Annotated in this window: 58 protein-coding genes (1 of these 58 only partly in view); 26 read left to right on the forward strand and 32 right to left on the reverse strand. The window is 68.0% G+C overall.

What is annotated here, in order from left to right:
- Window positions 1-154 precede the first annotated feature (154 nt).
- The 6 genes from QP045_RS13785 to metW are packed head-to-tail and all read left to right on the forward strand — an operon-like array spanning window position 155 to window position 5,617.
- Window positions 155-1,213 (forward strand): ATP-dependent DNA ligase, encoded by a 1,059-nt coding sequence (locus QP045_RS13785; protein ID WP_422515570.1) that lies wholly within the window; start codon window positions 155-157, stop codon window positions 1,211-1,213.
- Window positions 1,214-1,263: 50 nt separating this feature from the next.
- A complete protein-coding gene (recQ, locus tag QP045_RS13790; RefSeq protein ID WP_422515571.1) occupies window positions 1,264-3,033 on the forward strand; it encodes a DNA helicase RecQ in 1,770 nt (589 codons plus the stop codon).
- A complete protein-coding gene (locus tag QP045_RS13795) occupies window positions 3,030-3,455 on the forward strand; it encodes a TIGR01244 family sulfur transferase (RefSeq protein WP_422515572.1) in 426 nt (141 codons plus the stop codon). Before recQ ends, QP045_RS13795 begins: the two co-directional genes overlap by 4 nt.
- Before the next feature lie 22 nt (window positions 3,456-3,477).
- Window positions 3,478-4,611 (forward strand): homoserine O-acetyltransferase MetX, encoded by a 1,134-nt coding sequence (gene metX, locus QP045_RS13800; protein WP_422515573.1) that lies wholly within the window; start codon window positions 3,478-3,480, stop codon window positions 4,609-4,611.
- Entirely contained in the window at window positions 4,608-5,030 is a 423-nt protein-coding gene (locus tag QP045_RS13805) for a GNAT family N-acetyltransferase (protein WP_422515574.1), read from the forward strand. The genes metX and QP045_RS13805 overlap by 4 nt, the downstream gene beginning before the upstream one ends.
- Window positions 5,027-5,617 (forward strand): methionine biosynthesis protein MetW, encoded by a 591-nt coding sequence (gene metW, locus QP045_RS13810; protein WP_422515575.1) that lies wholly within the window; start codon window positions 5,027-5,029, stop codon window positions 5,615-5,617. The genes QP045_RS13805 and metW overlap by 4 nt, the downstream gene beginning before the upstream one ends.
- Before the next feature lie 52 nt (window positions 5,618-5,669).
- Here metW and ssb read toward each other — a convergent pair whose 3' ends face one another.
- A complete protein-coding gene (gene ssb / locus QP045_RS13815) occupies window positions 5,670-6,236 on the reverse strand; it encodes a single-stranded DNA-binding protein (protein WP_422515576.1) in 567 nt (188 codons plus the stop codon).
- Between the two features lie 92 nt (window positions 6,237-6,328).
- On the opposite strand from ssb, the gene QP045_RS13820 reads away from it, so the two are divergent.
- The gene (locus tag QP045_RS13820) at window positions 6,329-6,514 is read left to right on the forward strand and encodes a DUF4169 family protein (RefSeq protein ID WP_422515577.1); all 186 of its coding nucleotides are present in this window, start codon (window positions 6,329-6,331) and stop codon (window positions 6,512-6,514) included.
- Here QP045_RS13820 and feoB read toward each other — a convergent pair.
- From feoB to QP045_RS13895, 15 genes are all read right to left on the reverse strand, one after another.
- Window positions 6,511-8,367 carry a ferrous iron transporter B gene (gene feoB, locus QP045_RS13825; RefSeq protein ID WP_422515578.1) on the reverse strand — a complete coding sequence of 619 codons (1,857 nt, stop codon included), beginning with the start codon at window positions 8,365-8,367 and terminating at the stop codon, window positions 6,511-6,513. The two genes, QP045_RS13820 and feoB, sit on opposite strands and share 4 nt — an antisense overlap.
- A gap of 18 nt (window positions 8,368-8,385) precedes the next feature.
- Window positions 8,386-8,640: a FeoA family protein gene (locus tag QP045_RS13830; RefSeq protein ID WP_422515579.1), complete on the reverse strand. Its 255-nt coding sequence runs from the start codon at window positions 8,638-8,640 to the stop codon at window positions 8,386-8,388.
- A gap of 47 nt (window positions 8,641-8,687) precedes the next feature.
- Complete coding sequence (locus tag QP045_RS13835; RefSeq protein WP_422515580.1) at window positions 8,688-9,356, reverse strand: COQ9 family protein; 669 nt, start codon at window positions 9,354-9,356, stop codon at window positions 8,688-8,690.
- Between the two features lie 18 nt (window positions 9,357-9,374).
- A complete protein-coding gene (locus tag QP045_RS13840) occupies window positions 9,375-10,286 on the reverse strand; it encodes a DMT family transporter (protein WP_422515581.1) in 912 nt (303 codons plus the stop codon).
- A gap of 21 nt (window positions 10,287-10,307) precedes the next feature.
- Entirely contained in the window at window positions 10,308-10,727 is a 420-nt protein-coding gene (ribH, locus tag QP045_RS13845; RefSeq protein WP_422515582.1) for a 6,7-dimethyl-8-ribityllumazine synthase, read from the reverse strand.
- A gap of 1 nt (window position 10,728) precedes the next feature.
- Window positions 10,729-11,865, reverse strand: coding sequence for a 3,4-dihydroxy-2-butanone-4-phosphate synthase (ribB, locus tag QP045_RS13850; protein WP_422515583.1), 1,137 nt, complete (start codon window positions 11,863-11,865; stop codon window positions 10,729-10,731).
- On the reverse strand, window positions 11,852-12,475 hold the full coding sequence (locus QP045_RS13855; RefSeq protein ID WP_422515584.1) for a riboflavin synthase: 624 nt from the start codon (window positions 12,473-12,475) through the stop codon (window positions 11,852-11,854). Before QP045_RS13855 ends, ribB begins: the two co-directional genes overlap by 14 nt.
- A 1-nt stretch (window position 12,476) precedes the next feature.
- Window positions 12,477-13,430 carry a bifunctional diaminohydroxyphosphoribosylaminopyrimidine deaminase/5-amino-6-(5-phosphoribosylamino)uracil reductase RibD gene (gene ribD, locus QP045_RS13860; protein ID WP_422515669.1) on the reverse strand — a complete coding sequence of 318 codons (954 nt, stop codon included), beginning with the start codon at window positions 13,428-13,430 and terminating at the stop codon, window positions 12,477-12,479.
- A 35-nt stretch (window positions 13,431-13,465) separates the two neighbouring features.
- Window positions 13,466-13,813, reverse strand: a complete 348-nt coding sequence (locus tag QP045_RS13865) for a hypothetical protein (protein WP_422515585.1) — start codon at window positions 13,811-13,813, stop codon at window positions 13,466-13,468.
- 54 nt (window positions 13,814-13,867) lie between these two features.
- Window positions 13,868-14,551, reverse strand: coding sequence for a TonB family protein (locus QP045_RS13870; protein ID WP_422515586.1), 684 nt, complete (start codon window positions 14,549-14,551; stop codon window positions 13,868-13,870).
- Between the two features lie 102 nt (window positions 14,552-14,653).
- Window positions 14,654-15,991, reverse strand: a complete 1,338-nt coding sequence (locus QP045_RS13875; RefSeq protein WP_422515587.1) for a glutamate--tRNA ligase — start codon at window positions 15,989-15,991, stop codon at window positions 14,654-14,656.
- 49 nt (window positions 15,992-16,040) lie between these two features.
- On the reverse strand, window positions 16,041-16,820 hold the full coding sequence (locus QP045_RS13880) for a ThuA domain-containing protein (RefSeq protein ID WP_422515588.1): 780 nt from the start codon (window positions 16,818-16,820) through the stop codon (window positions 16,041-16,043).
- Window positions 16,821-16,929: 109 nt separating this feature from the next.
- Entirely contained in the window at window positions 16,930-17,712 is a 783-nt protein-coding gene (locus QP045_RS13885; protein WP_422515589.1) for a hypothetical protein, read from the reverse strand.
- 69 nt (window positions 17,713-17,781) lie between these two features.
- Window positions 17,782-18,069 (reverse strand): hypothetical protein, encoded by a 288-nt coding sequence (locus QP045_RS13890; RefSeq protein WP_422515590.1) that lies wholly within the window; start codon window positions 18,067-18,069, stop codon window positions 17,782-17,784.
- A gap of 190 nt (window positions 18,070-18,259) precedes the next feature.
- Window positions 18,260-18,889: a hypothetical protein gene (locus tag QP045_RS13895; protein WP_422515591.1), complete on the reverse strand. Its 630-nt coding sequence runs from the start codon at window positions 18,887-18,889 to the stop codon at window positions 18,260-18,262.
- Between the two features lie 246 nt (window positions 18,890-19,135).
- Between QP045_RS13895 and QP045_RS13900 the strand changes: the two genes are divergently transcribed.
- From QP045_RS13900 to QP045_RS13910, 3 genes are read left to right on the forward strand one after another with little or no spacing between them, the layout of a single operon-like run.
- Window positions 19,136-20,608, forward strand: coding sequence for a cytochrome ubiquinol oxidase subunit I (locus QP045_RS13900; protein ID WP_422515592.1), 1,473 nt, complete (start codon window positions 19,136-19,138; stop codon window positions 20,606-20,608).
- Window positions 20,609-20,611: 3 nt separating this feature from the next.
- Entirely contained in the window at window positions 20,612-21,622 is a 1,011-nt protein-coding gene (gene cydB, locus QP045_RS13905; protein ID WP_422515593.1) for a cytochrome d ubiquinol oxidase subunit II, read from the forward strand.
- Window positions 21,622-21,735: a DUF2474 domain-containing protein gene (locus tag QP045_RS13910; RefSeq protein ID WP_422515594.1), complete on the forward strand. Its 114-nt coding sequence runs from the start codon at window positions 21,622-21,624 to the stop codon at window positions 21,733-21,735. The genes cydB and QP045_RS13910 overlap by 1 nt, the downstream gene beginning before the upstream one ends.
- A gap of 107 nt (window positions 21,736-21,842) precedes the next feature.
- Here the strand turns inward: QP045_RS13910 and QP045_RS13915 are convergent, their stop codons facing one another.
- Window positions 21,843-24,203 carry a hypothetical protein gene (locus tag QP045_RS13915; protein WP_422515595.1) on the reverse strand — a complete coding sequence of 787 codons (2,361 nt, stop codon included), beginning with the start codon at window positions 24,201-24,203 and terminating at the stop codon, window positions 21,843-21,845.
- A 168-nt stretch (window positions 24,204-24,371) separates the two neighbouring features.
- Here QP045_RS13915 and QP045_RS13920 point away from each other — a divergent pair, with 168 nt between their 5' ends.
- The gene (locus QP045_RS13920) at window positions 24,372-25,307 is read left to right on the forward strand and encodes a ribose-phosphate pyrophosphokinase (RefSeq protein WP_422515596.1); all 936 of its coding nucleotides are present in this window, start codon (window positions 24,372-24,374) and stop codon (window positions 25,305-25,307) included.
- Window positions 25,308-25,349: 42 nt separating this feature from the next.
- On the opposite strand, the gene QP045_RS13925 is transcribed toward QP045_RS13920, so the two are convergent.
- A complete protein-coding gene (locus QP045_RS13925; protein WP_422515597.1) occupies window positions 25,350-25,748 on the reverse strand; it encodes a hypothetical protein in 399 nt (132 codons plus the stop codon).
- A complete protein-coding gene (locus QP045_RS13930; RefSeq protein ID WP_422515598.1) occupies window positions 25,745-26,281 on the reverse strand; it encodes a sterol desaturase family protein in 537 nt (178 codons plus the stop codon). Before QP045_RS13930 ends, QP045_RS13925 begins: the two co-directional genes overlap by 4 nt.
- A 273-nt stretch (window positions 26,282-26,554) precedes the next feature.
- On the opposite strand from QP045_RS13930, the gene sucC reads away from it, so the two are divergent.
- The 4 genes from sucC (at window position 26,555) to QP045_RS13950 (ending at window position 29,967) form a co-directional block, all read left to right on the forward strand.
- On the forward strand, window positions 26,555-27,754 hold the full coding sequence (gene sucC / locus QP045_RS13935) for an ADP-forming succinate--CoA ligase subunit beta (protein WP_422515599.1): 1,200 nt from the start codon (window positions 26,555-26,557) through the stop codon (window positions 27,752-27,754).
- Between the two features lie 141 nt (window positions 27,755-27,895).
- Entirely contained in the window at window positions 27,896-28,645 is a 750-nt protein-coding gene (locus QP045_RS13940) for an electron transfer flavoprotein subunit beta/FixA family protein (RefSeq protein ID WP_422515600.1), read from the forward strand.
- Window positions 28,642-29,577, forward strand: coding sequence for an electron transfer flavoprotein subunit alpha/FixB family protein (locus tag QP045_RS13945; protein ID WP_422515601.1), 936 nt, complete (start codon window positions 28,642-28,644; stop codon window positions 29,575-29,577). The genes QP045_RS13940 and QP045_RS13945 overlap by 4 nt, the downstream gene beginning before the upstream one ends.
- Window positions 29,578-29,691: 114 nt before the next feature.
- Window positions 29,692-29,967 carry an acylphosphatase gene (locus QP045_RS13950; RefSeq protein WP_422515602.1) on the forward strand — a complete coding sequence of 92 codons (276 nt, stop codon included), beginning with the start codon at window positions 29,692-29,694 and terminating at the stop codon, window positions 29,965-29,967.
- Between the two features lie 118 nt (window positions 29,968-30,085).
- On the opposite strand, the gene nhaA is transcribed toward QP045_RS13950, so the two are convergent.
- Both nhaA and QP045_RS13960 read right to left on the reverse strand, forming a co-directional pair.
- Window positions 30,086-31,321, reverse strand: coding sequence for a Na+/H+ antiporter NhaA (gene nhaA, locus QP045_RS13955; protein WP_422515603.1), 1,236 nt, complete (start codon window positions 31,319-31,321; stop codon window positions 30,086-30,088).
- Between the two features lie 66 nt (window positions 31,322-31,387).
- Window positions 31,388-32,959 (reverse strand): lysine--tRNA ligase, encoded by a 1,572-nt coding sequence (locus QP045_RS13960; RefSeq protein ID WP_422515604.1) that lies wholly within the window; start codon window positions 32,957-32,959, stop codon window positions 31,388-31,390.
- 123 nt (window positions 32,960-33,082) lie between these two features.
- Between QP045_RS13960 and QP045_RS13965 the strand changes: the two genes are divergently transcribed.
- Together QP045_RS13965 and QP045_RS13970 are read left to right on the forward strand one after the other, a co-directional pair.
- Window positions 33,083-35,779 carry an ATP-dependent DNA helicase gene (locus QP045_RS13965; RefSeq protein ID WP_422515605.1) on the forward strand — a complete coding sequence of 899 codons (2,697 nt, stop codon included), beginning with the start codon at window positions 33,083-33,085 and terminating at the stop codon, window positions 35,777-35,779.
- Between the two features lie 22 nt (window positions 35,780-35,801).
- Window positions 35,802-36,332, forward strand: a complete 531-nt coding sequence (locus QP045_RS13970; protein ID WP_422515606.1) for a SixA phosphatase family protein — start codon at window positions 35,802-35,804, stop codon at window positions 36,330-36,332.
- Window positions 36,333-36,335: 3 nt separating this feature from the next.
- Here QP045_RS13970 and QP045_RS13975 read toward each other — a convergent pair whose 3' ends face one another.
- From QP045_RS13975 to QP045_RS14000, 6 genes are all read right to left on the reverse strand, one after another.
- Complete coding sequence (locus QP045_RS13975; RefSeq protein WP_422515607.1) at window positions 36,336-36,665, reverse strand: MerR family transcriptional regulator; 330 nt, start codon at window positions 36,663-36,665, stop codon at window positions 36,336-36,338.
- Between the two features lie 11 nt (window positions 36,666-36,676).
- Window positions 36,677-36,976 carry an integration host factor subunit alpha gene (locus tag QP045_RS13980; RefSeq protein ID WP_422515670.1) on the reverse strand — a complete coding sequence of 100 codons (300 nt, stop codon included), beginning with the start codon at window positions 36,974-36,976 and terminating at the stop codon, window positions 36,677-36,679.
- A 98-nt stretch (window positions 36,977-37,074) separates the two neighbouring features.
- Complete coding sequence (locus tag QP045_RS13985; RefSeq protein ID WP_422515608.1) at window positions 37,075-38,046, reverse strand: beta-ketoacyl-ACP synthase III; 972 nt, start codon at window positions 38,044-38,046, stop codon at window positions 37,075-37,077.
- Window positions 38,043-39,074, reverse strand: coding sequence for a phosphate acyltransferase PlsX (gene plsX / locus QP045_RS13990; protein WP_422515609.1), 1,032 nt, complete (start codon window positions 39,072-39,074; stop codon window positions 38,043-38,045). The genes QP045_RS13985 and plsX overlap by 4 nt, the downstream gene beginning before the upstream one ends.
- A gap of 29 nt (window positions 39,075-39,103) precedes the next feature.
- Window positions 39,104-39,283, reverse strand: coding sequence for a 50S ribosomal protein L32 (rpmF, locus tag QP045_RS13995; RefSeq protein ID WP_422515610.1), 180 nt, complete (start codon window positions 39,281-39,283; stop codon window positions 39,104-39,106).
- Between the two features lie 182 nt (window positions 39,284-39,465).
- On the reverse strand, window positions 39,466-40,128 hold the full coding sequence (locus QP045_RS14000; protein WP_422515611.1) for an MBL fold metallo-hydrolase: 663 nt from the start codon (window positions 40,126-40,128) through the stop codon (window positions 39,466-39,468).
- 64 nt (window positions 40,129-40,192) lie between these two features.
- Between QP045_RS14000 and pabB the strand changes: the two genes are divergently transcribed.
- The 4 genes from pabB to msrA all read left to right on the forward strand — a co-directional run bounded on the left by pabB (window position 40,193) and on the right by msrA (window position 44,284).
- A complete protein-coding gene (gene pabB / locus QP045_RS14005) occupies window positions 40,193-41,965 on the forward strand; it encodes an aminodeoxychorismate synthase component I (protein ID WP_422515612.1) in 1,773 nt (590 codons plus the stop codon).
- A gap of 33 nt (window positions 41,966-41,998) precedes the next feature.
- A complete protein-coding gene (locus QP045_RS14010; RefSeq protein WP_422515613.1) occupies window positions 41,999-43,198 on the forward strand; it encodes a pyridoxal phosphate-dependent aminotransferase in 1,200 nt (399 codons plus the stop codon).
- Window positions 43,199-43,433: 235 nt separating this feature from the next.
- On the forward strand, window positions 43,434-43,577 hold the full coding sequence (locus tag QP045_RS14015; protein ID WP_422515614.1) for a hypothetical protein: 144 nt from the start codon (window positions 43,434-43,436) through the stop codon (window positions 43,575-43,577).
- A 59-nt stretch (window positions 43,578-43,636) separates the two neighbouring features.
- The gene (msrA, locus tag QP045_RS14020) at window positions 43,637-44,284 is read left to right on the forward strand and encodes a peptide-methionine (S)-S-oxide reductase MsrA (protein ID WP_422515615.1); all 648 of its coding nucleotides are present in this window, start codon (window positions 43,637-43,639) and stop codon (window positions 44,282-44,284) included.
- A gap of 3 nt (window positions 44,285-44,287) precedes the next feature.
- Here msrA and QP045_RS14025 read toward each other — a convergent pair whose 3' ends face one another.
- Both QP045_RS14025 and mgtE read right to left on the reverse strand, forming a co-directional pair.
- Window positions 44,288-44,686 carry a DUF1489 family protein gene (locus QP045_RS14025; RefSeq protein WP_422515616.1) on the reverse strand — a complete coding sequence of 133 codons (399 nt, stop codon included), beginning with the start codon at window positions 44,684-44,686 and terminating at the stop codon, window positions 44,288-44,290.
- Between the two features lie 31 nt (window positions 44,687-44,717).
- Complete coding sequence (mgtE, locus tag QP045_RS14030; protein ID WP_422515617.1) at window positions 44,718-46,115, reverse strand: magnesium transporter; 1,398 nt, start codon at window positions 46,113-46,115, stop codon at window positions 44,718-44,720.
- Between the two features lie 118 nt (window positions 46,116-46,233).
- On the opposite strand from mgtE, the gene QP045_RS14035 reads away from it, so the two are divergent.
- Window positions 46,234-46,692 carry a peptidylprolyl isomerase gene (locus QP045_RS14035; RefSeq protein ID WP_422515618.1) on the forward strand — a complete coding sequence of 153 codons (459 nt, stop codon included), beginning with the start codon at window positions 46,234-46,236 and terminating at the stop codon, window positions 46,690-46,692.
- Between the two features lie 75 nt (window positions 46,693-46,767).
- On the opposite strand, the gene QP045_RS14040 is transcribed toward QP045_RS14035, so the two are convergent.
- The gene (locus QP045_RS14040; RefSeq protein WP_422515619.1) at window positions 46,768-47,655 is read right to left on the reverse strand and encodes a LysR substrate-binding domain-containing protein; all 888 of its coding nucleotides are present in this window, start codon (window positions 47,653-47,655) and stop codon (window positions 46,768-46,770) included.
- Between the two features lie 286 nt (window positions 47,656-47,941).
- Between QP045_RS14040 and QP045_RS14045 the strand changes: the two genes are divergently transcribed.
- From QP045_RS14045 to QP045_RS14060, 4 genes are all read left to right on the forward strand, one after another.
- Window positions 47,942-50,215, forward strand: a complete 2,274-nt coding sequence (locus QP045_RS14045) for a CDC48 family AAA ATPase (RefSeq protein WP_422515620.1) — start codon at window positions 47,942-47,944, stop codon at window positions 50,213-50,215.
- A 194-nt stretch (window positions 50,216-50,409) separates the two neighbouring features.
- A complete protein-coding gene (locus QP045_RS14050) occupies window positions 50,410-51,018 on the forward strand; it encodes a class I SAM-dependent methyltransferase (protein ID WP_422515621.1) in 609 nt (202 codons plus the stop codon).
- Window positions 51,019-51,144: 126 nt separating this feature from the next.
- Window positions 51,145-51,552: a peptide-methionine (R)-S-oxide reductase MsrB gene (gene msrB, locus QP045_RS14055; RefSeq protein ID WP_422515622.1), complete on the forward strand. Its 408-nt coding sequence runs from the start codon at window positions 51,145-51,147 to the stop codon at window positions 51,550-51,552.
- Between the two features lie 63 nt (window positions 51,553-51,615).
- The gene (locus tag QP045_RS14060) at window positions 51,616-53,781 is read left to right on the forward strand and encodes a transglycosylase domain-containing protein (RefSeq protein WP_422515623.1); all 2,166 of its coding nucleotides are present in this window, start codon (window positions 51,616-51,618) and stop codon (window positions 53,779-53,781) included.
- On the opposite strand, the gene QP045_RS14065 is transcribed toward QP045_RS14060, so the two are convergent.
- Complete coding sequence (locus QP045_RS14065) at window positions 53,751-54,443, reverse strand: M48 family metallopeptidase (protein WP_422515624.1); 693 nt, start codon at window positions 54,441-54,443, stop codon at window positions 53,751-53,753. The two genes, QP045_RS14060 and QP045_RS14065, sit on opposite strands and share 31 nt — an antisense overlap.
- A protein-coding gene (locus QP045_RS14070) for a YcgN family cysteine cluster protein (RefSeq protein ID WP_422515625.1) crosses the window boundary here: on the reverse strand, window positions 54,440-54,636 show its 3' end. It continues 238 nt past the right edge of the window; 197 of the gene's 435 nt are visible here — the last part of the coding sequence; its start codon lies off the right edge, out of view — the gene reads right to left on this strand; it ends in the stop codon at window positions 54,440-54,442. Before QP045_RS14070 ends, QP045_RS14065 begins: the two co-directional genes overlap by 4 nt.

The raw sequence follows: 54,636 nt of genomic DNA on the forward strand, positions 1-54,636 counted from the left end.
GCCGCCCCCGCCACCGCCGCACGCCGACAGCAACGCCAGCACGCTCAACGCCACGCCACACCGCGAATGCTTCATGATTTGCCCCCGTTTCCCAACAGTGTAGCGGGCGACTTGGCGCGCACCAGTCTAAATCAGACCTCGTCTTGCACGATGCTTGGGCTCGGATCGCGCGCTGCTGCGTTGGCACTTCATGGCCGATCCCACGCCCCTGAAACCGATGGAAGCCAAACTCGCCGCCGAACTGCCGCAGGGCCCCGGCTGGCAGTTCGAACCCAAATGGGACGGCTTCCGCTGCCTCGCCGTCAAGCAGGGCGACACCGTCCTGCTCTGGTCCAAGTCGGGAAAGCCCCTCGCCCGCTATTTCCCCGAGGTGGAGGCCGTGCTGGCCGCACTCCCCGGCGACTTCGTCCTCGATGGTGAGCTGCTCATCCCGGTCGGCCCGACCTTGTCGTTCGGCGCGCTCCAGATGCGGCTCCACCCGGCCGAAAGCCGTATCCGCCGTCTCTCGGTCGAAACTCCGGCCCGCCTGATGCTGTTCGACTGCCTCGCCGCCGATGGCGAGACGCTCGCCGACCGCCCCCTGTCGGAACGCCGCGCCGCGCTGGAGCGCTTCCACGCCCGTTACCGGTCACAGGGGCTGCGGCTCTCCCCCGTCACCGACGATCCGTCCGTCGCCCGCCGCTGGCTCGGCGGCACCGGCGCCGCCCTAGACGGCGTCGTCGCCAAGCCGCTCGCCGAGCCCTATCGCGCCGGCGAGCGCGCGATGGTGAAGGTCAAGCGGATGCGCACCGCCGACTGCGTGGTCGGCGGCTTCCGCTACGCCACCGCCGCCCGCGAAGTCGGCTCGCTGTTGCTCGGCCTCTACGACGATGCCGGCCTTCTCCACCACGTCGGCTTCACCAGCGGCATCCCCGCCGCCGAACGCGCGGAGCTCGCCCAGCGGCTGGAGGCGCTGGTCGAGGGGCCCGGCTTCACCGGCGACGCGCCGGGCGGCCCCAGCCGCTGGTCGACCGATCGCTCCGCTCAATGGCAGCCGCTGCGTCCCGAACTGGTGGTGGAGGTGCGTTACGACCAGGTCACCGACCGCCGCTTCCGCCATGGCACCGCGCTCCTGCGCTGGCGTCCCGACAAGGCGCCCGACCAATGTACCTTCGCACAGATGGAGGAAGAGGCCCGGCCGGCGGTGGTCGAGGCGGCGATCGGCGGCGACTAAGGCATCCGTCAACCTCGACATGGCCCGACCCGGGCCGCTACAGCACCGCCATGCCCGCCGATCCCGTGTCCGTTCTTCAGTCGACCTTCGGCTTTCCTGCCTTTCGTGGTGTCCAGGGCCAGGTGGTCGAGCGGGTCCTCGGCGGCCAGCGCACGCTTGCCGTCATGCCGACCGGCGCCGGCAAGTCGCTCACCTACCAGCTTCCTTCCGTCATCCTAGACGGCACCTGCGTCGTCATCTCGCCCCTGATCGCGCTGATGCACGACCAGCTGCGCGCCGCGACCGCCGTCGGCATTCGCGCGGCGACGCTGACCTCGGTGGACGAGAACCGGCAGGAGACGCTCGCCCGCTTCCGCGCTGGCGAGCTGGACCTGCTCTACGTCGCTCCCGAACGTGCCTCCAGCGGCCACTTCCGCGACCTCCTCGCCCAGGCGCCGCTAAGCCTGTTCGCGATCGACGAGGCGCATTGCGTCAGCGAATGGGGCCATGACTTCCGCCCCGATTATCGCCTGCTGCGCCCGCTGTTCGACCAGTTCCCCGATGTGCCGCGGCTGGCGCTCACCGCCACCGCCGACGCCCACACCCGCGCCGATATTCTCGAACAGCTGGGAATTCCCGAAGAGGGGATGATCGTCGCCGGCTTCGACCGACCGAACATCCGCTACGCCATCACCCCGCGCGACAACACCACGCGGCAGATCGCCGACATCCTTGCCGAGCATCCCGGCCCCGGCATCGTCTATGCACCGACCCGCGCCGCGACCGAGCGGCTGGCCGCCGCACTGTCGACGCCCGACCGGGAGGTGCGCGCCTATCACGCCGGGCTGGACCCCGCGGTTCGCCAGCGCAACCAGGCCGATTTCGTCGCGAGCGAGGACATGGTGATGGTCGCGACCGTGGCCTTCGGCATGGGCATCGACAAGCCCGACGTGCGCTTCGTCGCCCATGCCGGCCTCCCCAAGTCGATCGAGGCCTATTACCAGGAAACCGGCCGCGCCGGCCGCGACGGGGATCCGGCGGTCGCGCACCTGTTCTGGGGCGCCGACGATTTCGCCCGCGCCCGCCAGCGCATCGGCGAGGTCGAGGCCGAGCGCCAGCCCGGCGAACGCGCGCGCCTCAATGCGCTCGGCGCACTGGTCGAGACCGCCGGCTGCCGCCGCGCGATCCTGCTCGCCCATTTCGGCGAGACCCCGCCGCAGGCGTGCGGCAATTGCGACAACTGCCTAAACCCGCCCGCCGCGATCGACGCGACCGAGACGGCGCGAAAGTTCCTCTCCGCCGTGTTCCGCACCGGCCAGATGTTCGGTGTCGGCTATATCGAGCAGGTGCTGCTGGGCCAGTCGACCGAACGCAGCATGACCAACGGGCATGAATCGCTGTCCGTCTGGGGCATCGTGAGCGGCGAAGAAGCGCACCTCCTCAAATCCGTCGCCCGTGCGTTGCTCCTGCGCGATGCCGTGCGCGCCAACCCGCATGGCGGGCTGGAATTCGGCCCCGGCGCACGCGGCCTGCTGAAGGGGGAGGCGACCCTGAAGCTCGTCCTCCCGCCCAAGCGCGAGCGTCGCCGTCGCGGCGCCGCCGGTGCCGCCCCCAACCCCATCGGCAATCCGCTGTTCGAGGCGCTGCGCCGCCGCCGCCGCGAACTGGCCGAAGAGGCGTCGGTGCCGCCCTATGTCATCTTCCACGACTCCGTCCTGCGCGACATGGCCACCATGCGTCCGGCGAACCGCGATGCGCTCGGCCGCATCACCGGCGTTGGCGCGCGCAAGCTGGAGGCGTATGGCGACGCCTTTCTCCAGGTCATCCGCGAGGCAGCATGATCCGCACCATCGACAGCAAGATATCCGTCGCCCCCCAGATCGATCCGGCCCAGCTGCCGGACATCGCCGCTGCCGGGTTCGTCGCGATCATCAACAATCGCCCCGATGACGAGGAGCCGGGCCAGCCGTCCGGGGCCGCGATCCAGGCTGCGGCGGAAGCGGCCGGCCTCGCCTACACCGCCATTCCCGTAACCCATGCCGGCTTCGGCCACGGCCAGCTCGATGCGATGCGCGCCGCGCTGGATGCCGCGGACGGCCCGGTGCTCGCCTTTTGCCGCTCGGGCACGCGCTCGTGCAACCTCTGGGCATTGGCCGAGGCCAAGGCCGGCGGCGATCCAACCGAGCTGGTCGAAAAGGCGGAGGGCGCCGGCTACGACCTTTCGGGCATCCGCCCGACCCTGGACGCGCTGAGCGGCCGTTGACCCAGCGGGCCTGATCACCGCCATGCCCGACGAACGCTTCGGCTTGCGCCGCCGCGCGCTGCTCCCCGGCCCGCTGCCGCTCGACGGCGGCGCGACCCTGGCCGCGGTCGAGATCGGCTATGAGACCTATGGCACGCTGTCGCCCGCGGCCGACAATGCGGTGCTGGTCTGCCACGCGCTGACCGGCGACCAGTATCTCGCCTCCGACCATCCCATCACCGGCAAGCCGGGCTGGTGGACGCGCATGGTCGGGCGGGGCAAGCCGATCGACACGGATCGCTGGTTCGTGATCTGCTCCAACGTGCTCGGCAGCTGCATGGGCTCTTCGGGGCCGGCCTCGATCGATCCGGTGACGGGCGAGCAATGGGGCATGGCCTTTCCGGTCATCACCATCCGCGACATGGTGCGGGCGCAGGCGCTGCTGCTCGACCATCTCGGCGTCGACCGGCTTGCCGCAGTCGTCGGCGGCTCGATGGGCGGCATGCAGGCCTTGTCCTGGGCGGCCACCTATCCCGAACGGGTCGAGGCCGCGGTGGTGATCGCCGCGACCGCGCGCCACTCCGCCCAGAACATCGCCTTCCACGAAGTCGGTCGCCAGGCGATCATGGCCGACCCGAAATGGCGGAATGGCGCCTATTACGAGAGCGGCGACCCGCCCGCCGCCGGCCTCGCCGTGGCGCGCATGGCCGCGCACATCACCTATCTGTCGGAGGCCGGTCTCACCGCCAAGTTCGGCCGCCGCCTCCAGGCGCGCCCAGATGGGCAGGCTGGCGCCAAGACCTTCGGCTTCGACGCCGACTTCCAGGTCGAAAGCTATCTGCGCCATCAGGGCCTGGCCTTCACTGACCGGTTCGACGCCAACTCCTACCTCTACATCACCCGCGCGCTCGATTATTTCGATCTCGCCGAGGAGCATGGCGGCATGCTCGCCAATGCCTTCCGCGACACCGCCACCCGCTTCTGCATCGTCAGCTTCGACACCGACTGGCTCTATCCCACCGCAGAATCGAGGGTGATGGTGCAGGCACTCAACGCCGCCGGCGCCCGCGCGAGCTTCGTCGAGCTTTCGAGCCCGTTCGGCCACGACGCTTTCCTGCTCGATTCGCCGGAACTCGACCGGGTGGTGCGCGGCTTCCTCACCTGGGGACGGGCATGATCGACCTCTCTACCGACAAGTCCCGCCTGCAGATCGACCGCATCCACGGCTGGCTCGCCTCCACCTACTGGTCCCCGGGCGTCGCCCGCGACCTGGTCGAGCGCGCGATCGCCGGCTCGACCTGCGTCGGCGCCTATCGTGATGGCGTGCAGATCGGCTTTGCCCGCGCCATCACCGACGGCGCGACCTTTGCCTGGCTCGCGGACGTGTTCGTCGAGGACTCGGCGCGCGGCGCCGGCGTCGGCCGTGCGATGGTGTCGCACCTGCTGGCACTGCCCGACCTTGCCGGCCTGCGCCGCTGGATGCTCGCCACCCGCGACGCGCACGACCTCTACGCCCGGCTGGGCTTCGCGCCGCTCGACAAGGTTGCGGACTATATGGTGCGGCGCCCCGGCCCAGCCCCGGAGGTCGCGGCATGACGACGCTCCGCCCCGACCTTGCCGTGATCGCCGCCAATGTGGCGGAGGGCGCGCGCGTGCTCGACGTGGGCTGCGGAGACGGCGCGCTGATGGCCGCACTGCGCGACAGCCGCCACGTCGACGCGCGCGGGCTTGAGATCGACCCCGGCAACGTCGCCGCCGCGGTCGCGCGCGGCCTGTCGGTGGTGCAGGGCGATGCCGATACCGACCTCGCCGGCTATCCCGACGCCAGCTTCGACTATGCAATCCTCAGCCAGACGCTGCAGACGACGATGCGCCCGCATGTGGTGCTCGATCATCTGCTGCGGATCGGCCAGCGCGCGTTCGTGTCCTTCCCCAACTTCGCCCATTGGCGCGTACGGGCGTCGCTGCTGTGGGGCGGACGGATGCCGGTCACCCGCCTACTGCCGGTGCCGTGGTACGAGACGCCGAACATCCACCACGTCACCATCGACGACTTCCGCGCCTTTGTGAAAGCGCGCGGCATCACCGTCGAGGAAGCCTGGTTCCTGAAGGGCGACCGCCGCACCAGTGCCGCCGCCGCCAACTTCCGCGCCGAACACGCGGTCTTCCTGCTCCGGCGCTAGGCACAAAAAAGGGGCCCCAAGGGCCCCTTTTCCGCTTGTCGCTCGCCATCGCTTAGAACGGCACGTCGTCGTCCAGGTCGTCGCCGAAGCCGCCGCCAAAGGCACCGCCGCCGCTCGCTGCACCGCCGGTGCGCGCACCGCCGCCGCTACGCCCGCCGCCGCTGTTGAAGCCGCCGCCGCGACCGCCCGAGCCGCCGCCGAAATCTTCGCCGCCGCCGAAGTCGTCGGCACCGCGGCTACCGCCGCCGCCGCCACCCTGGCCGCCGCCCGGACCGTCGAGCATGGTCAGCACCGAGTTGAAGCCCTGCAGGACGATCTCGGTCGAATATTTGTCCTGGCCGTTCTGGTCCTGCCACTTGCGGGTCTGCAGCTGGCCCTCGATGTAGACCTTGCTGCCCTTGCGCAGGAAGCGCTCGGCGACGTTCGCCAGGCCCTCGTTGAAGATCGCGACCGAGTGCCACTCGGTCTTTTCCTTCTTTTCGCCCGTGTTGCGGTCCTTCCACGACTCGGACGTGGCGATGCGCAGGTTCACCACCTTGCCGCCGTTCTGGAAGCTGCGGGATTCGGGGTCGCGCCCCAGGTTGCCGACCAGAATGACCTTGTTGACGCTGCCGGCCATGATGTCTCCATTATTCTTGAAATTGCGGGCGCGCGGGCATTGGTCGCGGGGCGATGTATGCCCGCTGGCGCGGGTGCGCTAGACTAGGCGGCATGGCAGAGATCATCAACCTGAACCGCGCGCGCAAGGACCGCGCTCGCGCTGAAAAAGCGGCACAGGCCGATGCCAATCGCCACCGCTTCGGCCGGACCAAGGCGGAAAAACGCGCCGAGACAGAAGATCAGAAGCGCGTGGAGCGGACGCTCGACGGTGCCCGCCGCGACGATTCTGCCGACTAGAGCCCCAGGGCCACGGCGCTCCAATAGGTGATGCCCGCCGCCACATAGGCGAGCGCGAACAAATAGCCGAGCATCAGCCCCGGCACCCGCCAGCCATTGGTCTCCCGCCGCACCACCGCGATCGTCGACAGGCACTGCGGCGCGAACACGAACCAGGCGAGGAAGGCGAGCGCGGTCGGCAGGCTCCACCGACCGGACAGTCGCCCGCCCAGTTCCTGCGCGCCCTGCTCCTCGTCCGCCGCATCGATGGCATAGACGGTCTGCAGCGCCGACACCGCGACTTCGCGCGCCGCCATCGCCGGGATCACCGCCAGCGACATTTCGTGGTTGAAGCCGATCGGCCGCAGCACGACTTCCAGCCCGGACGCGATCCGCCCGGCCGCCGAATATTCGCTCTGCTTCACGCCTTCGGGTGCGACCGGATAGGAGGCCAGCAGCCACAGCGCGACCGTGACTGCCATGATGGTCGTGCCCGCCCGGCGCAGGAACACATAGGCGCGGTGCCATACCCCCAGCAGCACGTCGCGCAACGACGGCATCTGGTAGCGTGGCATCTCCATCATGAAGCCGCCGCCGCTCCCCTTGGCCAGGGTCCGCCGCAGCACAAAGGCCGCCGCCACTGCGCCGACGATGCCGGCAAGATAGAGTGCGAACAGCACCAGCCCCTGCAGCCCGACGCCCGGCAGCACCTGCCGCGCCGGAATGAAGGCACCGATGATCAGCGCATAGACCGGAAGCCGCGCCGAACAGGTCATCAGCGGGGCGATCAGGATGGTGGTCAGCCGCTCCTTGGGGTCGTCGATCGCCCGGGTCGCCATGATGCCGGGAATGGCGCAGGCGAAGGAGGACAGGAGCGGGATGAACGCACGGCCCGAAAGGCCCACGCTCGCCATCAGCCGGTCCATCAGGAAGGCCGCGCGGACCATGTAGCCCGATGCCTCCAGCACCAGGATGAACAGGAACAGGATCAGGATCTGCGGCAGGAACACCACGACCGAACCCACGCCGTTGATGATGCCCTCGACCAACAGGTCGCGCAGGAAATTCTGGGGCAGGGTCGCAACCGCCGTGTCGGCCAGCCAGCCCTGCAGGTCCTCGATCCACCCGATCGGTGCTTCCGACCAGCTGAACACCGCCTGGAACATCACGAACATCAGCGTGAGCAGGATGATCGGCCCGAAGACGGGGTGCAGCGCGATCCGGTCGAGCGAGCGGGTAAGGGCGCGTGCGCGCGGCTGCTCGGTGATCGCGACTCCGGCGACCCGACGCGCTTCGCGCTGGAAATGGCGGATGTCGGCATCGAAGGTGTCGAGCGGCGGCGGCAGTGTCGCCGGCGCACCGGCAAGCACCTCCGCTAGCGCCTCGCGCAGTGCGTCAAGCCCGCGCTTGCGGACGGCCACCGTCGGCACGACCGGGCAGCCGATTTCGGCAGCAAGCGCATCCAGGTCAAACTTCAGCCCGTCGCGCTCGGCCATGTCGACCATGTTGAGCGCGACCAGCATCGGCCGCCCCAGCGCCTTCAGCTGCAACACGAAGCGGAGATGATTGTCGAGGTTGGTGGCATCGGCCACCACCACCAGCACGTCGGGAAGCCGTTCGCCCTGCTGGCGGCCGAGCACCACGTCGCGGGTCACCGCCTCGTCGGGGCTCGACGGATCGAGGCTGTAGGTCCCGGGCAGATCGACCAGCTCGATCGGGCGGCCGTCGGGCAGCGCCATGCGCCCGGAATGGCGCTCGACGGTAACGCCGGGGTAGTTGCCGACCTTCTGGCGCGCGCCGGTCAGCGCATTGAACAGGGCACTCTTGCCGGCGTTCGGGTTGCCGACGAGCGCGACCAGCGGTGGGTGATTCATGTTCTTGTCCGAAACGCCTCAGTCGGCTGGGGTAACGCGGATCGCGGCGGCGACATGGGGACGCAGCGCCACCATCATCCGCCCGATCCGGCATGCAACCGGCCCGCCGCCCAGCCAGGCGCGATGCAGCAGTTCGATCTCAACCCCCTCGTCCACGCCGAATTCGCGCAGGCGACGCGCCTCACTGGGCTGCAGCGCGTCCCAATCCACTCCAGCAATCCGCGCATGCTGGTGATGGGGCAGGTGGGAGAGGCTGGCGGCGGGGGAAAGCATTGCGAGTGATTATCAATAGTTGTCGCGGAATGCCAGCTTTTTCGGCTTCAGACCGCGGGATAGCGCAGCCGGCCGATGAAGCGGGACAGGCTCAGCCGGTTCTCCCCGGATGCCCGTCCGACCAGCTTTGCCTTGGCCTTTTCGAACTGCATGATGTTGTCGATCCGGCGCGACAGGAACGCGCGCGTGTCGCTCCAGCCCTCGCTCTCGTCGTCCAGGAACACGGTGATGGTGGTGCCATAGACCGCGCCGAGCGTCGCCCGCTTGGTATAGTGATTATAGTCGGTGGCCGTGTCCCCGGCGAGCCGCCACATCAGGTCGACCGTGCGCCACCCCAGCCGCGCCGCCCGCGCGAGGTTCTGCGGCATCGCCAGAATCGCCAGCGCCCGGCGCAGCGCCTCGCGATGATGCGCGACCGCCCTGAGTCGCGCCTCGACCAGCGCCGTGATCCGCTGGCGGATCTTCATCGCGGCAAGCCGATCGGCTGGCAGCTGCTCCATCATCACCCGGTCGACGTGCGCGAACCACGCGTCGATCATTTCCAGCGTATCCGGCATCGCGGCGCGGGCGACATCGGGATCGATGCCCAGCTGCTCGGCGGCCATGGTCACCGCGGCCGGCGACCAGCCGTCGAACGCGGCGTTCGCGGCCACCACCGGCGCAAGCGCGGCGCGCAGTTCGTCCAGCGTGGCGTCTTCGAATGATGCGGTCGCCATCGCGGCCTCCTCCAGATGTCAGGCCACCGATCTAGTCTGCCCACCGGCAGGTGCAACCTTCGGCTCGCGTCGCACCAGCACCAGCGCGGCGGCGACCAGCACCGCGCCGATCAGGTCGGGCACGCCCGGACGCTCGCCATAGGCGGCCCAGCCGATGGCGCCCGCGACGATCGGCTGGAGCAGCAGCGTGATCCCGATCACCAGCGGCGAGAGGCGGCCGAGCGCAAAGATGATCAGCCCCTGGCCGAACACCTGGCTGACCAGCGCCAGGGCAATCAGCGGGGCCCAGCCGGCCGCGCCCGAGGGCACCAGCCGCTCGCCCAGTACGATCGCCAGGATCAGCAGCGGCACCGCGGTGGCGGCTCCCGATAGTCCCAGCGCCGTCATCGGCGGCACCACCGCGCGCACCCGCGCCATGCTGATGAAATAGACCGCGTAGGCGACCCCCGCGAACAGCGCGAGCAGGTCGCCGACCAGATGGCCAGGCGACAGCTCCGCCGACTGGCCCAGCAACATGCCGCCCCCGACCATCGCCAGCATCAGCGCCGCCGCCTGGGGCCAGTTGGGCCAGGTGCGTGCGACCAGGAAGCCATAGACCGGATAGATCAGCGTCGCCGAATTGCCGAACAACGTCGCATTGGCGAGTGTCGTGCTGAGGATGCTGACGTTCCACGTCGCGAGGTCGGCAGCAAAGGCCAGCCCCGCCACCAGCAGCACCGGCCAGAAGCGGATGCCCCGGCGCAGCGCGCCCGGATTGGCGATCATCGACCAGACCAGCAACGCCGGTATCGCCAGCGCGAGCCGCCAGAAGCCGGTGGCGACCGGCCCGGTCTCGGCCAGCCGCACCAGCCACGGACCCGTTGCCAGCGTCAGGTTGGCGACCACCGCCGCCGCCAGGCCCAGGCGCGATCCGCGGCCTTCCGACGTCATCGGTTCAACCGCGGTGCGGGGTCAGGCGAAGCGCTGGCGCAGTGCCAGCATGGCGAGCGCCGCCTTGGCGGCTTCCCCGCCCTTGTCCTTGTCGTTGCGATCGGCGCGGGCCAGCGCCTGCGCCTCGTTCTCGACGGTCAGGATGCCGTTGCCGATCGGCAGGCCGTCCATCGCCAGCGCCATCAGGCCCCGCGCGCTTTCGTTGGCGACGATCTCGAAATGATAAGTCTCGCCGCGGATCACCACGCCCAGCCCGACATAGGCGTCGAACTGGCCGGTCTCGGCCGCCATCGCGACGGCGCCGGGGATCTCCAGCGCGCCCGGCACGGTGATGATCTCGTAATCCTGCCCGGCCTCCTGCAGCGCGGTACGCGCGCCGTCGAGAAGCAGGTCGTTGAGGTGGTCGTAGAAGCGCGCTTCGACGATCAAGATGCGGGCCATGTCAGCGCTCCGTGTCGATGGGATGCTCGCCGACGATCGACAGGCCATAGCCTTCGAGTCCGACCAGCGTGTGATGGGTGTTGGTGAGCAGCACCATTTCGGCGACGCCCAGTTCGTTCAGGATCATCGCCCCTACGCCATAGTCGCGCAGCTGCTCCATGTCGGCGGGCTTCAGTTCGCCGGTACGCGCCTGCATGGCGACGGTGAACTGGTCCAGCCGCGGCTTGTTGATCACGACGATCACGCCCGACCCTTCCTCGCCGATGATCTCCATCGACCGGCTGAGCAGATCGGCGCGATGCCCGGTCTCGCCAAAGATGTCGGCAAAGGGCGACAGCGCGTGCATGCGCACCAGCGTCGGCTTGGCGGGATCGATGCGCCCCTTCACCAGCGCGACCTGCTCGCTGCCGGTCGCCTTGTTCCAGAAGGTCATCGCCGTCCACTCGCCGCCCCAGCGGCTGGTGAAGCGGCTTTCCGCGCGTTTCTCCACCAGATGGTCGTGGCGACGGCGATAGGCGATCAGATCCCGGATGGTGCCGATCTTAAGGCCGTGGAGCTGCGCAAAGCCGATCAGGTCGTCCAGCCGCGACATGGTGCCATCGTCGTTCATGATCTCGCAGATCACGCCCGCGGGGTTGAGGCCGGCAAGCCGCGCGACGTCCACCGCCGCCTCGGTATGGCCGGCGCGCACCAGCACGCCGCCGTCGCGCGCGATCAGCGGAAACACATGGCCCGGCGTGACGATGTCGTCCTTGCCCTTCGTGGCATCGACCGCGACCGCAATGGTGCGCGCACGATCGGCGGCCGAAATGCCGGTGCTGACCCCTTCCTTCGCCTCGATCGAGACAGTGAAGGCGGTCTCGTGCCGCGTGCCGTTGTTGCGGCTCATCAGCTCCAGGCCGAGTTCCTCGACCCGCGGCTTCGACAGCGCCAGGCAGACGAGGCCACGGCCGTGCGTCACCATGAAGTTGATCTTTTCCGGCGTCGCCATCTGCGCCGGGATCACCAGGTCGCCTTCATTCTCCCGGTCCTCGTCGTCGACCAGGATGAACATGCGCCCGTTGCGCGCCTCGTCGATGATCTCCTCGGGAGTGGAGAGGAAACCGGGTTGAAGGCGGGCGGGTTCAGGCAGCGCCATGCTGCGTCCTTTCACGATAGCGCTCCATGCGCTGGAGATAGCGGGCGAGCACGTCGATCTCGAGGTTGACGGCCTGGCCCTCGGCAATGTCGGCAAAGGTGGTGACCTCTGCCGTGTGGGGAATGATGTTGAGGCCGAAGCGCGTGCAACGCGGCCCGTCCTCGACGCTGTTGACGGTCAGCGAGACGCCGTCGACCGTCACGGAGCCCTTGGCGGCCAGATAGGGCGCGATCTCGGGTCCGGTCTCGATGGTGACGCGGTGCGACCCGCCTTCCTGCGTGACCTCGACCACTTCGCCCAGGCCGTCGACATGGCCGGTGACGATGTGCCCGCCCAGTTCGTCGCCCAGCTTGAGCGCGCGTTCCAGGTTCAGGCGGCGGCCGGCGGTCCACTGGTCGCGCGCGGTGCGCGACACCGTCTCGCCCGACACGTCGACCGCGAACCAGCCCGGCCCCTTGTCGACCACGGTCAGGCACACGCCCGAACAGGCGATCGACGCGCCCAGGTCGACGGTCCCGGTGTCATAGCGGGTGGCGATGCGGACGCGCAGGTCGCCCGTCTGCTCGACGGCCTCAATGGTGCCGATGTCGGTGACGATTCCGGTAAACATATCAATCTCGCTCGCGCTCGTAGACTTCGAGCCGGTCGCTGCCAAGCGAACGCGCCTCGACAAACCGCCATCGGCCATGGGCCTCGGCCAGGCTGGACAGGCCGATGTCGCCCACCGCTGGCTTTCCCGCCCCGATCACGATCGGGGCGCGATAAAAGAGCATCCGGTCGACCAGGTCGGCGGCCAGGAATGCGGCAGCGGCGCCGGCGCCGCCCTCCACCAGCAGATGGTCGACGTCCTGCAACGCGCCCAGCTCCGCAAGGTCGCGCACCGCTTCCCAGCCCTCGGGCGCCGCGCCGTGCGTCAGCAGCAGCCGCCGGGGGCTGCGATGTTCCAGGCCGGGCAGCCGCACGTCCAGACGCGGCGCATCCGCTTCATAGGTGCCTCGCCCGACCAGGATCGCCTCGTGACGGGCCCGTTCGCGGTGGACGTCGGCGCGCGCCTCGGGCCCGGTGATCCAGCGGCTCTCTCCGGAAGGCAGCGCGATGCGCCCGTCGAGCGAGGTCGCCAGCTTCAGCGTCACATGCGGCCGCCCGGAGCGAAGCCGCGTGAGGAACCCGGCCATGCTGCGCTGCGCCTCCACGGCACACACGCCCTCTTCCACGACGATCCCCGCATCTCTCAGCCGGGCGATGCCGGTGCCGTTGGTGCGCGGATCGGGGTCGGTCAGCGCCACCACCACGCGCCGGGGTGCCGCCGCGACGATCAGGTCCGCGCACGCCGGCCCACGGGGGGAGACATGGGCGCACGGTTCGAGCGTCACGTAGATCGTCGCATCGCGCGCTGCCTCGCCCGCCTCGGCCAGCGCCATCGCCTCGGCGTGCGGGCGTCCACCGGGCTGGGTCCAGCCCTGACCGACCAGCCGGCCGTCCGCCGCCACGATCACGCAGCCTACGTTGGGATTGGGCGCGGTCTCGCCGCGGCTGCGCTCGGCGAGCACCAGCGCGGCATCCATCCAGCGCGCGTCCACGACAGAGGCGGACGCCGGGGTCAAAGGCCCCAGGCGGTCATGCCGTCGTCGAGCTTCTTGAATTCCGCCTGGATGCGGGCGCGACGCTTCTCGAGCTCGGCCAGTTCTTTCTGCCGCTTGGCCTCGTCGATCTTCTGCTGCGCGCGAATCTCTTCGTCGGTGCGATCCAGCCGCCAGTCCTGCACGTAAATGATCTCGCGCTTATAGGGCCGCTCGAAATGCGAATCATGGACGAACGCCCAGATCCAGAGGCCCGTCATCGTGATCGCGAGCGCCAGGAACGCCCATTGGTGCGGTCGCTTGTACGACAGGAACTCGCGCAGGTCGCGATAGGCGCGCAGGGGCGAAAGGTGGCGCAGGATCTTCATTCGGGTTCCAGATAGGCGCAGGGGCGCGATGCGACCAGCCCCTGCGCCGCTTGGTCAGCCTTCCATTTCGAAACGTACCGTCATCACGTGCCAGCTTTCGACGGGAACGCCGTCGCGCGTGGCCGGGCGAAACCGCCAGCGGGAGAGTGCCTGCTTGCGCGTCGCCTCCAGAAAGGCATCGCTGGTCGCGCGCACCGGCTCGACCGCAAGGACGCGCCCGTCGGTGCCGATCCGCACCCGCACCGTGACGATGCCGTTGCGGTCGGCGCGTCGCTCGACCGGGGGGTAGGCCGGCTGGAACCCATCCATGTAGCGCGGGTCCGGCTGGGCGCCGACCAGCACCGGCAGTGGCTTCGGAGGATCGACCGGGACGGTCGTGCCGGTCCCACCCGGCACCCCGGACGGCTGCGGCGGCGTGATCGGCAGCGTCGAGTCGCTCGCGATGACCGGGCGATCCGGCTGCGGCAGGGCGACGACCGGCTTTTCGAGGAAGGGCAGCGCCTGCGGGGGTGGCTGGACCGTCTTTTCCACCGGCTTGGGCTGCGGCTCCGGCTCGATCTTGGGCGGAACCGGCGGCAGCGGGATGGCGGTCGTGTTCAGCACCGGGTCCTCGTAGCGGACTATGGCGACCGATCCGGCCAGCACCATCGCGGCTAACAGGCCGCCATTGATCGCCAGGGCAGCGCCCAGGCTGGCGGGGTGGAAGCGGCGTTCGGAAGCAAAGCGATCTGCGTACATCGGCTTCTCCTCGTTCGACCCTGAAAGGGCCGAGACAAGCGATGGTACATCATATCACGACATTGGCAATGGCCGCCGCATTTTCAGACGCTGCCGCTTCCGTCAGGCTGCCGCCGCGCGCAGCCGTGCGATGGCGTGTTCGCGCCCGATCAGCGGCAGCAGCGCCGCCATGTCCGGGCCATGTTCCCGCCCGGTGAGCGCCAGCCGCAGCGGCAGGAACAGCGCCCGTCCCTTGCGCCCGGTCGCCTGCTTCAGCGCGCCGGTCAGCGCCGCCCAGACGCCATCGGCCCAGTCAATCGACTCGGCCACCCCGGCCGCCTCGGCGACAAAGGCCCGGTCCTCGTCCGACAATTCCGGTTTCGCGATCGGGCCGGTGACCACCTGCCACCAGTCCGCCGCTTCCGCGACCGTGGACAGGTTGGCGCGAATCGCCTCCCAGCCGGCGCGGTCCATCCCCTCGGGCAATTCCGCCCTTACCCGCTCCCAGTCGAGCTGGTGGACGATCCGCGCGTTCAGCGCCTGCAACTCCGCCTCCTCGAAGCGGGCCGGGGCGCGGCCGAAGCGGGCAAAGTCGAAGCCGGCGATCAACGGCGCGCGATCGACCAGAGGCTCGACCGGGTCGCTCGTGCCCAGCCGTGCCAGCATCGCCACCACCGCCTCGGGCTCGATTCCCATCGCGCGGAACTCGTCGACGCCGGTGGCGCCCAGCCGCTTCGACAGCTTGCCCTCCGCACTCGTCAGCAGCGCGACATGCGCGAACTCGGGCAGCCCGGCGCCCAGGCTCTCGAACATCTGGATCTGGCTCGCGGTATTGGAGACATGGTCCTCGCCGCGGATCACCGTCGTCACACCCATGTCGATGTCGTCGATCACCGACGGCAGCAGGTACAGCCAGCTGCCGTCCGCGCGCCGCACCACCGGATCGCTCAGCCGTGCCGCCTCGAACCGCTGCTCGCCGCGCACCAGGTCGTGCCAGCCGATCGGCGCGTCATGGTCCAGGCGAAAGCGCCAGTGCGGGCGCCGGCCCTCGGCTTCCAGCCGCGCCCGGTCCGCCTCGGTCAGCGCAAGCGCCGCGCGGTCGTACACCGGCGGCAGCCCCCGCCCCAGCAGCACCTTGCGCCTAAGGCCCAGTTCCTCGGGCGTCTCATAGGCGGGATAGACCCGCCCGGCGGCGACCAGCTCGGCAAAGCGCGCCTCATAGCGATCGAAGCGCGCCGACTGGCGCTCCTCGCCCGCGGTATCGATCCCCAGCCAGGTAAGGTCCGCGCGGATCGCGTCGACGAACCGCTCCTCCGATCGCGCCGCATCGGTATCGTCAATGCGCAGCAGCAGCTGGCCGCCCTTCGCCTTGGCATAGAGCCAGTTGATCAGCGCCGCGCGCAGATTGCCGAGGTGCAGCCGGCCGGTGGGGCTCGGCGCGAAGCGGGTGATAACGGTCATGGCCGGAGCCTGTAGAGCGAATCGGCCGCCGGTGGAATTGGCTGGACGCTCAGCGCCCGCCGGTCCCCACCTGCCCCATGCCGGTCGCCGTCCAATAGATGCCGCCCAGCAGGTGCTGCAAATAGCGCTCGTCGCGGTACATCTCGGCCCGGTGGCCCAGCAGCGTCACGAACACGCGGCCCCGCTCGACCCGATGGTGCCAGGCTTCGGGATGGTGCGGGCCCATCCGGCGGCTGACCTGCCCGGGCCAGGTCAGGGTCGGATCATAGCTCGACTCGTCCACTTCCAGCACGGGGTTCACCTTCACCCCGTACGGATTCTCCATCACATAGAACTCGTCGCTCCAGATCCAGCGGTCCGGAATGCCGAAGGTGGCGGGGAACCCCTTGTCCACGACGGTGACCACGCCGGTCTGAATCTTGGGATGGTTGATGAACCCGCGGCCGACCAGCTTCTCATACCAGGGCCAGGCTCCTTTCGGCACGATCGCCGACCGGTGCACGACCATCGCGTTGCCGCCGCCGCGCATATAGGCTTCGAACCGGGCGCGCTGCGCGGCCGTGAACTCCGCGGCCGGCGTGTTCAGCAACACCACCGCCGCATAGGAGCTGAGATCGCCGTCGAAGACACCGGCGTCGGTTGACCAGGTCAGCCCGATCGCATGCAGCCGCGCGAGCCGCTCCAGGTTCTCGCGGGCGATCGGGATATATTCATAATGATAGGTGCTGGGCGGCGCGACCACGAGCAGCTTGAACTGGTCCTCCGCCAGCGCCGGCGCCGGCGCGAGCCCCAGGCTGAGTGCAGCAAGCACCCGGATAATGGTCGTCATCGCGCGCCTCCCCGATTGCGGTCGCGGTCGTTCTACCGGACCGGGGGGACGGGGCGAGTACGACCTTTGTCGGGCTTCCCGCGGCAATCCCGCGGATCGCCACGCCCGGCTATCGGAGGGAGGCGGTCCCTAGCTCATGTGCCCGCAGCCGGGGGAAGACCTCTTCCAGCGACTTGGTGTCGGGCAGGACATAGACATAGCCGCCCTTCTTATCGAACTGGGGCCGCAGGTATTTGGCATAGAAGGCCTTGGGCACGTTGATGCAGCCAAAGGTGACGCGGTTGTCGTCCGGCGTCGCCGACAGCATCCGCTCGCGGCGCCGCTCCTTCTTGGCGGCATCCGGCGGAATCGTGTGCATCGCGACCGAGGTGGCATAATCCACCCACAGGATCCGTTCCTTTTTGTACGGGATGCCGAACTTCGCCAGGAAGCGCCCGGCCGGCGTCGTCTTTTCGGCGGGGCCAAGCTCCGACAGCGACTTCGAGCCGACTTCCGGGGTCGCGTCATCGCCCGGGGCGATGCCGATCAGGACCGGCACCTGTTCCAGCTGCTCGCCGGTGGTGTCAAAGAACAGCAGCGTCGCGTTCTTCTTGTCGATGATCGCATAGGGCAAGCCATTGTTGTCGCCGGTGGCGGCAACCCAGTCGGCGACGCGCATCGCCTCCTCGGAACGGACGGTGCCGTCCCCTTCCTCGGCAGCGGGCGGCGCCTTTTCAGCAGGCGCCTTCTTGGCCACCGCTTTCTTGGCAGGGGCCTTCTTGGCCGGAGCCTTTTTGGCCGCAGCCTTTTTAGCCGGTGCTTTTTGGGGCGTCACAGGGCTCAGCGGGCGCGCAACGACAGAGGCCGAGGTCACCAGCGCGATCCCGGCTAGCACCCGGAGAAGAAATGTCATGGAGTCAGGATATCCGAAATCCGGCCGCCCCCCAAGGGGGACAGCCGGATAGGGTTAGAGGAAGGAAGATCAGTGACGCGGGCGCTTCGGCTGCATCTCCTGCGCCTGGAGCCGCTGCTCGACACCATCCACGCGACCGTTGATCTGGTCGATCCGCTGGCCGTTTGCCTGCGCTTCGGCCAGTGCCGCCTTGGCGGTGCCGTCGGTCTCCTGCAGGCGCGCTTCCAGCGTGTCGACGCGCTGGCTTACGGGCGCGATCTGATCGCGCACGTACGACTTGGTCGCGCAGCCACTGAGCCCAACAGCGCCCACCAGAACGAGCATTGCGGGAGCGAGTTTCGAGGCAGAAAGTGACATCGTGGTTCTTTCGATCGTTGATACGCCGGAACAACCAAGCTGAGCGATGAAAGTTCAACAATCCCGCCTGTGATCGGATGTGCTTCTTATCAGATCAACCGAGACTGTTGCGTCCATTCAACACTTTCCTGAACATGTGTTCATCTACATGAACGGCTGTTCATCTTACGTACGTAGAATCCCTAATCCCTCATCTCTTGGACTTGCGGCCTGAGTTGCCTGCAAACGGATCGACGGGGATGCCGTCACGCTTTTCCTTGGGTGCCGCCGCCGCCGGCTTTCTACGCTGGGCCTCTACGCAGCGGCGCAGCTCGGCAACGGCGTTGCCGCTGCCCGCCAGGCTCAGCCGCTCTACGGGAACGTCTCCGCGAAAAATGTTCAGCGTCGTGGATGCCGCGAAATTCGCCGGGAACTTCGATCCGAAGTTCGTCACGAACCCCTGCTTGCCCCCGGATGCGATCCCGACGGCGAAATGCTTGGGGAAGCTGGCGTTCGAAAGGCGGAAGGTCAGCTCCAGCCGCTCCTTCGGCTTGATCGACCAGTTGCTGTTGAGGACGGTCAGATGGTTGGTGCCATCGGTCTCCAGCCCGAGTAGCAGCGTCGTCTGCCCGGTCCGGTCATACTCGCGCGTCACAAAACAGCCCTTGCCGTCCTTGCTCGCCGCCACCGTCCAGCCGCCGATGTCGCGCGTCGCATAGTCGCCCGCCATCGCCTGCGATCCAGCGAACGCCCCCAGCAACAGGCTGCACGCGGCAAGCGCCGGACGCAGGGAGCTCCCGGCCTTGGGTGCGGGTTCGATCGGTCCTCTCGGCGTTGCCATGCGCATCCTTCTCCAACGCGGGTTGCCGGCAGCGATGCCGCCGTTCCGGCAGGTCGCTGCCATAGCCGCTTCGCGGCTCCCCTTTGAAGACCCGGGGGCGCGTACCGGTTCCGCATCGCCCGCCAGGGGCGTCCCTCGCGGCCCGGATACGTACTCTCCCGAAGGGTGGCGGTGGCCGCAGGGTGGTACCGGGCTGTACGCCCGCTTTTCCATCAAGGCTTCGCGCGGGCTCGGGAGGAACAGTCGATGTCCGGCTCGCTTGACGCCCTGATGCTCGCGCGGGCCCAGTTCGCCTTCACCGTGAGCTTCCACTTCATCTTCCCCGCCTTCTCGATCGGGCTGGCAAGCTTTCTTGCGGTGCTGGAGGGACTGTGGCTGCGCACCGGCCGCGAAGTCTATCTCGACCTGTTCCGCTTCTGGCTGAAGATCTTTGCGATCGCCTTTGCGATGGGCGTCGTCTCCGGCATCGTCATGTCCTATCAGTTCGGCACCAACTGGGCCGTCTTCTCGGACAAGGCGGGGCCCGTCATCGGCCCGATGATGGCCTATGAGGTGCTGACCGCCTTCTTCCTCGAGGCCGGGTTCCTCGGCGTGATGCTGTTCGGCATGCAAAAGGTTGGCCGCACCCTCCATTTCATCGCCACGCTGATGGTCGCGCTCGGCACGCTGATCTCGGCGATCTGGATCATCGCCGTGAACAGCTGGATGCAGACCCCCGTCGGATATGAAGTGAACGAGGTCGGCCAATACGTTCCCGGGCCCGACTGGCTGCCGATCATCTTCAACCCCAGCTTCCCCTATCGCCTGGTCCACACGGTGCTGGCGGCCTATCTCACCACCGCGTTCGTGGTCGGCGCCGTCGGCGCCTGGCAGCTGCTCAAGCAGCGCAGGGGCCGCGACACCGCCCGCCACTCCGGGGGCGACCCGGCCGAATTCGTGGCGAGTGCCCCCCGCTCGGGAGAGGCCGCGCGCACAATGCTGTCGATGGCGATGTGGATGGCCGTGATCGTCGCGCCGATCCAGATCTTTGCGGGCGACCTCCACGGCCTCAACACCCTTGAGCACCAGCCGGCAAAGGTGATGGCGATGGAAGGCCATTACCAAAGCTATCCAGACGGCGCGCCGCTCATCCTGTTCGGCATCCCCAACAGCGCCGAGAAGCGCGTCGATTATGCGATCGAGGTGCCCAAGGCGTCTTCGCTGATCCTCAAGCACAGCCTCGACGCGCCGCTCGCCGGACTGAACACGATTCCAGAGGATGAACAGCCGCCGGTCGGCACGGTGTTCTGGGCCTTCCGGATCATGGTCACGATCGGCCTCTTGATGCTCGGGATTGGCCTGTGGAGCCTGTACGCGCGGTTCCGCCACCGGCTGTACGACTGGCCGGCGCTGCACAAGGCGGCGGTGGTGATGGGGCCGTCCGGCTTCGTCGCGGTGATCGCCGGCTGGTTCACGACCGAGGTCGGGCGCCAGCCCTATACGATCTATCGCCTGCTCACGACCGCCGACAGCGTATCGCCGCTCGCCGCACCCGCGGTCGCGGCATCGCTGATCGCGTTCGTGATCGTCTATTTCGCCGTCTTCGGCTTTGGCACCTGGTACATCCTGCGCCTGATGAACAAGGGCGTGCAGATCCACGAGCCGCAGCCCACCCAGAACTCCGGCCCGGTCCGTACCGCGGGCATCACCCCGGGGCCCACCCAGCTGTCAGGAGCCTGAGCGATGGGCGTCAACGTCGATCTCACGATTGTCTGGGCGTTCATCATCGCCTTTGCCGTGTTCGCCTATGTCGTGATGGACGGTTTCGACCTCGGCATCGGCATCCTATTCCCCGCCTTCGGCGTCGGGCGGGAACGGGATCAGGCGATGAACGCGATCGCGCCCGTGTGGGACGGGAACGAGACCTGGCTGGTGCTGGGCGGGGGCGGGCTGCTGGCCGCCTTCCCGCTCGCCTATGGCGTGGTGATGACGGCGCTCTACCCGCCCATCATCGCCATGCTCCTGGGCCTCGTCTTTCGCGGCGTCGCGTTCGAGGCACGCTGGCGCGATCCCGCCCATCGCCGGGGTTGGGACATTGCCTTCACCGGCGGGTCGTTCGTCGCCGCCTTTGCGCAAGGTGTGACGCTGGGCGCGCTGCTTCAGGGGGTCAGCGTCGCCGACCGCGCCTATGCCGGCGGCTGGCTGGACTGGCTCAGCCCGTTCACGCTGCTGACCGGCATCAGCGTCGTGTGCGGCTATGCGCTGCTGGGCGCGACATGGCTGATCTGGAAGACCGAAGGCGCGACCCAGGAACATGCCTATCGCCTAGCACCCCGGTTCTTCGTGGCGACGCTGGTCGCGATCGTCCTCGTGAGTCTCGCAACGCTCGGCCTTGATGCGGAATACCGGCACAAGTGGCTGGACCGGCCGGCGATCTTCATCACCTCCCAGGTGCCGCTGTTGAGCGCGATCCTCGCCTTTGCCTTCTACCGCGCGCTCAAGCGCCGGCGTGAGGCGATGCCCTTCTTCCTGGCGCTGGGGCTGTTCCTGATGAGCTTCATCGGCCTGGGCATCAGCATGTTCCCCTATGTCGTGCCAGAGGCGATCACCATCTGGGAGGCGGCCGCGCCCGAACGCAGCCAGGTGTTCATGCTCATCGGCGCCGGCATCCTGGTTCCCATCATCCTCGCCTACACCGCCTGGGCCTATTGGGTGTTCCGCGGCAAGGTGGGGACAGAGGGCTATCACGGGTGATGCAACAGGCGCCCCTCTGGCAGCGGCTCGGCTGGATGGCGCTGATCTGGGCGGCAAGCGTCGCGGTGCTGGGCGTGGTCGCCTCGGCAATCCGCTGGTGGCTCGCGCCATGAAGTCCGGCCCGCCGGGGACGCGGACCGGGTGCGGCCGGAGAAGCTGCGGCTCCCCCGGCGCACGGCACTAGCGGGGCGGGTCGGCCATGCCCCCGCCCCGCCCGTCGTTACTTGGCGACGCTCGCCACGGCAGCGCGGTCGTCCCGCAACCGCAGGTGCAGCGGCATGGCCTTGGGCACCGCCAGGCTCGTGCCGGTGAAGCCCTGCGGCACGTTGACCGGCTGGGCAAAGCCCGCGTCCGCGGCCACCGCCTCCAGCAGGAACAGGTCGCTGCCGTTGAGCGAACACCGCTCCTGCCCGTCCGCGCAGGTGACGCCCGCAATCCGCGGCAACCGCACCAGCGTGCCGAGCGGCGCCCAGGGGCCGATCGATTCGCCCTGCACCACCCGATAGCGCAGCGGCCCATAGGCGGACCCGCCGAGCCCCTCGGCAGGGGCAAGGCTCGCGATCGCGATTGTCGCGTCCTGCAGCTTCACGGGCAGCATCGTGGTCGCGCGTCCGTCTTCGGTGGCGATCTCCACCCGCTCGGTGCCGGTGAAGCGGGACGAACCCTCGGCCTTCAGCGCAAAGGTGATCCGCGCATCATTGGGGATCACGGTATCGCCCTCGATGCGGATCGGCATGGCGTCCGTCGCGGCGCCGCGGGTGACGGTGCGACTCACCACCGTCGCCATCGGCCGCTGCGCCTCGACCGTGCCGTCGATCGACAGGCTGCGTCCGTCCGCCAGCACCGCTCTGGCCTGGAACGGCTGGCCGGCCGCCGGCGTCGCCACCGGTGCGGCCGCGCGCAGCACCAGCCGGTCGGCCTTGCCCTCGCGGCCAAGGTCCGCGGGCTCGAACACCGCGTCGCCGATGGACAGGCGCGTCACCTTCTCCAGCCGCGCGCCATAGAGCGTCGCCTCGGCATCGCCGGCATGGAAGCGCAGGCGGTCGATGCGGCTCGCCTCGGCCAGCGCCGCGATCGCGATGCTTTCCGGCTGGGCCACCCCCTGCTGCTCGACCAGCAGCGTCATCTTGCCGGGCTTCGCCTTGGCGAGCGGCAGGGTGGCGGCGATGCTGCCGTCGCCCGCGGCCTTCCACGCCACGTCCTGCACGCCGCCCGATGCGTCGCGCAGCGACACGCGGGAGACGCAGGCGGCGGCGCCGCCCTCCAGCGTCAGCGCATTGTCGCGGCCGACGACCACGCCTGCGCCCTCACCCGCGATGCGCCATCCGCCCTTGGGCGGCTGCAGGCGGAAGCTCGGCCCCTCCAGCGGCGCAAAGCCCCAGTTGCCGTGCAGCTGGGCCTCGACCGGGCCCTTTTGCTGCGCCAGCAGATGGGCCGCGACGACATAGCCGCCGCGCAGCGCATCGGCGCGCGCGGGCAGGTCGACGGTGGCGCCATTCGCGCCCTTCAGCCGCAGCGCCATCGCATGGGCATAGTCGGTGGCATAGGCGAGCGGCGCGCCCGTCACCGGCAGCACCAGGTCGCCGGCCGGCGCGCACAGGGTCTGGTCCCCCGCGGCGCGCAGCAGCGGCGGGTCGACCGGCCGGACCGGCGGCAGGCCGACGACCATCACCGACTTGGGGCTGGCAAAGGAAGGCGCCGTGTTGAGCAGCAGCGCGGCGCGCTCGTCCTTCAGCTGAGAAACCGCCGGGATATAGGTGAAGCGCGTTGTCTGGAACGCGCCGAACAGCCGCGCGACGTCGCGCACCACGCCGATATAGGGGCTGTAATAGCCGTACCCGCCCTCGGGCGTGGCGGCGATCTGCAGCGCCAGGTCGGTCGGCGCCCCGACCAGCGTCTCGGCGAGCGAGGTGCGGGTGCCGTCGGTCAGCAGCAGCGTATTCTCGCTCTGCCCCATGCAGGCGGCGCGCTGCTCGATCGGCTGCTGCAGGCACTCGTCGCGCACCTTGATCGAAAGGCTGCGGGTCAGCTGCTCGGTGCGCGCGGGAATCTCGGCCGGACGGTTGCGCTCGGCATCCTGGATGCCGTCCAGGAACAGCTCCAGCCGGGCCCGGTCGCGCGACGCCTGGTTCAGCTCGATCGAGGCGCGCACAAAGGCGCCGGGCTGGCGCCGCACCGTGTCGACCACCGCGTCGAAGCCGCCGCCCGTTTCGGGCACCACGAACAACACCAGCTGCTCCGCGCCCTTGGGCACTTCCAGGTCCAGGCTGCCCTTCTTGCGGTCCCAGCTTTCGGCCTTGAAGAACCAGCGCTTGGGCGGCGGGTTGGTGGCACCGCGCAGGAAGGCGGCGACCAGCAGGTAGCGCACGCCCTGGCTCTCGGGCAGCTCGGCCGCGATGCGGATGCGATCGCCCTCCGCAATGCTCGGCACCTTGGCGATCGGCAGGGTGACGCTGCCGCGCGTCACCGACATCCGCAGCGCCGGGCCGGGCAGGTCGAACTGCTGGCTCTCGCCCTGTGCCACCGCCGGCAGCATCATCGCTGCCGCCGCCAGAAACGCTCCGATCCGCTGGAATCTCATGCGTAACGCCACTCCCGATGATGCTGGGTCCACCGCCGTGCCGACGGCCCATGTCGATTTTGAGGCAAGGGCGGTATTCAATTGGGCGCCCTCGCCCTCGCATCCCTCTTTCACTAAACTGTCACCGTGCCTAAGGACGGCCGCATCGGTGGGCAACGAAAGTCGGACATGAAACTGATCGCGGGCAACTCCAACCTTCCTCTCGCTCAGGCGATCGCAGGCTATCTGGAGATCCCCCTGACGCGCGCCAGCGTCCGCCGATTCGCCGACGAGGAGATCTTCGTCGAGGTGCTGGAGAATGTGCGCGGAGAGGACGTGTTTGTCCTCCAGTCGACGTCCTACCCCGCCAACGACAACCTCATGGAGCTGCTGATCATGATCGACGCGCTGAAGCGCGCGTCGGCTCGCCGGATCACCGCCGTGCTCCCCTATTTCGGCTATGCCCGCCAGGACCGGAAGCCCGGCCCCCGCACCCCCATCTCGGCCAAGCTCGTCGCCAATCTGGTGACGGTGGCAGGTGCCGACCGCGTCCTTTCGGTCGATCTCCACGCCGGCCAGATCCAGGGCTTCTTCGACATCCCGACCGACAATCTGTTCGCCGCCCCGGTCATGTCGGCGGACGTCGCGACCCGCTATGGCGACCATAATCTGATGGTGGTGTCGCCCGACGTCGGCGGCGTGGTGCGCGCGCGCGCGCTCGCCAAGCGGCTGGGCAACGCCCCCTTGGCCATCGTCGACAAGCGGCGCGAGCGGGCCGGCGAGTCGGAGGTCATGAACATCATCGGCGACGTGCGCGGCCGCTTCTGCGTGCTGGTGGACGACATCGTCGATTCGGCCGGCACCCTGTGCAACGCCGCCGCCGCCCTGCGCGGCGCGGGTGCCGAGGGCGTGGTCGCCTATTGCACGCATGGCGTCCTGTCCGGCGGCGCGGTGCCGCGCGTCCAGAATTCGGCGCTGACCGAGCTCGTCATCACCGACTCGATCGGCAACCACGACGTCATCGCCGGCGCCGACAAGATCCGCCACCTGACGATCGCACCGCTCCTTGCCGAAGCGATCCGCCGCATCGCCGAGGAAGCCTCGGTCTCCAGCCTGTTCAACTAACGAGACACCGGCCGCGCACCCCGGCGAACGCCGGGTGCGCGCCTAGTCGTCGCGATCCGCGATCCGCGCCAGCAGCGTCGTGATCCGCAGCAGCACCAGCAGCCCCGCCGCGGCAAAGCCCGCCAGCGCCAGCACCGCATAGGCCAGCGTCTCCAGCGACTCGGCGATGCGGTTGTCCGCCACCGCCGTCTCGCGCTGGGCGATGGCCTGTGCCACGTCGGGCGTCACCTTGCCCATCGGCGTCGGCTCTACTCCGGCAAAACTCTCCTGCCGCGGGTCCACCGGCGGGATGCCGTCGGGTGGCACGGCGCGGCTGGCGATCGAGCCCGGCGGCGTCACCGGGCCGTGCGACAGGGTGGCAAGCGCCCCGATCAGCGCCAGCGTCGACAGCCCGCTCAACACCAGCATTGCCACCCGCCCGAGCCGGTCGGCCAGGCTCATGCGCGGCTGCCCTCATTGTCGAGCGGCGCCTCGCGCGGGTCGCCCGGCTGGCGCGCGCCGGCGTTTCCGCGCCGCTGCAGCTCGGCCTTCAGCACCTCGGGCTTGGGCGCCCACAGGAAGCCGAAGCTCACCGTCCCTTCCTTGGTCCCCACCGCATGGTGCAGCCGGTGCGCCTGCATGATCCGCTTCATATAGGCCGAACGCGGGAGATAGCGGTGCGGCAGCCGCTTGTGCACGATCACGTCGTGGAAACCGAAATAGATCGCGCCATAGGCCGCGATCCCGGCGCCCACCCATGCCCAGCCCGGCCACCATCCCAGCTGCACCCCGCCCAGCAACAGCACGAACGAGGGGACCGCAAAGATCGCGGCGTACAGGTCGTTCCACTCGAACGGCCCGGTGCGCGGGCGATGGTGACTGGCGTGCAGGAACCAGCCCGGCCCGTGCATCAACCAACGGTGCGCGGCATAGGCGAATGCCTCCATGCCGATGATGGTGCCGACGAACAGCGCGATGCCCAGTGCCCAATGCATCGCCGCGATATAGCGCCGCCGGGCGCGGGTTGCGAGGGCTCGCCTCGGATGCGGCCGCTGCGCCGCCCGCCGCAGGGATGCGCCGCTCGGCCGCGCTGGCCCCTTCTCCTGCCTGCCCGACCGCCTAGCTCAACAGGATCGCGCAATCGCTACAATATTGCGACTAATTCGCACTCGCGACAATGACAGTCAGGGGTGGATTTACGCGCCTCGCTGTGCTTAGGGCCGAATGTATTTTCCGTTTCTCGAAACAAGCGAGGCAGGAACTTTTCCATGAACATTCACGAATATCAGGCCAAGGAACTCCTCGCGAAATTCGGCGTGCCGGTCCCCGCGGGCTATGCCGCGCTGACCGTCGACGAAGCGGTTGAAGCCTCCAAGAAGCTCCCCGGGCCGCTCTACGTCGTCAAGGCGCAGATCCACGCCGGCGGCCGCGGCAAGGGCAAGTTCAAGGAGCTCGGCCCTGACGCCAAGGGTGGTGTCCGTCTCGCCAAGACCCAGGACGAAGTCCGTGCGGCGGCACAGGACATGCTCGGCAACACGCTGGTCACCATCCAGACGGGTGAAGCCGGCAAGCAGGTCAACCGCCTGTACGTGACCGACGGCGTCGACATCGCCAAGGAATTCTACCTGGCGCTGCTCGTCAACCGCGCGACCGGCCGCGTGTCGATGGTTGCCTCGACCGAAGGCGGCATGGACATCGAGACCGTGGCGCATGACACGCCCGAGAAGATCCACTCGATCGACATCGACCCGGCGACCGGCTTCATGCCGCACCACGGCCGCGCCGTTGCCGCCGCGCTCGAGCTGTCGGGCGACCTCGCCAAGCAGGCCGCGAACGTCGCGTCCAAACTCTATGACGCCTTCCTCGGCACCGATGCCGAGCAGATCGAGATCAACCCGCTCGCCGTCACCGAGGACGGCAAGCTGATGGTGCTCGACGCCAAGGTCGGCTTCGATGGCAACGCCATGTTCCGTCACAAGGACCTGATGGAACTGCGCGACACCACCGAAGAGGATGCGATGGAGCTCGAGGCGTCGAAGTACGACCTCGCCTACATCAAGCTCGACGGCGACATCGGCTGCATGGTGAACGGCGCGGGCCTCGCGATGGCCACGATGGACATCATCAAGCTCAACGGCATGTTCCCGGCCAACTTCCTCGACGTCGGCGGCGGCGCCAACAAGGAGAAGGTGACCGCGGCGTTCAAGATCATCCTGAGCGATCCGGCCGTGAAGGGCATCCTGGTCAACATCTTCGGCGGCATCATGCGCTGCGACATCATCGCGGAAGGCATCGTCGCTGCGGCCAAGGAAGTGAACCTGCAGGTTCCGCTGGTCGTCCGCCTCGAAGGCACCAATGTCGAAAAGGGCAAGGAGATCCTCGCGAACTCCGGCCTCGCCATCGTGCCGGCCAACGACCTTGGCGACGCCGCCAAGAAGATCGTGGCAGAGGTCCAGAAGGCCGCCTGAACCCCATCCGCTCCCGCTTTCGGGCGGGAGCCCTAGCTATCTCGGGGCCCGCCCCGGCCAGGATCAGGCGCTGCCTCGAACCATGGCCGGGGCGGGCCCCTTGCTATAGGGTTCCGGGCAAAGCGTTCACGGAGACATGCGATGAAGCTGTTGGTGCCGGTCAAGCGGGTGCTTGACTATAATGTGAAGCCGCGGGTGAAGGCGGACGGGTCGGGTGTCGATCTGGCGAACGTCAAGATGAGCATGAACCCGTTCGACGAGATCGCGGTCGAAGAAGCGATCCGCCTGAAGGAAAAGGGCGTTGCGACCGAGGTCGTGGTGGTCTCGATCGGCGAGCCCAAGGCGCAGGACACGCTGCGCACGGCGCTCGCGATGGGTGCCGACCGCGCGATCCTCATCACCTCGGACGTGCGTCCCGAGCCGCTCGGCGTCGCGAAACTCCTCGCCAAGGTGGTCGAGGAAGAACAGCCGCAGCTCGTGATACTGGGCAAGCAGGCGATCGACGACGACAACAACCAGACCGGCCAGATGCTGGCCGCGCTGCTCGGCTGGGGCCAGGGCACGTTCGCCTCCAAGGTCGAGGTCGAGGGCGACACCGCCCACGTCACCCGCGAAGTCGACGGCGGTCTCGAGACGGTGGCGCTGCCGCTGCCCGCGATCGTCACCACCGACCTGCGCCTGAACGAGCCGCGCTATGCGTCGCTCCCCAACATCATGAAGGCGAAGTCGAAGCCGCTGACGCAGAAGACGCCGGCCGATTACGGCGTCGACCTCACCCCCCGCATCACCGTCCTCAAGGTCGAGGAACCCGCCAAGCGCGCCGCCGGCATCAAGGTCAACGACGTCGACGCGCTGGTCGACAAGATCAAGAGCCTGGGAGTGATCGCATGAGCGTGCTGGTACTGGTCGAACAGCTCGATGGCCGCGTGAAGGACGCGACGCTGGCCACCCTCACCGCTGCTGCAAAGCTCGGCGACGTGGTCGCGCTGGTCGCGGGCAACGGCGATGCTGCCGTGCAGGCCGCCGACGCGGTGTCGAAGGTCGCAGGCGTCACGAAGGTGCTGCTGGCAAACGACCCGGCCTATGCCAACATGCTGGCCGAGAATGTCGCCGCGCTGGTGGTGCCGCTGATGGCGGACCACGACGCCTTCCTCGCCAACGCCACCTCGATCGGCAAGAACGTCGCCCCGCGCGTCGCAGCGCTGCTCGACGTGATGCAGATCAGCGACATCGTCTCGGTCGAGGGCGCCGACACCTTCACCCGCCCGATCTATGCCGGCAATGCGGTCGCGACCGTCCAGTCGTCGGATGCCAAGAAGGTCATCACCGTGCGCGCGACCGGCTTTGAGAAAGCCGCTGCCGAGGGCGGCAACGCCCCGGTCGAGACCGTCGCTGCCGCCGGCGACCAGGGCAAGTCGCGCTTCGTCGGCGCCGAGACGCAGGAGTCCGCCCGTCCCGAGCTCACCAGCGCCGCGGTGATCGTCTCCGGCGGCCGTGCGCTCGGCTCGGAAGAGCAGTTCCACGCCCTCATCGAGCCACTCGCCGACAAGCTCGGTGCCGCGGTCGGTGCCAGCCGCGCCGCCGTCGACGCAGGGTTCGCCCCCAACGACTATCAGGTCGGCCAGACCGGCAAGATCGTCGCCCCGGACGTCTATGTCGCGGTCGGCATCTCGGGCGCGATCCAGCACCTTGCCGGCATGAAGGACAGCAAGACCATCATCGCCATCAACAAGGACGAGGACGCCCCCATCTTCCAGGTCGCCGACGTCGGCCTGGTCGGCGATCTCTTCCAGATCCTGCCCGAACTCACCGAAAAACTGTAACCGACTGGGGGCGGGAGTAATCCCGCCCCTTTTTTTAGGCCGCTGTGCCCGGAGTTCAGCTCGACCGGCTTCTGCGCTAGGCTTCCGGCACGATACGCTTTGCGAAGGCCCGCCATGATCCACCGCCATCTCTCCATCACCGGTCGCGTGCAGGGCGTCTTCTACCGGGCGTGGCTGGTCGAGCAGGCGGAGGCGCTCGGGGTGACCGGGTGGGTGCGCAACCGGGCGGATGGCAGTGTCGAGGCCGTGGTTGCGGGTCCGGCGGAACAGGTTGAGGCAATCGTCGCGCGCGCCCATGAGGGGCCTCCTGCCGCGCGCGTGGCGGGGGTGGCGGTGACGGAAGCTCCCGCGAACGCCCATCCGGGGTTCGCGAAGCGCCCGACCGCCTGATCGCGCTGTCCTACACGCGTGCGAACTGCTTCAGTCGGGCGATGCGTGCCGCCCGCCCTCTCCCCTTGCTTTCCGCTAGTCCAAAAAGCCCGCGCAACGGCTGCGCGTTGGCCTCACCTTAGCGTGACTTTCCAGCCGCGGCGCTGGCTCGGGATGCCTTGGTGCGCGGGGCGAACCGCAGCACGGCATAGCCGGCAAGCGCCGACAGGACCGATCCGGTCAGCACGCCGATCTTCACCTCGTCGACCAGGAACGCATCGTCGGGGAAGGCAAGGCCGCCGATGAACAGGCTCATGGTAAAGCCGATGCCGGCGAGCAGCGACAGGCCCCAGATCTGGACCCAGTTCGATCCGGCCGGTCGCGGCGCAAAGCCGGTGCGATCGGCGATCCAGACGCTTCCGAAGATACCGATCTGCTTGCCGACCAGCAGGCCGAGCGCCACGCCCAGGGGCAGCGGATCGACCAGCACCCCCACTGAGATCCCGGAAAGCGACACGCCGGCATTGGCAAAGCCGAACAGCGGCACGATCGCATAGGCGACCCAGGGCTGCAGCGCATGCTCCAGCCGGTGGAGCGGCGAATCGGCGGCGTCCGGCGCCGCCGGGGTCGGGCGCACCGGGATCATCAGGGCGGTGGCGACCCCGGCGATGGTGGCGTGCACGCCCGAGAGGAAGACGAAGTACCAGAGCACTGCACCCAGCAGCAGATAGGGGGTTAGGCTGCGCACCTTGGACTGGCCGAGCACGTACATCGCGGCGAGCACGACCGCCGCGCCGAACAGCGGCAGGCTGGCGATGCCGTCGGTATAGGCCAGCGCAATGATCGCCACCGCGCCCATGTCGTCGACGATCGCGACCGTGGTCAGGAAGAGCTTGAGCGCGGCCGGCGCCCGCGATCCGAGCAACGCCAGCACGCCGATGGCAAAGGCGATGTCGGTCGCAGCCGGCACCGCCCAGCCCGCCTGCAGGTCCGTACGCCCGCCGGTGACCGCCAGATAGACGAGCGCGGGCACCACCATCCCCGCTGCTGCCGCCACCACCGGCAGCCGGCGATGCTGCCAGGTGGCAAGGCGCCCGTCGACGAACTCGCGCTTGATCTCCAGCCCGACCAGCAGGAAGAAGATCGCCATCAGCGCATCGTTGATCCAAAGATGGACCGTCATCGGCCCGTACTTCGGGCTGATCACCGGACCGGTCGTCCAGTGCAGAAGGTGGAAATAGGCCTCCGACAGCCCCGGCAGGTTCGCCACGATCATCGCGAGCGCGGCCGCACCGATCAGCAGCATGCCGCCGCCCGCCTCGCTCTTCAGGAACTCGCGAAGCGCCGAGCGGGGGGCGTGGGGGGTGTCGGGCATCAGCGTTCCTGTCGGCTGCCGGTCTTCAAGGTATCTGTAACGCCACAGGGCGGATCAAGGGCTCGGTCAGGCCCGCGCCAGCGCCTCCGCGATGAGCTTGCGGCTGTTTTCGATGCCATAGAGCGCGATGAAGCTGCCCATGCGCGGCCCCTGGCTGGTGCCGAGCAGCGTCTCGTACAGCGCCTTGAACCAGTCCCGCAGCGACTCGAACCCGCCGGTCTTGCCGATCTCATAGACGGCGTCCTGGATCGTCTCGGCACTGGCATCGGCCGGCATCGCTGCCAGCGCCGCGTCGAGCCTTTCCAGCGCCGCGACTTCGACGCCCACAGGCGCGCGGCGTTCCGGCTTCTCGGCGACGTCGCGGGTATAGGCTAGCGCGTGGTCGATCAGCCGGTCGAGCGCCGGGTAGGCCGCGGGCGAGGCATCGGTCACATAGTTGCCGAGATAGCCCCAGACCTGTTCCTTGGTCGCTTCACCCATCACGCCGACCAGGTTCAGCAGCAGCCCGAAGGTGACCGGCAGCGTCTCTTCGGGCGGCGGACCACCGTGGATGTGATGGACCGGATTGCCGAGCTTCTGCTCGATCGGCTGGCCAGGGTAGTTTCCGCGGAACTGCCAATATTCATCGATGGCACGTGGGATCACGCCCAGGTGCAGCTGCTTGGCCTTCTTGGGCTCGCGATAGGCGTAAAAGGCGAGGCTCTCTTCCGGGCCATAGGTCAGCCACTGCTCGAGGCTCAGGCCATTGCCCTTGGACTTGGAGATCTTCTCCCCCTTCTCGTCCAGGAACATCTCGTAGTTGAAGCCTTCCGGGGGACGGCCGCCGAGCACGCGGGCGATCTTGGACGACTGCACCACCGAGTCGATCAGGTCCTTGCCCGCCATCTCGTAATCGACGCCCAGGGCGACCCAGCGCATCGCCCAGTCGACCTTCCACTGGAGCTTCGACAACCCGCCCAGCGCCGACTGGACGATCCGCTCACCCTCGTCTTCGAAGGCGATCAGCCCGGCCTCGGCATCCACCACCTCGACCGGCACCTGCAGCACCACGCCCGACGTGGGACTCACCGGCAGCACCGGCGAATAGGTCGCCTGCCGCTCCTTGCGCAGGGTCGGCAGCATCACGTCCATGATGCCCTGATAGTGCCGCAGCACGCCGCGCAGCGCCTCATCGAAGCGGCCGGTCGCGTAATATTCGGTCGAGGACGCGAACTCATAGTCGAAGCCGAAGCGGTCCAGGAATTCCCGCAGCAGCGCGTTGTTGTGATGCGCGAAGCTCTCGTGGCAGCCGAACGGATCCGGCACCTTCGTGAGAGGCTTGCCCAGGTGCTCGGCCAGCATCTCCCGGTTGGGAACATTGTCCGGCACCTTGCGCAGCCCGTCCATGTCGTCGCTGAACGCGATCAGCCGGGTGGGCGTGTCCGACAGCTCGGCGAACGCCTGGCGCACCATCGTCGTGCGCAGCACCTCGTTGAACGTGCCGATGTGCGGCAGGCCCGACGGGCCATAGCCGGTCTCGAAGATCACCGGCGCGCCGCCCGGCTTGCCGTCGGGATAGCGCTTGAGGAGCTTGCGCGCCTCCTCATAGGGCCAGGCCTTGGACACGAGAGCGGCGGTACGGAGCGCGGGATCGATCATCCCGGTCCTCTAGACGCTCGCCGGCGGCTTGGCCAAGCCGGTTCGCGCAGTCGTCGGGCATCCAATGCACCCCGATGCCGCCGTTCCGCTTCCGTTCACCCGGTATCTGGCTATATAGGAGCCATGCTTCCCTATCCCGCGCTGCACGCAAGCCACGGCGGCATCTGGGTCGCAACGCCTGACGGAGAGGTGCGCGGGATCAGCCGGGGTGAGGCGATCCGCCTGGCGGCCGACACGCCCACGCTGGTGCTCAACGCGCCGTTGGTGGGGCAACGCCTCGGCTACGCCGACCTCTCGGGCCTCGACGTGCTGGAGCTGTTCGCCTTCCTGCGCCCGGCGCGGTTCATGGTGCCTACTCCCAAGGGGCTGGCGGCAGTCACCGGTCTTTCCGCACCAGAGCGCGATGCGGACGTGGCGCCCTTCCTGCGAAAGGCAGCCGCTGCGCTGCTGGCGCTTACCGATGGCGAATGGCCGGAGCGCGAGGGTGCGTGGCACGCCGCCCAGTCGCTGTTCCGGCTGCGCTGGACCTGGGCGCCGGTCATCACCCAACGGCTGGCGAGGCCGGAGCGCGCCGAACGGTGGCTCTTCGCCAAGCTGCCCGAATGGGAGGAACGCGCCCCTCGCCCGGCCCCGCGCACGATCTCCATCGACGAGAGCGACGTGGTCGCGCGTCTCGACGCACTCACCGGCGCCGGCGCCGAGCGTAGGCACGGACAGCGCAATTATGCCGCCGCCGCTACCGACGCCTTTTCCCCGCGGGTGGTCCGCGATTCGCCCAACCTGGTGCTGGCCGAGGCCGGCACCGGCATTGGCAAGACGCTCGGCTATCTCGCTCCCGCCTCCCTCTGGTCCGAACGCGCCGGAGGCGCGGTCTGGGTGTCGACCTATACCAAGGCGCTGCAGCGCCAGCTCGCCCGCGAAGGCGAGCGGCTGTTCCCTGACGAGGAAGAGCGCAAGCGCCGGATCGTAACTCGCAAGGGGCGCGAGAACTACGTCTGCCTGCTCAACCTGGAGGATGCCCTCCAGGGGGGCTTTGCCGGACGTGCCGCGATTCTCGCGCAGCTTGTGGCGCGCTGGGCCGCCTATACCGCGGACGGCGACATGGTCGGCGGCGACCTGCCCGGCTGGTTGCCGACGCTGTTCCGGCGCAACGGATCGACCGCGCTGACGGACCGGCGCGGCGAGTGCATCTATGCCGGATGCCCGCATTATCGGAAATGCTTCATCGAGCGCGCTGCACGCGCCTCTGCCGAAGCCGACCTGGTGATCGCCAACCACGCGCTGGTGATGGTCAACGCCGCCCGCGGCCGCGAATCGGCGACGCGCCCGACCCGCTATGTCTTTGACGAGGGGCATCACCTGTTCGATGCCGCTGACGCGATGTTCTCGGCTGCGCTAACCGGTGCCGAGGCGATCGAGCTCCGGCGCTGGGTGCTGGGCCCGGAGGCCAAGGCGCGGGGAAGACGGCGCGGGCTCACCGCGCGCCTGTCCGACGTCGCCAGCTATGACGAGGGTGGGGCAGAGGCGATCGCGGCGGCGGTGACGGCCGCACAGGCGCTGCCCTCCGACGGATGGCTGGCGCGCATCAACGAGGGCGCGCCGTTCGGTCCGGTGGAGACGCTGCTCGCGGCCGTGCGCGGCCTTGTCTATGCGCGCGCACCGGACGCCGGCGAGGCGGGCTATGCGCTTGAGACCGAACTCGCCGAGCCGGACGCCACGCTGGTCGAGGCCGCAGGCCCGGCGAGCGCTGCGCTGGAAGGTCTGCTGCGTCCGCTCGTGAAGCTCGGAAAGCGGCTCGAGTCCGTTCTGGCGGAGGCACCGGACTGGATGGACGGCCCCGCCCGCGCCCGGATCGAGGGGGCGATCGCTTCGCTTGGGTGGCGTGCGGAGACCGTCGGCGCCTGGCTGGCCCTGATCGCGCGGATCGGCGGCCCCAATGATCCCGATTATGTGGACTGGCTCGCGGTCGATCGCGTTGAGGGGCGTGAATATGATGTCGGGCTGCACCGCCACTGGCTAGACCCGAGCCGACCCTTTGCGGAAACGGTGCTGAAGTCCGCCCACGGCGCCCTGGTGACTTCGGCAACGCTCAAGGCCGGTGGCGACTGGTCGATCGCCGAGGCGCGGGCGGGTGCCCCCCACCTGGAGCGCCCCCCCGCCCGCTTCGAAGCCGCCAGCCCGTTCGATTACGCGGGCCAGGCAGAGGTCGTGATCGTCACGGACGTTAAACGCGGCGACCTTGCCGCCCTCGCCAATGCCTATGCGCGGCTGATCGTGGCGGCGGGCGGCGGCACTTTGGGGCTGTTCACCGCGATCCGCCGGCTGCGCGCCGTCCATGCCCGCATCGCGGACCGCCTGGCGCGCGAGGGCCTGCCGCTGCTCGCCCAGCACGTCGACCCGATCGACACCGGCACGCTGGTCGACATCTTTCGCGACGATCCCCGCGCATCGCTGATCGGCACCGATGCGCTGCGGGACGGCGTCGACGTACCCGGCGATTCGCTCCGCCTGGTAGCGATGGAGGGCGTGCCCTGGGCCAAGCCGACCGTGCTGCATGCCGCGCGGCGACTTGCGGGCGGCGGCAGCGCCTATGACGATCGGCTCGTTCGCGCGCGGCTGGCGCAGGCGTTCGGCCGGTTGATTCGCCGTGCCGATGACCGGGGCATGTTCGTGCTCCTGTCGGCCGCGATGCCGTCGCGGCTGCTCACCGCCTTCCCCGAGGGTACGCCGGTTTTGCGCACCACGCTCGACGAGGCGGTGGAACGCGCGTCGCGGCTTTCCCTCGCCCGCTCCATCGGGCATGAGGCGGCGACCGCCTGACGCCTCGCTCGACGGAAGTGCCATGAAGACCCTGACGCTGCTGCGCCACGCCAAGTCCGGCTGGGACGATCCGGTGACGCGCGATTTCGACCGCGCGCTCAATCCCAAGGGCGCGCGCGCCGCCGAGACGATGGGACGTCACGTCCGGCACCTGGGAATGGCATTCGACCTCATCGTCGCCTCACCGGCGGTACGGGTGCAGGAAACACTCCAGCACTTCGCCATCGGCCTGGGCGAAACGCTGGCCCCGCAGTGGGACCGCCGGCTCTATCTCGCGTCGGAGGCGACCCTGCTGGATGTCGTGCGGGCGCTGCCCGACACGGCCGAAAGCGTGCTCGTGGCGGGCCACAATCCCGGGCTTGAGGAACTGGTTCTGCTGCTCGCGCAGGCGGGATCCTTGCGCTGCGAAGTGGAGGCCAAGTTCCCGACGGCAAGCGTCGCGGTGCTGGAGGTGGGCGATCACTGGAACGAAGCATCGCGCGGAACGGCGCGACTGTGCCGGTTCATCCGCCCTCGCGATGTCGACCCCAGCCTGGGACCTGATTTCGGCTGAGCCTCAGCGCGCGTCGAGGGCGAGTGCGTCGGCGAGCATTGCCCGGATACGACGCAACGGGTTCTCGACCTGCACGACCGCCGACTTGCCCCGTTCAGCGGCAAGGAGGTTCTGCACGCCGCGAATCGTATAGCCCTCTTCGCTCAGGAGATGGTGGATGCGCCGCACCAGCGCGACATCTTCCGGGCGGTAGTACCGGCGCTGCCCCGCCCGGGTGACCGGACGCAGGTCCGCAAAGCGAGTTTCCCAATATCGCAGCCGGTGCTGGGGCAGGCCCAACTCGGCCGCGACTTCGCCGATCGTGCGAAAAGCCGTCGCCGATTTCTCGGACACGGCGGTACCGCTCAGTTGGCCGCGACGATGCGGTCGCGCATCATCTGGCTGGCACGGAAGGTCAGAACGCGGCGCGGCGCGATCGGCACCTCGACCCCGGTCTTCGGATTGCGGCCGACGCGTTCGCCCTTGTCGCGAAGCACGAAGCTGCCGAATCCAGAGATTTTCACGTTCTCGCCCTTGTGCAGGGCCTCGCACATGTGGCGCAGGATTTCCTCCACCAGCTTTGAGGAATCGGCGCGCGAAAGTCCGATCTCCTTGTGCAGCGCCTCTGCAAGGTCTGCGCGTGTCAACGTCCCGCCCGCTGTCATTGGCACCCCCCTAGCCCTTAAATGCGCGAAGCCGCGTACCACAAGGTTGCGCGCGATCAAACCACCGGCTTCCGCTCGTGTCCGAGTTCGGGAGCAGGTTAGAAGCGAACGACGGCCGCCCCCCAGGTGAATCCACCGCCCATCGCCTCCAGGACGAGCAGGTCGCCGCGCTGGATGCGACCGTCGCGAACCGCCGTGTCGAGCGCGAGCGGGACGGAGGCTGCGGAGGTGTTGGCGTGCTGATCGACGGTCACGACCACCTTTTCCGGCGCCAGACCGAGCTTGCGCGCGGTTGCCTCCAGGATACGGGCGTTGGCCTGGTGCGGAACCACCCAGTCGACATCCGCCGAGGTCAGGTTCGCGATGCCGAGCGTCTCTTCCATCACCTGCGCCAGATTGACGACGGCGTGGCGGAACACCTCCCGCCCCTTCATCCGCAGCTTGCCGACGGTGCCGGTGGTGGATGGACCACCATCGACATAGAGCAGGCCGTTGTGCCGGCCATCGGCGTGAAGCTTGGTAGCAAGGATGCCCGGCGCATCCGGATCGTCGGAATCGCGTGCCTCGAGCACGACCGCGCCCGCGCCATCGCCGAACAGCACGCAGGTGGCGCGATCTTCCCAGTCGAGGATGCGGCTGAAGGTCTCCGCACCGATCACCAGGGCGCGGCGATGGGCGCCCGCCCGGATCATGCTGTCGGCGACCTGCACCGCATAGAGAAAGCCAGAGCACACCGCGGCCACGTCGAACGCGACGCAATCGTTGATTCCGAGTGCCGCCTGAACCTTGGTCGCGGTAGCCGGAAACGTCTGGTCCGGGGTCGCGGTCGCCAGCACGATCAGATCGATCGAATCCGGCTCCAGCCCGGCCGCCTCAAGCGCCGCACGCGACGCGAGAATGGCGAGCGAGGAGGTGGTCTCGGTATCGTCCGCGATATGGCGAAAGCGGATGCCGGTACGATCGGTAATCCACTCGTCGGTCGTATCGACGCGCTCGGCGAGTTCGGCGTTGGAGACGCGGCGCTTGGGTAGTGCGGAGCCGGTGCCGGCAATCACGGAGCGACGAATCATGCTGCCTTCGCTTCGATCGCGGCAAGGTCGTGCGCGATCCGGTGGGTGAGGTTATTGCGCACCAGCTTGGCCGCGACCTCGATCGCGTTCGAGACGCCGATGGCGTTCGCGCCGCCATGGCTCTTCACGACCAGGCCGTTCAGCCCCAGGAAGATGGCGCCATTGTGGTTGTTGGGGTCGAGGTGGTGCCGCAGCAGGTCGGTCGCGGGCTTGGAGATCAGGAACCCGACCTTCGAGCGCACGGAACTACGGAAGGCGCGCTTCAGCAGGTCGGCTACGAACCGGGCCGTGCCCTCTGCCGTCTTGAGCGCGATGTTGCCGGAAAACCCGTCGCATACGACGACGTCGACGTCGCCGCGCGACAGGCGGTCGCCCTCGATATAGCCGGTGAAGGTCATCGGCAGGTGGGTGGAGGCCCGGATCGCCGCAGCGGCATCGCGTACGCTGTCGGTGCCCTTCAGATCCTCGGTGCCGATGTTGAGCAGCGCGACGCGCGGGCTCTCCAGATCGAGCACCGTGCGGGCATAGGCCGCGCCCATCACCGCGAACTGGACGAGGTTGCGCGCATCGCACTCGGCGTTCGCGCCGAGGTCGAGCATCACCAGGTCGGTCTCCCCGAGGCTGGGAAGCAGCGCGGCGAGCGCCGGCCGGTCGATGCCCGGCATGGTCCGCAGCGCGAGCTTTGCCATCGCCATCAGCGCGCCGGTGTTGCCCGACGAAACCGCAGCGGCCGCCCTGCCCTTTTTCACCAGGTCGATGGCGATTCCCATCGAAGTGGTGCGGGCACGGCGGATCGCCTGGCTCGGCTTGTCCGAAGACCCGACCAGTTCCGGCGCGTGGACGACTTCCGACGCGGCCGAGAGATTGGGGTGCGACTGGAGACCGGCTTGAATCGCCGTTTCGTCCCCAACCAGCAGAAACCGCATGCCGGGGTTGCGACGACGCGCCAGGGCGACACCGGCAAGCATCACCGCTAGGCCCTCGTCACCGCCCATCGCATCGATGGCGATCCACGAGTCCTCGGCCACCACGCCAGCGCCTCCGTTTGCAGTCAGTCTCAGCCCTCGACCGAGACGATCTCGCGGCCGTTATAGTGGCCGCAAGCGTTGCACAGGTTGTGCGGACGCTTCAGCTCGCCACAGTTCGGGCACTCCTGGAACGACTCGACCGAAAGCGAGTCGTGCGAGCGCCGCATGCCCCGGCGGGAGGGCGAGGTCTTTCTCTTGGGAACTGCCATGTCGGCACCTTTACCGGTAATCTAAGGATCGTTGGCCGTGAAATGCCCGAGTTTGGACCGGGCAAGCAATGCCGGAACCCGGCCGCTCGCCGGACCGGCAGCTGGCCATGTCACGAAGCGAGCCGCGCCTATAGCGTTTTTGGCAGTGGTTGCAAGCTTGTGACGGCATTCCCTGCCGCAACTCAGCCGCGCGCGAGCACCGAATCGGCAACAAAGGGGTTGGTTCGCCGCTCCTGGCCAAAGGTCCCGGGCTGCCCGTGGCCCGGTACGAAGCTTGTGTCATCGCCCATCGGCCACAACTTGGTCACGATCGAATCGATCAAAGCCTGATGATCGGACAACGGGAAGTCGGTGCGTCCTACCGAGCCCGAGAACAACACGTCCCCGACGAGCGCGAACTTGGTCGCAGGATGGTGGAAGACGAGATGGCCCGGGGTGTGGCCCGGCGTCTCGTAGACGTCGAACGCAACCTCGCCCACCGTCACCTGGTCGCCCTCGACCAGCCAACGGTCTGGTTCGAAGGGCACGCCGCGCAGGCCCCAGCGTTTGCCATCCTCATCCAGGCGCGCGATCCAGAAGCGGTCGGCTTCGTGCGGTCCTTCGATGGGCACGCCCAGCTCGTCGGCAAGCGGCTTGGCCTCACCGCAATGGTCGATGTGGCCGTGGGTCAGCAGGATCTTCTCGATCGTCACGCCGTTCTGCGCCGCAGCCTGGCGCAGCCGGTCGAGGTCACCCCCGGGATCGACAAAGGCGCCGCGCATCGTTTTGGTGCACCACAAGAGGGTGCAATTCTGCTGGAGCGGGGTCACCGGCACGATCGCCGCACGGATGGGGGAAGGTGTCATTGCGACGGGATAGGCGCGCATACGGGCTTGCGGCAAGCGCCGCGGCACTGCAATCCGCGAGGCGATGCGCTTGCACGACGCCACGCCGTTCGTTCTGCTGGACGACGCACGCCCAGGAGGCACTGCCCGGCTGTACCGCGCGCCCCATGCAGTGGTGCAGGCCGATACGCCTGAAGAAGTGGCTCCCCTGCTCGCCCAGCTGGATCGCGCGCGAGAAGAAGGCCGGGCGGTTGCAGGCTTCCTGAGCTACGAGGCCGGGCGGCAGGCGGAGGGGCTGACGGGAACTGTCAACGCGGAACTGCCGCTCGCCTGGTTCGGCATCTTCGAGCGCGGCGAAGAGATCGATGCCGCGACATTGACGGCAATGCTGCCGGACCCGGGAGGAGCCTGGGTTGGCGCGCCGGAGCCGGAAATCGACTTTCCCGAATATGCCCGCGCGTTCGAGCGGGTCCGCGAGTGGATAGAGGCTGGCGACATCTATCAGGCGAACCTCACCTTCCGGGCGGCCGTGCCGGTGATGGGCGACCCTTGCGCCCTCTATGCCGCGATCCGACCACGTGCGGCGGCGGGACATGGCGCACTGGTCTGGACCGGCCGGGACTGGTTGCTGTCCTTTTCGCCGGAGCTGTTCTTCCGCATCGACGGCACCAGCCTGTCAGCGCGGCCGATGAAGGGAACCGCGCGACGTGACCCGGATCCCGCCCGCGATGCGGCGGTAGCGTCCGCCCTTGCCCAGGACCCCAAGCAGCGCGCCGAGAATCTGATGATCCTCGACCTGTTGCGCAACGACATCGCCCGGGTGGCGGTGCCCGGCAGCGTCGAGGTGCCCGAGCGCTTCGTGGTCGAGCATTATCCGACGGTCCATCAGATGGTCTCCAGCGTGATCGGTACGCTTGCGCCCGACCGGACCCCGACCCAGGCCCTGGCGACGCTCTTCCCGTGCGGTTCGGTGACCGGCGCGCCCAAACGGCGGGCTATGGAGGTCATCGACGCGGTGGAGCGCTCGCCGCGCGGGATCTACACCGGGGCGATCGGCGACATCACTGCCGACGGTGATGCAGCGTTCAACGTCGCGATCCGTACGCTGCACCTGAAGCCGGGTGGGCAGACCGCGACATTGGGCCTGGGATCCGGTGTCGTCGCCGATTCGAATGCCGCTGCCGAATGGCGGGAGTGCCATGACAAGGCGCGCTTCCTCTCCGTGGGTCAGCGCCGCTTCGACCTGATCGAGACGATGGCCTTCGATCCGCACGAAGGCATCTCGCTGCTCGAACGGCATCTGGAGCGGATGAAGACGAGTGCCCGCCAGCTCGGATTCGACTTCGACCGCCACGCAGCCCGGAACGAACTGCAAGCCGCGACCTTCCGCCTGGAACGGCCTTCGCGCGTCCGCCTGCTACTCTCGGCGACGGGCGCGATCGCGGTGGAGGCAGGGCCGCTGCCGCCGCGACCGACCGAGCCTGTGGACGTCGCGGTCGTGCCGTTACCAGTCCCGAGCGCGGACTTCCGCCTGCGCCACAAGACCAGCGACCGCGCCTTCTATGACAGTGCGCGACGGCAGGCCGGCTGTTTCGAAGTCGTCTTCCTCGCGCCGGACGGACAGTTGACCGAAGGAAGCTTCACAACGCTCTTCGTCGAGCGAGACGGCATGCTCCACACGCCTCCCGTGGCGGCGGTGCTGCTTCCCGGGGTTTTGCGCGCCGAGCTCATGGCGCAACGACGCGTCGTCGAGACCGAGTTGCGCCCGGCCGATCTCGCGCAAGGTTTTTACGTCGGCAATGCGATCCGCGGACTTATTCGTGCGCGATTGGTTGCGGAGGCCCCCTCCCCTCGCTAAGTCGCCAGCGCCTTTTCTCCAGCGGGAATTCCGATGAAGACCTCTGCCGCGCTCGACCGTATCAGCCCCTCCCCGACGCTCGCCATCACCTCCAAGGTGCTTGAGCTCAAGCGTCAGGGTGTCGACGTGATCGGCCTGGGCGCAGGCGAGCCTGACTTCGACACCCCGGACTTTGTCAAGGAAGCCGCGATCGAGGCGATTCGCGCAGGCAAGACGAAATATACCAATGTCGACGGCACCGCGGAGCTGAAGGAGGCGATCGTCGCCAAGTTCAAGCGCGACAACGGCCTCGACTATGCCGTCAACCAGATCAGCGTGAACGTCGGCGGCAAGCACACGCTGTTCAACGCCATGGTGGCGACGGTGGACGTTGGCGACGAGGTGATCGTGCCCGCACCCTATTGGGTGAGCTACCCCGATGTGGTGCAGTTCGCCGGCGGAACGCCTGTCATTGTGCAGGCAGGCGCGGATCAGGGCTACAAGCTGCGCCCGGAGCAGCTCGAAGCCGCGATCACGCAGCGTACCAAGTGGGTGATCCTGAACTCGCCGTCCAACCCGACCGGCGCTGCCTATACGGTCGATGAGCTGCGTGCGCTCGGCCAGGTGCTCGAGCGCCACCCGCAGGTCTGGGTGTTCGCCGACGACATGTACGAGCACATTCTCTACGACGATTTCGAATTCGCCACGATCGCCCAGGCGTGCCCGTCGCTGAAGGAGCGCGTGCTGACGGTGAACGGCTGTTCCAAGGCCTATGCCATGACGGGTTGGCGGATCGGCTATGCCGCCGGTGCGCCATGGCTGATCAAGGCGATGTCCAAGCTTCAGTCGCAGTCGACGTCCAACCCTTGCTCGATCGCGCAGGCGGCGGCGGTGGCGGCCCTCAATGGCGACCAGAGCTTCCTCAAGGATCGCGCTGCCGCCTTCCAGAAGCGGCGTGACCTGGTCGTCGGCATGCTCAACGCGATCGACGGCGTGACCTGCCCGACGCCGGAAGGCGCCTTCTACGTCTATCCCGAGATCTCGGGGCTGATCGGGAAGACCGCTCCCGGCGGCCAGGTGATCGAGACCGACGAGGATTTTGCCGGCTACCTGCTCTCCGACGCAAAGGTCGCGGTGGTGCATGGCGCCGCCTTCGGCCTCTCGCCGGCGATGCGGATCAGCTATGCGACGTCCGAAGACGTGCTGCGCGAAGCGTGCACCCGCATCCAGGACGCCTGCGCCGCCCTGCGCTAAAACAACCTTCCCGAAGTTTTTTCTCCACCGCGGTTCGCCGCGGTGGAACTTCTTTGCACCGCAGCGTTTCGCGCGCGGGTATTGCGAAGCCGTGCCGGCGATGCCAACTGGCGATGAACGGCACGGCCAGCCGCGGTTCAGCCCCGATGGCCTACCTCAAAGCAATAGAACGCAACCGCGTCGCGAACCGCTGCCTTCGGGTGGGTTCTCGCGGCATGGCAACTGGACGACGACTATGACGCAGACCAAGCCCCGGCCCGGTTTCTTCCGGCTTTTCCTCAGCGGCTTCGCTCTTGGCGCAGTGGCACTGGTGAGCGTGCAGGTCACGCAGCCGGCGCAGGCGTCCTCGTGGGATGCCCCCGTGGAAGCGACGAACTAAGCACGAATCCAGGGGCGCGTGCCCCTGTTGATCGCGTTGGCCGCTCCCATATCAGGAGGATGCGCCGCGCCCTCCCCCTGATCGTGCTGCTCACCACGCTCGGCCTTTCTGTCCCTGCGGGGGCCGAGCGCGCCGTCCGCATCCCCGCCATCCAACACGACGTGCCCGCTGCGGGCACGCGCGCGACCGCGGTTTTTGCCGGCGGGTGCTTCTGGGGCCTGGAAGCGGTGTTTGAACAGGTGAAGGGCGTGCTCGACGTGACCAGCGGCTATGCCGGAGGTACGCGGGAGACTGCCGGCTATGCCGCGGTCTCCACGGAGCAGACCGGTCACGCCGAAGCGGTGCGGATCACCTATGATCCACGCCAGGTCAGCTACGGCACGCTGCTGCGCGTCTTCTTCTCGATTGCGCACGACCCGACGCAGCTAGACCGCCAGGGGCCGGACCGGGGACCAAGCTATCGATCCGCCATTTTCCCGCAGAATGCTGCGCAACGCGCTGCGGCTGCGGCCTATATCCGGCAACTTGAGGGCGCCAAGCGCTTCCAGGCTCCCATCGTCACGCGTCTGGAGACCGGACGCTTCTACCCGGCCGAACCCTATCATCAGGACTTCGCACAGCGGAACCCGCGCCATCCCTATATCGTGCGCTGGGATGCCCCCAAGGTCGCCGCCTTCCGCGCTGCGTTCCCGACGCTCGCGCGCTAGACCTCAGATCAGCGCAAGCGCGGAGAGTTCGCCGATCAGGCGCGGCGGCAGCGCGTCCATGCCGGCGCTACCCTGGCCCAGGTCCGGCGGCGCGTCCGCGGCCTCCAGATAGCGCCAGCCCTGATGCGCCCGCTTGGGCCGGGCCTGGACCAGCACCAGTTCGGGGGCGAGGAAGATCGCCACTCGACCGCCCTCGGCGTCTCCGAACCCCAGGATCGGCGAACGCGCAACCAGCTGGTGCTTGAGGATCCAGAACAGCGATCCGCCCGTGATTTCCGCAGCCCGTTTGGGCAAGTAGCGGGTGGTCAGCGCCCCGCCTTCGGCCGCACGGACGCGCAGCCGTTCGGCAAGATGATCGACGCTTTCGATCGCGAAAGCGACTTTGGTGAGATGGAGCGGCACGGGGCTGATCTGGGGATTGCGGCGCTTGCGCTCAAGTCAGCCCGGCGACCGTGGCAAGGCCGAGGAAGGCGAGGAACCCCATCGAATCTGTCACCATCGTCACGAAGATCGAGGAAGCCAGGGCAGGGTCGGCATTCAGCCGGTCGAGCGTGAGCGGCACCAGCACGCCGGCGAGCCCGGCGATGAAGATGTTGGCGAGCATCGCCGTCGCGATGACGATGCCGAGCGGAGCATCGAAGAAGACCGTGCCGACACCCAGCCCGATGATCGTAGCAATGGTCACGCCGTTGAGGAGCGCGATCGAAATCTCGCGCCGGATCGCACGCAAGGTGTTGGATTGAGTAAGCTGATTGGTCGCCAGCGCGCGGACCGTCACCGCCAGCGTCTGCGTTCCGGCATTCCCGCCGACGCCCGCGACGATCGGCATCAGGGCGGCCAGGACCGCCTTTTCCGCGATGGTCGCGTCGAAGAAGAACACGATCGTCGCCGGCACCAGTGCGGTCATCAAGTTGGTGACGAGCCAACGAACCCGGCTCTTGTAGCTGTCGAAGACCGGCTCGTTGATGTCGCCTTCGCCCGCACCGGACAGCAGCAGCGCATCCTCGCCCGCCTCTTCCTGGATGATGTGGACGATATCATCGACGGTGATCACGCCGACCAGCCGGCCGCTGCCATCGACCACCGCGGCGGAGATCAGCGCGTATTTCTGGAAGCGAAGCGCCACTTCCTCCTGGTCCATGTCGACCGGGATCAGCGTCTGCTCGCGCTTCATGACGTCGCTGATCGCGACCGAGCGCGGCGTGCGGAGAATCCAGGAAAGCTGGCAGGTTCCGACCGGGCGGTGCGCCGGGTCGACCACGAAGATCTCCCAGAAATCGGTAGCAAGCGACTCGCTGCCGCGCAGGAAGTCGAGGACGTTGCCGACCGTCCAATGCTCCGGCACCGCGATCAGCTCGCGCTGCATCAGGCGGCCGGCGGACTCCTCTGGGAAGCTCAGCGCCTCTTCGATGGCGGCGCGGTCGTCCGGGTCGAGCGCGCGCAACACCGCGCGCTGCTCGGACTCGTCCATGTCCTCGATGATCGCAACCGCATCGTCGGTATCGAGTTCCGCGGCGAGATCCGCGACCTGATGCGGTTCGAGCGCGTCGATCAGGGCGTCGCGAACCCAATCGTTCATCTCGGCCAGCACATCGCCATCGAGGCGATCGGCAACGGCAGAGGCGAGCGCGGCGCGCTGTTCGCCCGGCACCAGTTCGAAAAGATCGGCAAGATCCGCCGGATGCAGCGGCTCGACGAGCGCGCGCACCGTCTCGACGTCGCCGGCTTCGACGGCGTCGAGCACTGCGCTGACGAATTCCGGCTTCAGCCGATCGTCAGCGTCCAGTTCGCTCTCGACGGGTTCGTGGGTGGGAAGCTCGGTCTCGCTCATCGCTCGGCTCCCTCACTGGCGTTGCGCGCCCCCTCTAGCGGCGGCGGCTGCTGTTGCAACCTCCTGGCCACGACTATACGGACGGGGTTCCTTATTTTTCCCGAATTCCGGAGCACTTATGGCCGATCTTCCCAGCACGCTTGTGATGACGCTCGACACCGGCGAAGTGCGCATCCGGCTTCGTCCGGACCTGGCGCCCAAGCACGTGGAGCGTATCACCAAGCTGGCCGACAGCGGCTTTTACGACAATGTCGTGTTCCACCGCGTCATCCCCGGCTTCATGGCGCAGGGCGGTGATCCGACCGGCACCGGCACGAGCGGCTCCAAGGAGCCCAACCTGCCCGCAGAGTTCAGCCGCGAGCCGCACGTCCGCGGCACCTGCTCGATGGCGCGCACGATGGACCCGAATTCGGCCAACAGCCAGTTCTTCATCTGCTTCGACGACGCACGCTTCCTGGACGGCCAGTACACGGTCTGGGGCGAAGTGATCGAGGGCATGGATGCCGTCGACGCGCTGCCGAAGGGCGAGCCGCCGCGCGAGCCGGGCAAGATCCTGAAGGCCCGCAGCGAGGCCTGATCGAACAAAGGCCGGTCACCCCCGAGGTGACCGGCCTTTTTCTTAAAGATCGCTGTCCCGCCCGATCAGGCGCGGTCAGATATTCTCGGCGCCCAGCGCTTCGATCAGCCAGTCGTGGAAGAGCCGGACCGGCTCCTGCTGCAGCATGCGCGGGCGGCACACGAAAAAATGGCTGTATGTGCTCTCCACCGACATATCGAACAGTCGCACCAGGCGCGTGTCGCGCGCTTCCTCGAAATGCGACTCGAGCATGAAGGCGACGCCCAGCCCTTGTGCCGCGGCCTCCAGCATCAGTGCGCCGGAATCGAAAAAGTCCGTCGCGGTGGGTTCCAGATAGGGCAGCCCCGCCGCCTGCCGCCAATCCGTGAAGGTATCGGGCATGTCGCGATGGATCAGCGCGGTGAGCTTCGCGAGCTGTTTGGGGTCGGTGAGCGGCATCTCCTCCACCAGGGCGCGCGAGGCGATCGCATATACCCGGTTGCGGTCGAGGCGGCGCGAATAGAGCGCGGGGTCGATCGTGTGGCCGAGCACGATGCCGACATCGATGCCGTCCCCTAGCCGCGCCAGACTGTGGCCCGCGGTGTCGACGTCCAGGTGCAGTTCCGGGTGACGCCGCTTCAAATCGCCCAGCCGCGGCATCAGCTTCTGAGTCGCAAACAGCGGCAGCACTCCGAGGCGCAGGCGCAGCAGGTTGGAGCCGGCAGACATCCGCTCGACCGCGTCGGACAGGGTATCGAGCGCGTGGGAGATCATCCCCAGCAGCCGTTCGCCATCATGATTCAGGCGCAGCGCCTGGTGTCGACGCTCGAACAGCGGCTTGCCGATGAACCGCTCCAGCGCCTGCACACGCCGGCTGAGCGCAGGGCTCGAGAGCGCCAGCTCCTCGGCTGCCGCTTTGATCGATCCGAGTCGCGCGACATGCACGAATGCCTCGATTGCTGTCAGGGGAGGAAGCCGCCGCATATGCTCCAGCCTATTTGTTGCGCTGCATCATAACCCGCTCGAAGGTAGCGCTAGCATGCCTGCGAACACGATCGAATTTGCCCTTGAGTTGCAAAATCTGCAACTCCAATTTTTCCTTTCGCATTTGCACAATAAACTCCGCGTGGGCATACGGATCAGGCCTTTCAGGCATCCTCTCCTAAACCTTTCACGGCCGGTCCTTGTGACCGGCCTTTTTTTTGCGCCTTGCCCGCCGCACCCTCCATCCTATCTCCCGCACTCGTTTCGAGAAGGTGAAGGGATGGCAATGGCCGACGACGAACCGCAGACGCGCCGCGTTCAGGTGGCCAATTCCCGACCCGAAGACAGTGGCCGCGGGATCGCGCATCTACCGCGTACATTGATGGCGTCGCTTGGCGTCGGCGAAGGGGACGTGATCGAAATCGTCGGGAAGCGGACGACGCCCGCGCGCGCCGTCGGGCCCTATGGCGAGGACGAGGGCCTGGAACTCGTACGGCTCGACGGCCTCCAGCGCGCGAATGCCGGGGTAGGCGCGGGCGACTTCGTGGAAGTCCGGCGTGTCGAGTCGAAGCCCGCCACTCGCGTGGTGTTCGCGCCGGCGCAGCAGAATCTGCGCCTTCAGGGATCGAGCACGGCTCTCAAGCGCACCTTCTTCGGCCGTCCCTTTTGCCAGGGCGACGTCGTGGCAACCGCCGGCCATCAGCGGGTCACCGATCCCGCGATCCAGCGCTTCGTCAACGCGCCCGCCTACGCCCTGCAGGAAATCCGGCTCGCGGTGGTTTCCTCCACGCCCAAGGGCGTGGTGCACATCGACGAGAACACCGAGATCGAATTGCGGCCCGAATATGAGGAGCCGCGCGACGCGCGCCGTGCCGACGTCACCTATGACGACATCGGCGGCATGGCCGCGACGATCGACCAGCTTCGCGAGATGGTCGAGCTGCCGCTGCGGTACCCTGAATTGTTCCAGCGGCTGGGCGTCGATCCGCCCAAGGGCGTGCTGCTGCACGGCCCGCCCGGAACCGGCAAGACGCGGCTCGCCCGCGCCGTTGCGAACGAGAGCGACGCGCACTTCTACCTGATCAACGGGCCGGAAATCATGGGCTCCGCCTATGGCGAGTCGGAGAGCCGGCTGCGGCAGGTGTTCGACGAAGCGGCCAAGTCTGCGCCGTCGATCGTCTTCATCGACGAGATCGACTCGATCGCCCCGAAGCGCGGACAGGTCTCTGGCGAAGCCGAGAAGCGGCTGGTCGCCCAGCTGCTGACGCTGATGGACGGGCTGGAGGCGCGCGCCAATGTGGTGGTAATCGCAGCAACCAACCGGCCCGAGGCGATCGACGAGGCGCTTCGCCGCCCGGGCCGCTTTGACCGCGAGATCGTGGTTGGGGTTCCGGACGAGCGTGGTCGCCGTGAGATTCTGGGCATCCACACCCGCGGCATGCCACTGGGCGAGGGCGTGGATCTGGCAGAGCTGGCGCGCACGACCTACGGCTTTGTCGGCGCGGACTTGGCGGCGCTCACCCGTGAGGCTGCGATTGAGGCGGTGCGCCGGATCATGCCGCAGCTCAACCTCTCCGATCAGACCATCCCGGCCGAGGTGCTCGATACGCTCTCAGTCTGGCGCGAGGATTTCCGCGAGGCGCTGAAGCGTGTCCAGCCTTCGGCGATGCGCGAAGTGATGGTGCAGGCGCCCCAGGTCCGCTGGGAGGACGTCGGCGGGCTCGACGATGCGCAGATGCGGCTCAAGGAAGGCGTCGAGCTGCCGCTCAAGTCGCCAGACGCGTTCCGTCGCCTGGGTATCCGCCCGGCGAAGGGCTTCCTGCTCTACGGCCCGCCCGGCACCGGCAAGACGCTGCTGGCCAAGGCGGTCGCACGCGAGGCGGAGGCGAACTTCATTGCCACCAAGTCCAGCGACCTGCTGTCGAAATGGTATGGCGAGAGCGAGCAGCAGATTGCGCGCCTGTTCGCACGCGCCCGCCAGGTCGCGCCCTGCGTGATCTTCATCGACGAGCTCGACTCGCTGGTACCGGCCCGCGGCGGCGGGCTGGGCGAGCCGCAGGTCACCGAACGGGTGGTCAACACGATCCTGGCCGAAATGGATGGCCTTGAGGAACTCCAGTCGGTGGTCGTGATCGGTGCGACCAACCGCCCCAACCTCGTCGACCCCGCGCTGCTTCGGCCGGGCCGGTTTGACGAACTGATCTACGTCGGCGTGCCGGATAAGGCGGGAAGGCGGCGGATCCTGTCGATCCAGACGGAGAAGATGCCGCTCGCACCGGATGTCGATTTGGATGCGATTGCGGCGGAAACCGATCATTTCACCGGTGCCGACCTGGAAGACGTGGTTCGGCGCGCCGGACTCATGGCGCTGCGCGAATCCCTCTCCAACAGCAGCGTGACCATGGAGCATTTCCGAAAGGCCCTGGGCGAATCCCGCGCCTCGGTCACGCCGGAGATGGAGCAGGAATATCGCCAGATGTCGGCTCGACTGAAGCAGGATGCTGTCGCGATTCAGCCAATCGGCTTCATAGCTCCCGGCATGGTCCAGCCGCGGGGCTGAAATGACTGAAGGCCGACGCGCGCCGGCTCCTGTGAGGGGGACGGCGCGCGGACGGGCGATCGATAAGGGCGCGCGCCGTTCGCCGTGCTGTGATACCGCATTGCGTCAGGACGAAACCGTTCGGCTTGCATCTTCGTTTCGGTTTTGCGACGACAACTCCGACGCGGCTGCGGCCGCCCCGCCCAAGGATTTCCATGAACACCAGTTCCACCACCGCCAGCCGACGGAGCCCCAAGCGCGTTCCTTCTCCGGCGGGCATGTTCCTGCGTGGGTTCGTCAAGCACCCGGTGATGGTGGGATCTGTGATCCCTTCTTCGGGCAAGCTGATCCGCAAGATGCTCGGGCCCGTCGACTGGGCCAACACCAAACTGTTCGTGGAATATGGGCCCGGTGTCGGCACCTTCTGCCGTCCGATCCTGGAGCGGATGGCGCCGGATGCGCAGCTGATTGCGATCGATACGAACCCCGAGTTCATCGATTACCTGAACGGCACCATCCTCGACTCGCGATTCTCGGCAGTCCATGCGTCGGCGGCGGATGTGGTTCAGATCGTTGCCGATCATGGCCATGAGCATGCCGATTATGTTCTGTCCGGCCTGCCGTTCTCGACGCTGCCGCCGGGCGTCGGCGCAAAGATCGCGGACGCGACGGCAGAGGTGCTGCGTCCCGGTGGCGCCTTCCTGGTGTATCAGTTCAGCCCGAAAGTTCGCGACTTCCTCGCGCCCAATTTTGAGCGGATCGACCACGACATGGAGTGGTGGAACGTGCCCCCGGCACAGCTCTATTGGGCGTGGAAGGACTGATCCACGCCGCCCATGCGGCGCGCGATCGCTGGCGGTAACCTTTCGACGGGCCGGGTGGACCTCCACGCGGCCCGTTGTCGATTCCGCTGGTTGACGCACGGGCCTGCGCACAACACATCTAGGCCCATGGATTATCTGAACCTTTCCGAATCCGAGTGGCGCAAGCGGCTCTCGCCCGAGGCTTATCATGTGCTTCGGGAAGCGGGCACCGAGCGGGCCTTCGCCGGGCACTACAACGACAACAAGGCCGACGGCATCTATCGCTGCGCCGGCTGCGGCAACGAACTGTTCGACAGCGTCGACAAATATGATTCCGGGTCCGGCTGGCCCAGCTTCACCCAGCCGATCGCCGAGGACCGGGTCACGGATCATGGCGACACCAGCCACGGAATGCGCCGCGTAGAGACTCGTTGCGCGCGGTGCGACGGACACCTGGGCCACGTATTCCCGGACGGCCCGCCGCCAACCGGCCTCCGCTACTGCATGAACTCGGTCGCGCTGGATTTCCGTCCACGCGCTCAGAACGCCGGCTGATCGCAACGCCGCTGTTGCGCGCTTGTGGGCGACGCCCACTGCGCGTAATCCCACGCTGCTCCCATGGCCACCCGTACCCGTAAACGCCCGCACGCCCCTCGGTGGCGCCGCATCCTGCTCTGGACCTTGGGTTCGGGGCTTGCCGTCATGTTGCTGGCGGCGCTCGGCCTCACCATCGCGGTGATGAACGCGCGGGCGAACCTGCCGAGTTTCGGGGAGCTGAAATCTTCTCCCAACGGGCAGATGATCCGTGTTCGTGCGGCGGATGGCACGATCCTGGTGTCGCTCGGGCCAAGCTATGGCGAGTGGATCCCGTACGAGGAAATCCCGCCGGTAATGCGCGACGCGATGGTGGCCGTCGAGGATCGACGGTTCCGCTCGCACCTGGGCGTGGATCCGGTGGCGATCGCCCGCATCATCAAGTTCGCGGTCGACAACCACGGCAACGGGCGACGCCTGCAGGGTGCGTCGACGATCACCCAACAGGTCGCGCGCACGATCTTCCTGTCGAACAGCTACACCGTCAGCCGCAAACTGCGCGAGGTCGTGCTGGCGCTCGCACTCGAGCGTAAGTTCACCAAGGACCAGATCCTCGAGCTGTACCTCAACAAGGTGTATTTCGGCGGCGGTGCCTATGGCATCGACGCGGCATCGCGCCGCTTCTTCGGCCATCCCGGAACCTCGCTGGACCTCTCCGAAGCGGCTGTCATTGCCGGCCTTGTAAAGGCGCCGTCGCGCTACTCGCCGACCGCGGATGCGGAGGCCGCGGTGGGCCGTGCCGGGGTAGTGCTGGAGCTGATGCAGGAAACCGGCGCGATCACCGCAGGCGAAGCCGCCTCGGCCGATCCCCAGGCAGTCAAGCTCGCGCCCGAGCCCAAGCAGAATAGCGTTCGCTATTTCACCGACTGGGCCTTGCCGCAGCTGGAGACGCTGATCGACGAGACCGACGCGCCGCTGGACGTCTGGACGACGCTCGACCTTTCGATGCAGCGCGCAGCGGACCAGGCGATCCGATCGGCGACTCCCGCAGGCGTGCAGGGCGCGCTCATCTCGCTCGATCGCGACGGCGCGGTCCGGGCGATGGTGGGCGGCAAGGACTATGTCTCGTCGATCTATAACCGGGCGACGCAGGCGACCCGCCAGCCCGGGTCCGCATTCAAGCTGTTCGCCTATCTCGCCGCGCTGGAAGCCGGTCACAAGCCAGACGACCAGGTCGTCGACTCCCCGGTGACGATCAACGGCTGGAGTCCGCGTAACAGCTCCGGCCGCTTCGCCGGTCCGGTGACCCTTCGGACGGCCTTCGCCTATTCGATCAACACGGTCGCGGCGAAGCTGGGCCAGGAGGTGGGTTTTGGCACCGTCGCGGACATGGCGCGCCGGTTCGGGATCACGACGCCCATCGATACCCGGCCCGCGATGGTGCTCGGCACCTCGGACGTACGGCTGATCGACATGGCCCGCGCCTTTGCATCGGTGTCGCAGAAGGGCGTGGCGGTCACCCCCTATGGGATCACGCGGGTGACGGCCGCAGGCTCGGTCATCTACCAGCACCAGGTCGATACTTCGCGCGTGCTGGTGGCGCCCTATGTGGCGGCGCAAATGACGGATCTGCTGCAGACCGCAGTCGCGACGGGCACCGGTCGCGCGGCGCAGATCGGCCGCCCTGTCGCGGGCAAGACCGGCACGACCTCCTCCAACAAGGACGGATGGTTCCTGGGCTTCTCCAGTGGGCTGACCACCGGCGTCTGGATGGGTCGCGACGATGCGCGTCCCGTCTCCGGGCTCCAGGGCGGCGCGGCGCCTGCACGCGCCTTTGCGAGCTTCATGCGCACGGCGGTCGCCGATCGCCCCGTCGAGGAATTTGAGACCAAGGTGACGCTGCCGGAATGGCAGGACGAGCCTGACGCCGAATCCTATTACGGCGAACCCGACAATGGAGTGTTCGTCGACGAGGACGGCTATCCCGTCGATGGACAGCAGCACTCGGAGGGCCCGCCGTCGATCCTGCCGCAGCAGCCCTCCACCCGGGATCCCTATGAGGATCCCGCCCCGCGGGAGACGCTCGATCAAGACTGGCTGGATCGCGCGATCGGGCGCCCGGCTCCAGCACGTGAGCCGGCACCCCAGCGGCGCACCGACCCCTATGATCCGCGTCGTCCGGGCCCGGGCGAATCGCGCCGGCTGCCGGAACGTCCCGGCTACGACCCGGAAGCGCGTCCGTACCAGTGAAGCTCCGCACCGTGCGCGCGCAGCCATGCCCGCGCCGGTGCCGGATCGGCCTCCAGCAGCCGCTCGACGGCAGCGTGGAATGCCGGGCTGTGGTCCATGTGCAGGCGGTGCGCTACCTCATGCGCGGCGGTGGCGCGCAACACAAATCCGGGCGCGAGAATCAATCGCCAGCTGTAGCGGATCGCCCCTGTCGCCGTGCAGCTGCCCCAGCGCCCTCGGGGATCGCCGATCGCGACCTGGGTGACGGTAACGCCTGCCCGCGCGGCATAGTAGCGGGTCTCCTCCGACAGCAGCGCAAGCGCCTGGCTGCGTAGCCAGCGTTCGACTCGCGCGGGCACGCGCTCGACCGGGCCCCCGCAGCGAAGAACCGCGCCGTCGCGGAACGGACTGCGACCGGCGCGTTCATCCCACTCGATCCGCAGCGTTGCGTCGCCAAAGGGGATGGTGGCGCCGGGCGCGAACGGCCGCGCTTCCGGCAGGCGTGCCTGCTGCGCGTCGATCCACGCACGCTTGCTCTCCGCCCAGGCAAGGGCAGGGCGGAGTGCCGCTCGGGTAGGCAGAGTGAGTTTGACGCGGCCGGTGGCGGGATCGACCGAAAGGCGCGCACGCCTGGCTCTGGGGTGCCGGACGACCTCGATCGGCGCGCCCGAAGCGGCACTCACAGCGGTCGGTCGACCATGTGGTGCTCAAGATCGCCGGCGTCGTCCTCGGAGATCGTCCAGCCCCGGGTCGACTGCCCAGCGGCATGCACCGCCTCCCGGTCGCCGCACACCAGATAGTGCCAGTCGGGCAGGGGTTCGTCGTTGGCGCGCAGACGATAGGCGCAGGTCGAGGGCAGCCATTCAATGTGCGGAA

This window comes from Sphingomonas sp. 3-13AW (assembly GCF_049311085.1).
Lineage (GTDB): Bacteria > Pseudomonadota > Alphaproteobacteria > Sphingomonadales > Sphingomonadaceae > Sphingomonas.

Coding starts and splice junctions, on each gene's coding strand:
- recQ (WP_422515571.1), top strand. CDS start 1,264: ATGCCCGCCGATCCCGTGTCCGTTCTTCAGTCGACCTTCGGCTTTCCT.
- QP045_RS13795 (WP_422515572.1), top strand. CDS start 3,030: ATGATCCGCACCATCGACAGCAAGATATCCGTCGCCCCCCAGATCGAT.
- metX (WP_422515573.1), top strand. CDS start 3,478: ATGCCCGACGAACGCTTCGGCTTGCGCCGCCGCGCGCTGCTCCCCGGC.
- QP045_RS13805 (WP_422515574.1), top strand. CDS start 4,608: ATGATCGACCTCTCTACCGACAAGTCCCGCCTGCAGATCGACCGCATC.
- metW (WP_422515575.1), top strand. CDS start 5,027: ATGACGACGCTCCGCCCCGACCTTGCCGTGATCGCCGCCAATGTGGCG.
- ssb (WP_422515576.1), bottom strand. CDS start 6,236: ATGGCCGGCAGCGTCAACAAGGTCATTCTGGTCGGCAACCTGGGGCGC.
- QP045_RS13820 (WP_422515577.1), top strand. CDS start 6,329: ATGGCAGAGATCATCAACCTGAACCGCGCGCGCAAGGACCGCGCTCGC.
- feoB (WP_422515578.1), bottom strand. CDS start 8,367: ATGAATCACCCACCGCTGGTCGCGCTCGTCGGCAACCCGAACGCCGGC.
- QP045_RS13830 (WP_422515579.1), bottom strand. CDS start 8,640: ATGCTTTCCCCCGCCGCCAGCCTCTCCCACCTGCCCCATCACCAGCAT.
- QP045_RS13835 (WP_422515580.1), bottom strand. CDS start 9,356: ATGGCGACCGCATCATTCGAAGACGCCACGCTGGACGAACTGCGCGCC.
- QP045_RS13840 (WP_422515581.1), bottom strand. CDS start 10,286: ATGACGTCGGAAGGCCGCGGATCGCGCCTGGGCCTGGCGGCGGCGGTG.
- ribH (WP_422515582.1), bottom strand. CDS start 10,727: ATGGCCCGCATCTTGATCGTCGAAGCGCGCTTCTACGACCACCTCAAC.
- ribB (WP_422515583.1), bottom strand. CDS start 11,865: ATGGCGCTGCCTGAACCCGCCCGCCTTCAACCCGGTTTCCTCTCCACT.
- QP045_RS13855 (WP_422515584.1), bottom strand. CDS start 12,475: ATGTTTACCGGAATCGTCACCGACATCGGCACCATTGAGGCCGTCGAG.
- ribD (WP_422515669.1), bottom strand. CDS start 13,430: ATGGATGCCGCGCTGGTGCTCGCCGAGCGCAGCCGCGGCGAGACCGCG.
- QP045_RS13865 (WP_422515585.1), bottom strand. CDS start 13,813: ATGAAGATCCTGCGCCACCTTTCGCCCCTGCGCGCCTATCGCGACCTG.
- QP045_RS13870 (WP_422515586.1), bottom strand. CDS start 14,551: ATGTACGCAGATCGCTTTGCTTCCGAACGCCGCTTCCACCCCGCCAGC.
- QP045_RS13875 (WP_422515587.1), bottom strand. CDS start 15,991: ATGACCGTTATCACCCGCTTCGCGCCGAGCCCCACCGGCCGGCTGCAC.
- QP045_RS13880 (WP_422515588.1), bottom strand. CDS start 16,820: ATGACGACCATTATCCGGGTGCTTGCTGCACTCAGCCTGGGGCTCGCG.
- QP045_RS13885 (WP_422515589.1), bottom strand. CDS start 17,712: ATGACATTTCTTCTCCGGGTGCTAGCCGGGATCGCGCTGGTGACCTCG.
- QP045_RS13890 (WP_422515590.1), bottom strand. CDS start 18,069: ATGTCACTTTCTGCCTCGAAACTCGCTCCCGCAATGCTCGTTCTGGTG.
- QP045_RS13895 (WP_422515591.1), bottom strand. CDS start 18,889: ATGGCAACGCCGAGAGGACCGATCGAACCCGCACCCAAGGCCGGGAGC.
- QP045_RS13900 (WP_422515592.1), top strand. CDS start 19,136: ATGTCCGGCTCGCTTGACGCCCTGATGCTCGCGCGGGCCCAGTTCGCC.
- cydB (WP_422515593.1), top strand. CDS start 20,612: ATGGGCGTCAACGTCGATCTCACGATTGTCTGGGCGTTCATCATCGCC.
- QP045_RS13910 (WP_422515594.1), top strand. CDS start 21,622: ATGCAACAGGCGCCCCTCTGGCAGCGGCTCGGCTGGATGGCGCTGATC.
- QP045_RS13915 (WP_422515595.1), bottom strand. CDS start 24,203: ATGAGATTCCAGCGGATCGGAGCGTTTCTGGCGGCGGCAGCGATGATG.
- QP045_RS13920 (WP_422515596.1), top strand. CDS start 24,372: ATGAAACTGATCGCGGGCAACTCCAACCTTCCTCTCGCTCAGGCGATC.
- QP045_RS13925 (WP_422515597.1), bottom strand. CDS start 25,748: ATGAGCCTGGCCGACCGGCTCGGGCGGGTGGCAATGCTGGTGTTGAGC.
- QP045_RS13930 (WP_422515598.1), bottom strand. CDS start 26,281: ATGCATTGGGCACTGGGCATCGCGCTGTTCGTCGGCACCATCATCGGC.
- sucC (WP_422515599.1), top strand. CDS start 26,555: ATGAACATTCACGAATATCAGGCCAAGGAACTCCTCGCGAAATTCGGC.
- QP045_RS13940 (WP_422515600.1), top strand. CDS start 27,896: ATGAAGCTGTTGGTGCCGGTCAAGCGGGTGCTTGACTATAATGTGAAG.
- QP045_RS13945 (WP_422515601.1), top strand. CDS start 28,642: ATGAGCGTGCTGGTACTGGTCGAACAGCTCGATGGCCGCGTGAAGGAC.
- QP045_RS13950 (WP_422515602.1), top strand. CDS start 29,692: ATGATCCACCGCCATCTCTCCATCACCGGTCGCGTGCAGGGCGTCTTC.
- nhaA (WP_422515603.1), bottom strand. CDS start 31,321: ATGCCCGACACCCCCCACGCCCCCCGCTCGGCGCTTCGCGAGTTCCTG.
- QP045_RS13960 (WP_422515604.1), bottom strand. CDS start 32,959: ATGATCGATCCCGCGCTCCGTACCGCCGCTCTCGTGTCCAAGGCCTGG.
- QP045_RS13965 (WP_422515605.1), top strand. CDS start 33,083: ATGCTTCCCTATCCCGCGCTGCACGCAAGCCACGGCGGCATCTGGGTC.
- QP045_RS13970 (WP_422515606.1), top strand. CDS start 35,802: ATGAAGACCCTGACGCTGCTGCGCCACGCCAAGTCCGGCTGGGACGAT.
- QP045_RS13980 (WP_422515670.1), bottom strand. CDS start 36,976: ATGACAGCGGGCGGGACGTTGACACGCGCAGACCTTGCAGAGGCGCTG.
- QP045_RS13985 (WP_422515608.1), bottom strand. CDS start 38,046: ATGATTCGTCGCTCCGTGATTGCCGGCACCGGCTCCGCACTACCCAAG.
- rpmF (WP_422515610.1), bottom strand. CDS start 39,283: ATGGCAGTTCCCAAGAGAAAGACCTCGCCCTCCCGCCGGGGCATGCGG.
- QP045_RS14000 (WP_422515611.1), bottom strand. CDS start 40,128: ATGACACCTTCCCCCATCCGTGCGGCGATCGTGCCGGTGACCCCGCTC.
- pabB (WP_422515612.1), top strand. CDS start 40,193: ATGCGCTTGCACGACGCCACGCCGTTCGTTCTGCTGGACGACGCACGC.
- QP045_RS14010 (WP_422515613.1), top strand. CDS start 41,999: ATGAAGACCTCTGCCGCGCTCGACCGTATCAGCCCCTCCCCGACGCTC.
- QP045_RS14015 (WP_422515614.1), top strand. CDS start 43,434: ATGACGCAGACCAAGCCCCGGCCCGGTTTCTTCCGGCTTTTCCTCAGC.
- msrA (WP_422515615.1), top strand. CDS start 43,637: ATGCGCCGCGCCCTCCCCCTGATCGTGCTGCTCACCACGCTCGGCCTT.
- mgtE (WP_422515617.1), bottom strand. CDS start 46,115: ATGAGCGAGACCGAGCTTCCCACCCACGAACCCGTCGAGAGCGAACTG.
- QP045_RS14035 (WP_422515618.1), top strand. CDS start 46,234: ATGGCCGATCTTCCCAGCACGCTTGTGATGACGCTCGACACCGGCGAA.
- QP045_RS14040 (WP_422515619.1), bottom strand. CDS start 47,655: ATGCGGCGGCTTCCTCCCCTGACAGCAATCGAGGCATTCGTGCATGTC.
- QP045_RS14045 (WP_422515620.1), top strand. CDS start 47,942: ATGGCCGACGACGAACCGCAGACGCGCCGCGTTCAGGTGGCCAATTCC.
- QP045_RS14050 (WP_422515621.1), top strand. CDS start 50,410: ATGAACACCAGTTCCACCACCGCCAGCCGACGGAGCCCCAAGCGCGTT.
- msrB (WP_422515622.1), top strand. CDS start 51,145: ATGGATTATCTGAACCTTTCCGAATCCGAGTGGCGCAAGCGGCTCTCG.
- QP045_RS14060 (WP_422515623.1), top strand. CDS start 51,616: ATGGCCACCCGTACCCGTAAACGCCCGCACGCCCCTCGGTGGCGCCGC.